The organism is Rhodoplanes elegans, assembly GCF_016653355.1.
GTDB classification, from domain to species: Bacteria; Pseudomonadota; Alphaproteobacteria; order Rhizobiales; family Xanthobacteraceae; genus Rhodoplanes; species Rhodoplanes elegans.
On sequence record NZ_NHSK01000213.1, the window covers coordinates 1 to 56,067 of the forward strand.

General features: G+C 63.3%; 56 protein-coding genes and 1 tRNA gene. 39 read left to right on the forward strand and 18 right to left on the reverse strand.

Annotated elements, in window-relative coordinates; all coding sequences use genetic code 11:
• The 3 genes from truB to pnp all read left to right on the forward strand — a co-directional run.
• The coding region (gene truB, locus CCR97_RS24565) for a tRNA pseudouridine(55) synthase TruB (RefSeq protein WP_201159967.1) at positions 1-1,054 on the forward strand (1,054 nt) is incomplete at its 5' end.
• Between the two features lie 4 nt (positions 1,055-1,058).
• Entirely contained in the window at positions 1,059-1,328 is a 270-nt protein-coding gene (rpsO, locus tag CCR97_RS24570) for a 30S ribosomal protein S15 (protein WP_111359946.1), read from the forward strand.
• Positions 1,329-1,783: 455 nt separating this feature from the next.
• Positions 1,784-3,946 carry a polyribonucleotide nucleotidyltransferase gene (gene pnp / locus CCR97_RS24575; protein WP_111359947.1) on the forward strand — a complete coding sequence of 721 codons (2,163 nt, stop codon included), beginning with the start codon at positions 1,784-1,786 and terminating at the stop codon, positions 3,944-3,946.
• Positions 3,947-4,402: 456 nt separating this feature from the next.
• Here pnp and CCR97_RS24580 read toward each other — a convergent pair whose 3' ends face one another.
• From CCR97_RS24580 to CCR97_RS24600, 5 genes are all read right to left on the reverse strand, one after another.
• Positions 4,403-5,410, reverse strand: a complete 1,008-nt coding sequence (locus tag CCR97_RS24580; RefSeq protein WP_111360648.1) for an aldo/keto reductase — start codon at positions 5,408-5,410, stop codon at positions 4,403-4,405.
• A 300-nt stretch (positions 5,411-5,710) separates the two neighbouring features.
• Positions 5,711-6,415: a 5,6-dimethylbenzimidazole synthase gene (gene bluB / locus CCR97_RS24585; protein ID WP_111359560.1), complete on the reverse strand. Its 705-nt coding sequence runs from the start codon at positions 6,413-6,415 to the stop codon at positions 5,711-5,713.
• Between the two features lie 147 nt (positions 6,416-6,562).
• Positions 6,563-7,666, reverse strand: a complete 1,104-nt coding sequence (locus tag CCR97_RS24590) for a mandelate racemase/muconate lactonizing enzyme family protein (RefSeq protein WP_111359558.1) — start codon at positions 7,664-7,666, stop codon at positions 6,563-6,565.
• Positions 7,663-8,598, reverse strand: a complete 936-nt coding sequence (locus tag CCR97_RS24595; RefSeq protein ID WP_111359557.1) for a LysR family transcriptional regulator — start codon at positions 8,596-8,598, stop codon at positions 7,663-7,665. Before CCR97_RS24595 ends, CCR97_RS24590 begins: the two co-directional genes overlap by 4 nt.
• A 26-nt stretch (positions 8,599-8,624) precedes the next feature.
• On the reverse strand, positions 8,625-9,605 hold the full coding sequence (locus CCR97_RS24600) for a Bug family tripartite tricarboxylate transporter substrate binding protein (RefSeq protein WP_111359556.1): 981 nt from the start codon (positions 9,603-9,605) through the stop codon (positions 8,625-8,627).
• Between the two features lie 442 nt (positions 9,606-10,047).
• On the opposite strand from CCR97_RS24600, the gene catC reads away from it, so the two are divergent.
• On the forward strand, positions 10,048-10,332 hold the full coding sequence (gene catC / locus CCR97_RS24605) for a muconolactone Delta-isomerase (protein ID WP_111359555.1): 285 nt from the start codon (positions 10,048-10,050) through the stop codon (positions 10,330-10,332).
• Positions 10,333-10,401: 69 nt separating this feature from the next.
• On the opposite strand, the gene CCR97_RS32390 is transcribed toward catC, so the two are convergent.
• Both CCR97_RS32390 and CCR97_RS24615 read right to left on the reverse strand, forming a co-directional pair.
• Complete coding sequence (locus CCR97_RS32390; RefSeq protein ID WP_338049134.1) at positions 10,402-10,857, reverse strand: hypothetical protein; 456 nt, start codon at positions 10,855-10,857, stop codon at positions 10,402-10,404.
• Between the two features lie 169 nt (positions 10,858-11,026).
• A complete protein-coding gene (locus CCR97_RS24615; RefSeq protein ID WP_111355274.1) occupies positions 11,027-11,380 on the reverse strand; it encodes a DUF952 domain-containing protein in 354 nt (117 codons plus the stop codon).
• Between the two features lie 218 nt (positions 11,381-11,598).
• Here CCR97_RS24615 and CCR97_RS24620 point away from each other — a divergent pair, with 218 nt between their 5' ends.
• From CCR97_RS24620 to CCR97_RS24630, 3 genes are all read left to right on the forward strand, one after another.
• Complete coding sequence (locus CCR97_RS24620) at positions 11,599-12,591, forward strand: diacylglycerol/lipid kinase family protein (RefSeq protein ID WP_111355311.1); 993 nt, start codon at positions 11,599-11,601, stop codon at positions 12,589-12,591.
• 148 nt (positions 12,592-12,739) lie between these two features.
• A tRNA-Phe gene (locus tag CCR97_RS24625) sits at positions 12,740-12,815 on the forward strand.
• A gap of 163 nt (positions 12,816-12,978) precedes the next feature.
• Complete coding sequence (locus CCR97_RS24630; RefSeq protein ID WP_111355275.1) at positions 12,979-14,196, forward strand: tyrosine-type recombinase/integrase; 1,218 nt, start codon at positions 12,979-12,981, stop codon at positions 14,194-14,196.
• A 265-nt stretch (positions 14,197-14,461) separates the two neighbouring features.
• On the opposite strand, the gene CCR97_RS24635 is transcribed toward CCR97_RS24630, so the two are convergent.
• Positions 14,462-14,965 (reverse strand): hypothetical protein, encoded by a 504-nt coding sequence (locus CCR97_RS24635; RefSeq protein WP_146618622.1) that lies wholly within the window; start codon positions 14,963-14,965, stop codon positions 14,462-14,464.
• A gap of 418 nt (positions 14,966-15,383) precedes the next feature.
• Between CCR97_RS24635 and CCR97_RS24640 the strand changes: the two genes are divergently transcribed.
• The 10 genes from CCR97_RS24640 to CCR97_RS24685 all read left to right on the forward strand — a co-directional run bounded on the left by CCR97_RS24640 (position 15,384) and on the right by CCR97_RS24685 (position 26,362).
• A complete protein-coding gene (locus CCR97_RS24640) occupies positions 15,384-15,590 on the forward strand; it encodes a helix-turn-helix transcriptional regulator (protein WP_111355312.1) in 207 nt (68 codons plus the stop codon).
• 467 nt (positions 15,591-16,057) lie between these two features.
• Positions 16,058-16,795, forward strand: coding sequence for a hypothetical protein (locus CCR97_RS24645; RefSeq protein ID WP_111355276.1), 738 nt, complete (start codon positions 16,058-16,060; stop codon positions 16,793-16,795).
• A gap of 57 nt (positions 16,796-16,852) precedes the next feature.
• Positions 16,853-18,337, forward strand: coding sequence for a replication initiation protein (locus tag CCR97_RS24650; protein ID WP_111355277.1), 1,485 nt, complete (start codon positions 16,853-16,855; stop codon positions 18,335-18,337).
• Between the two features lie 514 nt (positions 18,338-18,851).
• Entirely contained in the window at positions 18,852-19,091 is a 240-nt protein-coding gene (locus CCR97_RS24655) for a hypothetical protein (protein ID WP_111355278.1), read from the forward strand.
• Positions 19,088-19,402, forward strand: coding sequence for a type II toxin-antitoxin system RelE/ParE family toxin (locus CCR97_RS24660; RefSeq protein ID WP_111355279.1), 315 nt, complete (start codon positions 19,088-19,090; stop codon positions 19,400-19,402). Before CCR97_RS24655 ends, CCR97_RS24660 begins: the two co-directional genes overlap by 4 nt.
• Before the next feature lie 847 nt (positions 19,403-20,249).
• Positions 20,250-21,557 (forward strand): type IV secretory system conjugative DNA transfer family protein, encoded by a 1,308-nt coding sequence (locus CCR97_RS24665; protein ID WP_146618623.1) that lies wholly within the window; start codon positions 20,250-20,252, stop codon positions 21,555-21,557.
• A gap of 71 nt (positions 21,558-21,628) precedes the next feature.
• Entirely contained in the window at positions 21,629-23,026 is a 1,398-nt protein-coding gene (locus tag CCR97_RS24670; protein WP_146618624.1) for a hypothetical protein, read from the forward strand.
• The gene (locus CCR97_RS24675; protein WP_146618625.1) at positions 23,016-25,127 is read left to right on the forward strand and encodes a type IV secretory system conjugative DNA transfer family protein; all 2,112 of its coding nucleotides are present in this window, start codon (positions 23,016-23,018) and stop codon (positions 25,125-25,127) included. Before CCR97_RS24670 ends, CCR97_RS24675 begins: the two co-directional genes overlap by 11 nt.
• Positions 25,128-25,229: 102 nt before the next feature.
• Positions 25,230-26,174 (forward strand): hypothetical protein, encoded by a 945-nt coding sequence (locus CCR97_RS24680; RefSeq protein ID WP_146618626.1) that lies wholly within the window; start codon positions 25,230-25,232, stop codon positions 26,172-26,174.
• A 5-nt stretch (positions 26,175-26,179) separates the two neighbouring features.
• Positions 26,180-26,362 (forward strand): hypothetical protein, encoded by a 183-nt coding sequence (locus tag CCR97_RS24685; protein WP_146618627.1) that lies wholly within the window; start codon positions 26,180-26,182, stop codon positions 26,360-26,362.
• Positions 26,363-26,389: 27 nt separating this feature from the next.
• On the opposite strand, the gene CCR97_RS24690 is transcribed toward CCR97_RS24685, so the two are convergent.
• Positions 26,390-26,632, reverse strand: coding sequence for a hypothetical protein (locus CCR97_RS24690; protein WP_111355285.1), 243 nt, complete (start codon positions 26,630-26,632; stop codon positions 26,390-26,392).
• A gap of 161 nt (positions 26,633-26,793) precedes the next feature.
• Between CCR97_RS24690 and CCR97_RS24695 the strand changes: the two genes are divergently transcribed.
• Positions 26,794-27,570, forward strand: coding sequence for a CHC2 zinc finger domain-containing protein (locus tag CCR97_RS24695; RefSeq protein WP_111355286.1), 777 nt, complete (start codon positions 26,794-26,796; stop codon positions 27,568-27,570).
• 43 nt (positions 27,571-27,613) lie between these two features.
• On the opposite strand, the gene CCR97_RS24700 is transcribed toward CCR97_RS24695, so the two are convergent.
• Positions 27,614-28,363, reverse strand: a complete 750-nt coding sequence (locus CCR97_RS24700; protein ID WP_111355287.1) for an ADP-ribosyltransferase-containing protein — start codon at positions 28,361-28,363, stop codon at positions 27,614-27,616.
• Between the two features lie 347 nt (positions 28,364-28,710).
• Between CCR97_RS24700 and CCR97_RS24705 the strand changes: the two genes are divergently transcribed.
• The 7 genes from CCR97_RS24705 (at position 28,711) to CCR97_RS24735 (ending at position 32,544) form a co-directional block, all read left to right on the forward strand.
• Complete coding sequence (locus CCR97_RS24705) at positions 28,711-28,953, forward strand: hypothetical protein (protein ID WP_111355288.1); 243 nt, start codon at positions 28,711-28,713, stop codon at positions 28,951-28,953.
• A gap of 10 nt (positions 28,954-28,963) precedes the next feature.
• A complete protein-coding gene (locus CCR97_RS24710) occupies positions 28,964-29,149 on the forward strand; it encodes a hypothetical protein (RefSeq protein WP_111355289.1) in 186 nt (61 codons plus the stop codon).
• A gap of 718 nt (positions 29,150-29,867) precedes the next feature.
• Positions 29,868-30,749, forward strand: a complete 882-nt coding sequence (locus CCR97_RS24715) for an ArdC family protein (protein WP_111355291.1) — start codon at positions 29,868-29,870, stop codon at positions 30,747-30,749.
• Between the two features lie 192 nt (positions 30,750-30,941).
• On the forward strand, positions 30,942-31,505 hold the full coding sequence (locus CCR97_RS24720) for an HAD family hydrolase (RefSeq protein WP_170145657.1): 564 nt from the start codon (positions 30,942-30,944) through the stop codon (positions 31,503-31,505).
• 92 nt (positions 31,506-31,597) lie between these two features.
• A complete protein-coding gene (locus CCR97_RS24725) occupies positions 31,598-31,942 on the forward strand; it encodes a DUF3768 domain-containing protein (protein WP_201159969.1) in 345 nt (114 codons plus the stop codon).
• A 1-nt stretch (position 31,943) separates the two neighbouring features.
• On the forward strand, positions 31,944-32,156 hold the full coding sequence (locus CCR97_RS24730; RefSeq protein ID WP_111355293.1) for a hypothetical protein: 213 nt from the start codon (positions 31,944-31,946) through the stop codon (positions 32,154-32,156).
• Positions 32,157-32,256: 100 nt separating this feature from the next.
• Positions 32,257-32,544, forward strand: a complete 288-nt coding sequence (locus CCR97_RS24735; protein WP_111355294.1) for a hypothetical protein — start codon at positions 32,257-32,259, stop codon at positions 32,542-32,544.
• A 24-nt stretch (positions 32,545-32,568) separates the two neighbouring features.
• Here the strand turns inward: CCR97_RS24735 and CCR97_RS24740 are convergent, their stop codons facing one another.
• The 4 genes from CCR97_RS24740 to CCR97_RS24755 form a co-directional block, all read right to left on the reverse strand.
• Positions 32,569-32,973 carry an H-NS histone family protein gene (locus CCR97_RS24740; protein ID WP_111355295.1) on the reverse strand — a complete coding sequence of 135 codons (405 nt, stop codon included), beginning with the start codon at positions 32,971-32,973 and terminating at the stop codon, positions 32,569-32,571.
• Positions 32,974-33,084: 111 nt separating this feature from the next.
• A complete protein-coding gene (locus CCR97_RS24745) occupies positions 33,085-33,741 on the reverse strand; it encodes an SLOG domain-containing protein (protein ID WP_111355296.1) in 657 nt (218 codons plus the stop codon).
• 1 nt (position 33,742) lies between these two features.
• Positions 33,743-34,912 carry a toll/interleukin-1 receptor domain-containing protein gene (locus tag CCR97_RS24750; RefSeq protein ID WP_245428681.1) on the reverse strand — a complete coding sequence of 390 codons (1,170 nt, stop codon included), beginning with the start codon at positions 34,910-34,912 and terminating at the stop codon, positions 33,743-33,745.
• 23 nt (positions 34,913-34,935) lie between these two features.
• A complete protein-coding gene (locus CCR97_RS24755) occupies positions 34,936-35,427 on the reverse strand; it encodes a TIR domain-containing protein (protein ID WP_111355297.1) in 492 nt (163 codons plus the stop codon).
• Between the two features lie 150 nt (positions 35,428-35,577).
• Between CCR97_RS24755 and CCR97_RS24760 the strand changes: the two genes are divergently transcribed.
• The 6 genes from CCR97_RS24760 to CCR97_RS24785 all read left to right on the forward strand — a co-directional run bounded on the left by CCR97_RS24760 (position 35,578) and on the right by CCR97_RS24785 (position 41,167).
• The gene (locus CCR97_RS24760) at positions 35,578-35,961 is read left to right on the forward strand and encodes a hypothetical protein (protein WP_111355298.1); all 384 of its coding nucleotides are present in this window, start codon (positions 35,578-35,580) and stop codon (positions 35,959-35,961) included.
• Between the two features lie 14 nt (positions 35,962-35,975).
• A complete protein-coding gene (locus CCR97_RS32395; protein ID WP_170145658.1) occupies positions 35,976-37,169 on the forward strand; it encodes an SGNH/GDSL hydrolase family protein in 1,194 nt (397 codons plus the stop codon).
• Positions 37,170-37,458: 289 nt separating this feature from the next.
• Positions 37,459-38,202 (forward strand): Abi-alpha family protein, encoded by a 744-nt coding sequence (locus tag CCR97_RS24770; protein ID WP_111355300.1) that lies wholly within the window; start codon positions 37,459-37,461, stop codon positions 38,200-38,202.
• A 249-nt stretch (positions 38,203-38,451) separates the two neighbouring features.
• A complete protein-coding gene (locus CCR97_RS24775; RefSeq protein WP_111355301.1) occupies positions 38,452-39,255 on the forward strand; it encodes an NINE protein in 804 nt (267 codons plus the stop codon).
• A gap of 116 nt (positions 39,256-39,371) precedes the next feature.
• Positions 39,372-39,902 carry a hypothetical protein gene (locus tag CCR97_RS24780; RefSeq protein ID WP_111355302.1) on the forward strand — a complete coding sequence of 177 codons (531 nt, stop codon included), beginning with the start codon at positions 39,372-39,374 and terminating at the stop codon, positions 39,900-39,902.
• Between the two features lie 221 nt (positions 39,903-40,123).
• The gene (locus tag CCR97_RS24785; RefSeq protein ID WP_146618628.1) at positions 40,124-41,167 is read left to right on the forward strand and encodes a hypothetical protein; all 1,044 of its coding nucleotides are present in this window, start codon (positions 40,124-40,126) and stop codon (positions 41,165-41,167) included.
• A gap of 59 nt (positions 41,168-41,226) precedes the next feature.
• Here the strand turns inward: CCR97_RS24785 and CCR97_RS24790 are convergent, their stop codons facing one another.
• A complete protein-coding gene (locus CCR97_RS24790; RefSeq protein ID WP_111355303.1) occupies positions 41,227-42,528 on the reverse strand; it encodes a hypothetical protein in 1,302 nt (433 codons plus the stop codon).
• 423 nt (positions 42,529-42,951) lie between these two features.
• On the opposite strand from CCR97_RS24790, the gene CCR97_RS24795 reads away from it, so the two are divergent.
• From CCR97_RS24795 to CCR97_RS24815, 5 genes are all read left to right on the forward strand, one after another.
• Entirely contained in the window at positions 42,952-43,140 is a 189-nt protein-coding gene (locus CCR97_RS24795) for a twin-arginine translocase TatA/TatE family subunit (RefSeq protein WP_111355304.1), read from the forward strand.
• Entirely contained in the window at positions 43,140-43,862 is a 723-nt protein-coding gene (locus CCR97_RS24800; protein WP_111355305.1) for a twin-arginine translocase subunit TatC, read from the forward strand. Before CCR97_RS24795 ends, CCR97_RS24800 begins: the two co-directional genes overlap by 1 nt.
• A gap of 5 nt (positions 43,863-43,867) precedes the next feature.
• Entirely contained in the window at positions 43,868-44,041 is a 174-nt protein-coding gene (locus tag CCR97_RS24805) for a hypothetical protein (protein ID WP_201159970.1), read from the forward strand.
• Positions 44,022-45,227: a peptidoglycan-binding domain-containing protein gene (locus CCR97_RS31900; protein ID WP_111355306.1), complete on the forward strand. Its 1,206-nt coding sequence runs from the start codon at positions 44,022-44,024 to the stop codon at positions 45,225-45,227. The genes CCR97_RS24805 and CCR97_RS31900 overlap by 20 nt, the downstream gene beginning before the upstream one ends.
• Positions 45,228-45,468: 241 nt before the next feature.
• Positions 45,469-46,368, forward strand: a complete 900-nt coding sequence (locus CCR97_RS24815; RefSeq protein ID WP_111355307.1) for a bacteriophage abortive infection AbiH family protein — start codon at positions 45,469-45,471, stop codon at positions 46,366-46,368.
• A gap of 98 nt (positions 46,369-46,466) precedes the next feature.
• Here CCR97_RS24815 and CCR97_RS24820 read toward each other — a convergent pair whose 3' ends face one another.
• The 3 genes from CCR97_RS24820 to CCR97_RS24830 are packed head-to-tail and all read right to left on the reverse strand — an operon-like array spanning position 46,467 to position 50,099.
• The gene (locus tag CCR97_RS24820; protein WP_111355308.1) at positions 46,467-48,440 is read right to left on the reverse strand and encodes a DUF3732 domain-containing protein; all 1,974 of its coding nucleotides are present in this window, start codon (positions 48,438-48,440) and stop codon (positions 46,467-46,469) included.
• Entirely contained in the window at positions 48,440-48,871 is a 432-nt protein-coding gene (locus tag CCR97_RS24825) for a three component ABC system middle component (protein ID WP_201159971.1), read from the reverse strand. Before CCR97_RS24825 ends, CCR97_RS24820 begins: the two co-directional genes overlap by 1 nt.
• Positions 48,872-48,929: 58 nt before the next feature.
• Positions 48,930-50,099, reverse strand: coding sequence for an ABC-three component system protein (locus CCR97_RS24830; protein ID WP_146618630.1), 1,170 nt, complete (start codon positions 50,097-50,099; stop codon positions 48,930-48,932).
• Positions 50,100-51,366: 1,267 nt separating this feature from the next.
• Here CCR97_RS24830 and CCR97_RS24835 point away from each other — a divergent pair.
• The 3 genes from CCR97_RS24835 to CCR97_RS24845 all read left to right on the forward strand — a co-directional run bounded on the left by CCR97_RS24835 (position 51,367) and on the right by CCR97_RS24845 (position 55,699).
• Positions 51,367-52,698: an OmpA family protein gene (locus tag CCR97_RS24835; protein ID WP_146618631.1), complete on the forward strand. Its 1,332-nt coding sequence runs from the start codon at positions 51,367-51,369 to the stop codon at positions 52,696-52,698.
• Positions 52,699-53,593: 895 nt separating this feature from the next.
• Positions 53,594-54,625 (forward strand): amidohydrolase family protein, encoded by a 1,032-nt coding sequence (locus CCR97_RS24840; RefSeq protein WP_170145660.1) that lies wholly within the window; start codon positions 53,594-53,596, stop codon positions 54,623-54,625.
• Positions 54,626-54,718: 93 nt separating this feature from the next.
• Positions 54,719-55,699, forward strand: a complete 981-nt coding sequence (locus CCR97_RS24845) for a Bug family tripartite tricarboxylate transporter substrate binding protein (RefSeq protein ID WP_111355310.1) — start codon at positions 54,719-54,721, stop codon at positions 55,697-55,699.
• Positions 55,700-56,067: the final 368 nt, after the last annotated feature.

Consider the following 56,067-nt stretch of genomic DNA (forward strand, 5'->3'; position numbering starts at 1 on the left):
CGCCGGCGCGACCGACCCGCGTCCGGCGGACGCCCGGCCGACCGACGGCACCGCACCGCAGGGCGAGGGCCGGCCGCGCCGCGAGCGCGGGCCGCAGAAGAAGCGCGACAAGCGTGACGTCCACGGCTGGCTGGTCCTCGACAAGCCGGTCGGCATGACCTCGACGCACGCCGTGTCGATCGCCAAGCGGTTGTTCTCGGCCAAGCGGGCCGGCCACGCCGGCACGCTCGACCCGCTGGCGTCCGGCTGCCTGCCGATCGCGCTCGGCGAGGCGACCAAGACCGTCATGTTCGTGATGGACGGCCGCAAGCGCTACGAGTTCACGGTGCGCTGGGGCGAGGAGCGCGACACCGACGACGCCGAGGGCCGGGTCGTCGCCGAGAGCGCCGACCGCCCGACCCCGGAGGCGATCCGGGCCGCCCTGCCGCAATTCACCGGCACCATCGAGCAGGTGCCGCCGCGCTATTCGGCGATCAAGATCGAGGGCGAGCGCGCCTACGACATCGCCCGCGACGGCGAGACCGTCGAGCTCAAGGCGCGGCCGGTCGAGATCCACACGCTGGAGCTGATCGACACGCCGGACGCCGACCATGCCGTGTTCGCGGCCGAATGCGGCAAGGGCACCTATGTGCGGGCGATCGCCCGCGACATGGGGCGCCTGCTCGGCTGCCACGGCCACGTCTCGGCGTTGCGCCGCACCGCCGTCGGCCCGTTCGCCCGCGAGGACATGATTCCTCTGGCGGATCTGCAGGCGGTGTGCGATAGAGCCGCGGTTGGCGAGGGAAGCCTCGCCGACACCCTTCTGCCTGTCTCGACCGCGCTGGACGACATCCCGGCGCTGGCCGTCAGTCGGGCGGACGCGGCCAGGCTCCAACGGGGCCAGGCCGTTCTGGTGCGCGGGCGGGACGCCCCCATCGTCCACGGCATCGTGTCCGTGACCGTCTCGGGCCAGCTCCTGGCCCTCGCCGACATGGACCGTGGCGAGATCGTCCCCAAGCGCGTGTTCAACCTCGCCGGCCTGCATGGCAGAGCCGGCCGAAAGCAAGGTGTTTGACCCGATGTCGATCACGACCGCCCGCAAGGCCGAGCTGATCACCACCCACGGGACCAAGGCCGGCGACACCGGCTCGCCCGAGGTCCAGATCGCGATCCTCTCCGAGCGCATCGCCAACCTGACCGATCACTTCAAGACCCACACCAAGGACAACCACTCCCGGCGTGGCCTCCTGAAGCTCGTGTCGCAGCGGCGCCAGCTCCTCGACTACCTCAAGCGGACCGAAGAGAGCCGCTACAAGGCGATCATCGAGAAGCTCGGCATCCGTCGCTGAGCCTTTTTCGCGGGCCGATCCGTCGGCGGGCCGATCCCGCCGACGGCCGAGGCCCGCCCCGCGAGACGATGCGGCGCAGGTCGCCGCACCGATGCCGCCCCGGTCCCGGCCTGCGGGACCATGCGGGCGGGAGGCGACCGAAAGGTCCGGAGCGCAGCGAATTCGGTCGGAGTGGCGCTCCGGCGGCGGGACCGAACGGTCCGGACCGAAACGGTCCGGGTCCGGATGTCCGGGCTCCGATGACCGGAACCGGACAGGTCCGAGACGCCGTGCCGAATGCGGCGGCCCGTCGCCGCCGACCGAGCCGGGCGAGGCCGCCCGGCGAACGCTGGAGATCGCCATGGCAGGATCGCCGGACGCTGTCGCGGGTCGCGCCTTCGGGCGCGCGCGGCAGCCTCTCGCCGTCTTGCTCATGGCTGTCCGAGGCATCCCCCAAACCATGAGAGAAGACCAAGATGTTCGACAAGCATAGCGTGGAGATCGACTGGGCCGGCCGCAAGCTCGTGCTGGAGACCGGCCGCATCGCCCGTCAGGCCGACGGCGCCGTGCTCGCCACCTACGGCGAGACCACGGTTCTCGCCACCGTGGTGGCCGAGAAGACGCCGCGCCCCGGCATCGACTTCATGCCGCTGACCGTCAACTATCAGGAGAAGACCTACGCGGCGGGCCGCATCCCGGGCGGCTTCTTCAAGCGCGAGGGCCGGCCGAGCGAGAAGGAGACGCTCACGTCGCGCCTGATCGACCGCCCGATCCGTCCGCTGTTCGCCGACGGCTGGCGCAACGACACCCAGGTGATCGTGACGACCCTGTCGCACGACCTGGAGAACGATCCCGACATCGTCGCGATGGTCGCCGCCTCCGCGGCCCTCACCATCTCGGGCATCCCGTTCATGGGCCCGATCGGCGCGGCGCGCGTCAGCTTCATCAACGGCGAGTTCGTCCTCAACCCGCAGCTCGACGAGATGACCGAGAGCCAGCTCGACCTCGTCGTCGCCGGCACCCAGGACGCCGTGCTGATGGTCGAGTCCGAGGCGAAGGAGCTCCCCGAGGAGGTGATGCTCGGCGCCGTGATGTTCGGCCACCGCCACTTCCAGCCGGTCATCGAGGCGATCATCCGGCTCGCCGAGAAGTGCGCCAAGGAGCCGCGTGACCTCGTCACCGAGGACAACTCCGAGATCGAGAAGGAGATGCTCGCGGTCGTCGAGCAGGATCTGCGCGCCGCTTATGCGATCCCGCAGAAGCAGGAGCGCTACAAGGCGGTCGACGCCGCCAAGGCCAAGATGAAGGCGCACTTCTTCCCCGAAGGGGAGACGCCGCGCTGGGACGAGCTGCGCGTCAAGGGCGTGTTCAAGGAGCTCGAGGGCAAGATCGTCCGCTGGAACATCCTCGACACCGGCCGCCGCATCGACGGCCGTGACGTGCGGACGGTGCGCCCGATCGTCGCCGAGGTCGGCGTGCTGCCGCGCACCCACGGCTCGGCGCTGTTCACCCGCGGCGAGACGCAGGCCCTGGTCGTCGCCACGCTGGGCACCGGCGAGGACGAGCAGTTCATCGACGCGCTGGAGGGGACCTACAAGGAAACCTTCATGCTGCACTACAACTTCCCGCCCTTCTCGGTGGGCGAGACGGGCCGCATCGGCTCGCCGGGCCGGCGCGAGATCGGCCACGGCAAGCTCGCCTGGCGCGCCATCCGTCCGATGCTGCCGCTCAAGCACGAGTTCCCCTACACGATCCGGGTCGTCTCGGAGATCACCGAGTCGAACGGCTCGTCCTCGATGGCGACCGTGTGCGGCACCTCGCTCGCGCTGATGGACGCCGGCGTGCCGCTGCGCGCGCCGACCGCCGGCATCGCCATGGGCCTGATCCTCGAGGGCGAGCGCTTCGCGGTGCTCTCCGACATCCTCGGCGACGAGGACCATCTCGGCGACATGGACTTCAAGGTGGCCGGCACCGAGAAGGGCGTCACCTCGCTGCAGATGGACATCAAGATCGCCGGCATCACCGAGGAGATCATGCGGGTCGCCCTGACCCAGGCCAAGGACGGCCGCCTGCACATCCTCGGCGAGATGTCGAAGGCGCTCACCTCGGCCCGCGACCAGCTCGGCGAGCATGCGCCGCGCATCGAGATGTTCTCGATTCCCGTGGACAAGATCCGCGAGGTGATCGGCTCGGGCGGCAAGGTGATCCGCGAGATCGTCGAGAAGACCGGCGCCAAGATCGACATCCAGGACGACGGCACCGTCAAGGTCGCCTCGGCCAGCGGCGAGTCGATCCGCGCCGCGATCAACTGGATCAAGTCGATCGCCTCCGAGCCCGAGGTCGGCCAGATCTACGAGGGCACGGTCGTCAAGGTGATGGACTTCGGCGCCTTCGTGAACTTCTTCGGCTCCAAGGACGGTCTCGTCCACATCAGCCAGCTCGCCTCGCGGCGGGTGCAGAAGGTCAACGAGGTCGTCAAGGAAGGCGACAAGGTGAAGGTGAAGCTGCTCGGCTTCGACGAGCGCGGCAAGGTCCGCCTGTCGATGCGGGTCGTCGACCAGGAGACCGGCGAGGACCTCGAGGCCAAGCAGAAGGCCGAGGGGCACAAGGACGAGCAGCCGCGCGAGGCCGGCGAGTAACCGCCCCCTCTGCGTCGGCTCACCGACCACGGAATGCGACGGGGCGGCCCACGGGCCGCCCCGTTTGCTTATCAGATGACGCGTTTCGTCGTGCTCACGACCGGCGCCTCGCTTCACCTCTCCCCAGCGGGGAGAGGTCGGGGCTCGCGCGCCAGCGCGAGCTCCGGGTGAGGGGGTGCCGCCCTCTCGATCAAACAAATCGGCGTCGGGCCCCCCTCACCCCAGCCCTCTCCCCGCCGGGGAGAGGGAGCCGCGCCGTGCTCGCCGTATTCGCTGAGAACACCCGCCTCGTCGATCGCGCATCGCACCTCTCCCCTCATGGTGAGGAGCGGCCGCAGGCCGCGTCTCGAACCATGCGGCCCCACGCGGAGGCCACCCTCGCCCTTCGAGACGCGAACCTTCGGTTCGCTCCTCAGGGTGAGGGTGGAGAGACGTCCGTCGAAATGCCGGCCCCGATCAATCGATCGGCAGCGGTGCGGCGGGGTCGACGAGCTTCGCCTCGCGCAGCGCGCGCCAGAAGTCGGCCGGCACCTTTTCGGCGAGCGCGGCGCGGTCCTCGGCGATGCGGCTCGGCCGGCTGGCGCCCGGGATCACCGCCACGACGGCCGGGTGGGCGAGCGAGAACTGCAGCCCGGCCGCCTTCATCGAGACGCCGTGGCGGTCGGCGATCGCCTTGATGCGCGCCACCTTCTCCAGGATGGCGGGGCGCGCCGGCGCGTATTCGAAGTTCGGGCCGCCGACCAGCGCGCCCGAGCTGTAGGGACCGCCGACCACGATGCCGACGCCGCGCTCCGCTGCCGTCGGCATCACGCGCTGCAGCGCGCGCGAATGGTCGAGCAGCGTGTAGCGCCCGGCGAGCAGACAGACGTCCGGGCGCGGCTCCTGCAGCCCGAGCAGCAGCTCGACCGCCTCGACCCGGTTGACGCCGATGCCCCAGCCCTTGATCACGCCCTCGTCGCGCAGGCGATCGAGCGCCCGGAACGCGCCCGTGCGGGCCGTGTCGAACACGGCGAGCCACTCGTCGCGATAGAAGTCCTGCGCCACGTCATGGACGAAGGCGATCTCGACATGGTCGGTGCGCAGCCGCTTCAGGCTGCCTTCGATCGAGCGCAGCGTGCCGTCCGCCGTGTAGTCGTTGACCACGCGGTTCGGCCGGCCATGCGCGAACACGCCGGCCTTCTCGCCCTGATCGCGGGCGGCGACCTCGACCTCGTCGAGGACCACGCGGCCGACCTTGGTGCTGATCACGAACGCGCCGCGCGGCTTGCCGGCGAGCGCCTCGCCGAGGCGGATCTCCGCCAGGCCGGCGCCGTAGAACGGCGCGGTGTCGTAGTAGCGGATGCCGTCGCTCCAGGCCGCCTCGACGGTCGCCAGCGCCTCGGCCTCGGGAATGTCACGGAACATGTTGCCGAGGGGCGCCGCCCCGAAGCCCATCGTGCCGGGCAGAATGTCCTTGATCGCCATGGTCCGTGTCGTCCTGTCTGCAGTGCGCTGGGGGTGTCGCCGGCCGTACATGGCCGCCGATCGTCGACGCCCGGGATGTAGGGACCAGGGTGCGGATCCGCCAGCGAACGCAGCTCCGCTCCGTGTCCCGGGCGCGGCGCGACGCGCCGGTCGACCTGGAACTCGACCCGTCATCCTGAGGCGCTCGCCGGAGGCGAGCCTCGAAGGATGCGGCCCGGGCCGTCGCCCTTCGAGGCTCGGGCTTCGCCCGAGCACCTCAGGGTGACGGTTGGAGGCGGGATTCCAGCAATCGCGGTCGCCTCACCCGAGCTGGTCGAGCAAACCCTCGTCGCCGCGGCGCTGGTGCCAGCCGTCGAACCAGACGAGGTCGCGCAGCGGCAGGCGGGGCAGCCAGCCGGCGGTCTCGAGCTCCGGCCTCTCGTAGAAATGCGAGACCTTGCCGATGCACAGATAGGCGACGGGCTGGATGCGCGGCGGAATGCCTAGCGCGGCGCGCAGATCGTCGTAGCGGACGATCGACACCCAGCCGAGCCCGAGATTCTCGGCCCGCGCGGCGAGCCACAGCGTCTGCACGGCGCACACGGCGCTGTAGAGATCCATCTCGGGCTGATGGGTGCGGCCGATGACGACCGGGCCGGTGCGCTCGCGGTCGCAGGTGATGCACAGGCCGACCGGCGCCCCGAGAATCCCTTCGAGCTTGAGCTTGCGGTAGGTCGCGGCGCGGCCGCCGTCGAACATGTCGGCCGCCTCGTCGTGCGCGGTGGCGAAGGCGGCGTGCACCTTCCGCTTCACCGCCGGGTCGCGCACCACGATGAAGTCCCACGGCTGCATGAAGCCGACCGACGGGGCGTGATGGGCGGCGTCGAGCAGGCGCGCCAGCACGTCGTCGGGAATCGGATCGGGCAGGAATTGGCCGCGCACGTCGCGCCGCGTGGCGATGCAGCGATAGACGGCGTCGCGCTCCTCCTCCGAGAAGTCGGCATTCTGCTGCACGGTCGCGTCCATGATGTCCTCGTCGAAACGCACGTCGCCGCGTCCGGCCGGCGACGGAGGACCATCATAGCGCGATTTCGATGGGGGACGGACAGGGCCGGATCGGCGGCGCGACGCATGGCGGCCCGGCACGGCCGCCCCGGAGCGTCCGGGCGCGACTCACCGGTCGGTGCGGTAGCGCGACAGCTTGTCCTCGTCGATGACGACGCCGGTGCCGGGAAGGTCGCGCACCCTCAGCTCGCCCCCCTCGATCCGCAACGGCTCCGCCAGAAGGTCGTCGCTCATGTCGAGGAAGTTCGACAGCTCGCCGGCCCGCTCCGCCGTCCCCTTGTAGGCGGCGCCGAACACCAGCGACGCCATGGTGCCGACCTGACCGTCGATCTGGTTGCCGATATAGGTGTCGACGCCGAGTGCCTCGCACAGGAACAGGACCCGCTGCGAGCCGGTGAAGCCGGTGCGCGCCGTCTTGATCGAGATCGCCGTCGCCGATCCGTCGAGCAGGGCGCGCGCCGCCTCGGCCGGGCGCGACACCGATTCGTCGGCGAAGAACGGAATCGCCGTGCGGCCGACCAGCCAGCGGCGCCCGAGCACGTCGTCGGCCGGGTTCAGCTCCTCGGCCATCAGGAGATCGAGGTCGTCCATGGCGCGCAGCGCGCGCGCCGCCTCGGCCGCGCTCCAGCCGCGGTTGCCGTCGATGTAGAGATCGACGGCATCGCCGAAATGCGCTCGCAGCGCGCGGCAGACCGCGACGTCGCGCGCGATGGGACGCCGCCCGACCTTGATCTTGAAGGTGGTGATTCCGTAGGTCTCGTGGATGCGCTGCGCAAGCGCGACGGTGCGGTCCGGATCGTCGAAGCCGACCATGTGGCTGACCCGCATGCGGTCCGTGTAGCCGCCGAGCAGCGACGTGACGGGCCGGCCGAGAACCTTGCCGACGACGTCCCAGATCGCGATGTCGAGCGCCCCCTTGGCGCAGGGGTTGCCGACCGTGCGGTCGAGCCGGGCGTGGATCTTCTCGCGGTCGAGCACGTCGAGCCCGACGATCTGCGGCGCGAAGATCGTGTCGATCACGGCCCGGATGCCGCCCTGCGTCTCGCCATAGGTGAACGGCCGGGGCGGCGCCTCGGCATGGCCGACCACGCCGTCCTCGCCGTGCACCCGCACCAGCACGTGCTCGGCGACATGCACCTCGCCGGACGCGAAGGCGAGCGGCCGCGTGTAGGGAATCGAGAACGGGATCGCCTCGACCTTGGTGATCTTCATGCGTCACTCTCGGGATATCGGGTCGCGCCGATGAACAGGTCGGCCTCGTCGAGGGCGCACAGCGCGCGGCGCACCAGCGGCGAGTTGCTCTGCGCCCGCCAGGCGAGCGCGATGTCGATGTACTCGGTCATGCCGAGATCGACGAACCTGATCCCGGACTGCAGCTGATCCTTCGCCAGGCCCTGGGCCGAGCGCGGCACCAGGGCGACGCCGAGGCCGGCGGCCACCAGGCCCAGCATGGTGCCCGTGTCGCCGACCTCGACGAGGCCGGTCGGGACGAAGCCGGCCTTGGCGCACTGGGTCAGCACGGCGTCGCGCACCACCGAGCCGGAGGCCTCCGGAAAGGTCACGAAGGGCTCGTCGCACAGATCCTCGAGCCGGATCTGATCACGTCCGGCGAGCCGGTGGCCGGCGGCGATCACCAGCACCAGCGGGTCGCGGCCGACCACCCGGTAGGCGAGGCCCGCGGCCCGCATCGGAAGCCGCAGCAGCGCGAGGTCGATCTCGCGGTCCAGCAGGGCGCGCTCCTGGGCCGAGGTGAACATGCCGGCCGTGATCTTGAGCCGCACGCCGGGCATCGCCCGCTCGACGATCCCGACCATGCGGGGCAGCAGCGTCTGGCTGACCGAGCCGACCGCGCCGAGGCGCAGCGGACCGTCCTTGCCGGACCCGAGATGGCGGACCTGCTCCTCCAGGCGGGCGACCTGCGCCAGCAGCACCCGGCCCTCGGCCAGGAGCTCCTCGCCGGTCCGGGTGACCACCACCGAGCGGGTGGTGCGGAACAGCAGCTCCGCCTTCAGCGTCTCCTCCAGGCGCCGGACGCGCTGCGACACCTGGGCGAGCGAGATGCCGAGGCGCTCGGCGGCGCGCCCGAAATGCTGCTCCTCCGCCACCGCGACGAACGCCCGCAGATCGCCCAGGTCCATGCTCATCCCCCAGACCGTCTCGTGGTCTCGGCTCACTGGCTGGCGCGAATCCCCGCCGTCTCGACGACGCGCTCCCACTTCTTCACCTCGCGCGCCGTGTGCGCGGCGAGTTCCTCGGCCGACGACGCGACGATGCGGCCGCTCACGTCGTCGAAGCGCTTGGCGAGATCCGGATCGGCGAGCGCCTTGCGCAGATCGGCCGACAGCTTGGCGACCACGGCGGGCGGCGTCTTTGCCGTCACGTAGACGGCCCACCAGTTGCTCATCTCGTAGCCCGGAAGGCCGCTCTCCGCCACGGTCGGCACGTCGGGGAGCTGGGCGATCCGGTCCTTCGTGGTCACCGCGATGGCCCGCACCTTGCCGCCCTGCACCTGCGGCAGGGCCGTCGAGGCGTTGTCGAACATCACGTCGATGCGCCCCGTGATCAGATCGGTCAGCGCCGGGCTGCTGCCGCGATACGGCACATGCGTGATGTCGACGCCGGCCTGCTGCTTGAACAGCTCGGCCGCGAGATGCAGCGACGAGCCGATCCCGGCCGAGGCATAGCTGGACGAGCCCTTCTTCACATGCGCGAGCAGATCGGGAATCGTCTTCACGTCGGAGATCGCCGGCACGATCACCACGTTGGGAGTCTCGAGCGCGAGCGTCAGCGGTGCCAGATCCTTGAGCGGGTCGAACGGCAGCGACTTGAACAGCGCCACGTTCGCCGCGACCGCGACGGAGGCGAGCACGAGCGTGTGCCCGTCGGGCTGCGCCCGGACGGCCGCCGTGATGCCGATGTTCGAGCCGGCGCCCGGCATGTTCTCGACGATGATGGTGCGGCCGTAGAGGGCGCCGAGCTTCTCGGCGATCGCGCGGCCGATGATGTCGGCGGCCCCGCCCGCCGCGAACGGCACGATCAGGCGCATCTGGCCGGACGGGAAGTCCTGCGCCCGCACGGCGGTGGAGGCGGCGGCCGTGGAGGCGGCGGCGATCACGGCGACGATCAGAGACAGGCGCTTGAGCAGGGACATGAGACACCCTCAGGCGTTGACGATCGAGGACAGTGCGGCGAGCGGCGATCGAGCGGGCGGGACGGCGCCGCAGCGCCGGTCCGGTCGCCCGGCGAGACCATCATGGCCCCGCGGCGATCGATCAGGAAACGAGGTCCGCCCACGGTCTGTAGGTGAAGCCCGGCTCGCCTGTCAACGCGACCCGGGTGCCGGAAACCCTTGCGGCGTCGATTGTTTCGGCGCCTCCGCCATTGTCTCGAAAGACTGAACAATGGGCTCCGGCGCCGCGGCTCTCACGGCCGGAGCGACGTTGAAACGACCCTGCGATGTTGCTAGAGCGGCGTCGCCGCGGCCGCGCGACACGATCGACCCGCGTCGGCGGGCGCGACGCGACACGAAGCCGAGCCGCCACGGCTCACGAAGCCGCGGCTCACCAGGCCACGGCGCACGAGGGAGAAGGCCGATGCTCTATCTGGTCCGCATGGACGTGACGCCGCCGCGCGACATGGACCCGGAGGAGTTTGCTCGGATCAAGGCGCGTGAGAAGGACTACGCGCTCGCCCTGCAGCGCGACGGCCGCTGGCGCCACATCTGGCGCGTCGTCGGGGAGTACAGCAACTACTCGATCTTCGACGTGGCGGGGAACGACGAGCTGCACCGGATCCTGCAGGACCTGCCGCTGTTTCCCTACATGCGCATCGCGGTGACGCCGCTCGCCACCCATCCGTCCGATCTCGCCGCGCAATGACGCGGACGTCGCGGTCACGCGGTACGATCCCGCGTCGCGATCGCGGCGGCCGGTGCGGTGCGGTGTGCGTCAGTCGTGCGAGCGCACCGCGAGCGGCGTCGGATAGGGCTCGACGCGCAGCGACTCGTGGGCCAAGAGCCCGACCTTCTGACGCGGCGCCTGCTCCAGCTCGCCGGTCGCCGCCTTGCGCACCGCGTACTGCCAGGCGGTGAGCTCGCCGCGGGTCTTCAGCGCGCGCGCCACCGCACCGGCGTCGCGCCCGCCCAGCGCATCGAGCTCGGCGTCGGAGAGGCCGATGACGATCTCGTCCTTGACGGTGACGATCTTGAACAGCGTGGTCATCGACGTCTCCGGAAGCTTGGCCTGGGCGTGCAGCGTGCCCGGATCGGGCGTGCGGGTCTCGGTGCGGATGTCGGTCGCGCGGACGTCGGTCGCGCTCTGGGCGGCGGCCGGGCCGGCGATCACGGGCGCCGCGGCCGCGGCGGCGAGGCCGGCGACGAGGCGCCGGCGGACGATGTCGGGCATGGAAGCTCCCCCTCGAACGGAGGCGGCGCAGGCCGCGTGGCCGGGCGTCTCGCCGGCGAGACGCGACACGGCCGTCCCGGCTCTTGGTCGCGGCCTCGCGACCGGAGGTTCAGGAGAACCGTCGCGCTCCTTGTCGCGCCCCCTCGCAGGGCGGCGAGGCGGCGGCCGGTCAGCCGAGCGCGGGGATGCGGACGCCGCCGTCCGGCCCGGTCTCCAGCGGCGCCACGGCCGTCACGGCGCTCAGCGGCAGCGGGCCGTAGAGATGCGGGAAGAGATCGCCGCCGCGCGACGGCTCGAAGCGCAGCGCCTGGCCGAGCGCCGCGGTGGCGACCGTGACCAGCACCAGGTCGCGCTGCCCGGAGAAATGCTTGCGGGCCGTCTCGGCGAGCTGGGCCGCGGTCGAGAAATGGATGTATCCGTCGGCGAGGTCGACCGGCGCGCCCTTGAACACGCCGCTCGATTCGGCCTCGCGCCACAGGGCGGCGGGGCAGATCTTGTACACGTGCGCGTCGGCCGGGCTCATCCGATTCTCCTCGTCGTCCGCCCCTGATAACGGCGCCGGGGTCGGCACGCGAGCCCGGCCGCCGCAGGTCCGGCCTGCGGCCGACCGCCGCGCGACCGGCGGCTGCGCCGACGCGAACCACGGCCGCGGTACCGCGTTGAGGCTCGGATGTGCTCTGCCGCCGGCGCCTGCGTGGCGCCGGTGCGCCGGGCCGAAACACGATCATCGCCGGAACCGCCATGCGCCGCATTCTCGTCCTGCTCAACGCCCGTGCCGGCACCGTCGTCGACTGCGGGGCCGACACCGTGACGGCGGCGCTGGCCGCGCTCGGCGAGGGCGGCCGCCAGGTCGACATCCATCTGGTCGCGCCCAAGGCGATGCCGGCCGCCATTGCCGAGGCCGCCCGCGCGTCGCACGACGCCCTTGTGGTCGGCGGCGGCGACGGCAGCGTCAACCTCGCCGCCCGGTCGCTCGCCGGCACCGGCAAGGTGCTGGGGGTGCTGCCCTTCGGCACCATGAACCTGCTCGCCCGCGACCTCGGCATGCCGGCCGGCATCGACGCCGCCGTGGCGGCCCTGCAGGCGGCGACGCCGGCCGACATCGACCTCGCGACGCTCGACGGCCGCCCGTTCCACTCGCTGTCCGGCATCGGCTTCTTCAGCCAGATGGCGCGCGCCCGCGAGGAGACCCGCGGCCACCCCCTCGGGCGCTTCCTCGGGGTCGCCTGGGCGGCCCTCAAGGCGCTGCGCCGCAGCGGCCGGTTCCGCTTCGAGGTGGCGCTCGACGGGCGCCGCGAGATCGTCGACGCCTATGCCGTGCTGGTCACCAACAACCGTTTCGGGCCGGACTGGCGGCGTCCGCGGCTCGACGAGGGGCTGCTCGAGGTCCACATCGCCGAGGACGCGAGCACGCTCGGCCTCGCCCGCGCCGGCGCCGACCTGCTCACCGGTGCATGGCGCGACAATCCCGGCATCCGCAGCGTCACGGCCCGCGAGGTGACGATCTCCCACGTCCGCCGCCGCGCCTGGACGGCGACCGACGGCGAGCTCGTCCGCGCCGCCGTGCCGCTGCATTACGGCATCGTGCCGCGCGCCCTGACGATCCTCCAGGCGCCGGCCGAAACGGCGCCGGCGCCGGCCGTGCGGACCGGTACCACTGCGGGCGCACCGGCGGCGGGCCCCGAACCACGGACCGTCAGCGACGCCCGCACGGGCGCCGACCTGCCGGCGTGACGGGGTGCGTACCTCGGCCGCGGGCGAGCAAAAACGCCTGTCGCAATCCCGTCGCGGTCGGCTTGCCATCCGCCCAGTGAGCCTCTATAACCCCCCCGCTCGCCGATGCCTCGGGGTTCTGCTCCGGCATCGCGCTTTTCGCGGGCACGCCCAGGTAGCTCAGTTGGTAGAGCACGTGACTGAAAATCACGGTGTCGGTGGTTCGATTCCGCCCCTGGGCACCATTACCCCTGCGCATAGCTCTCCATAAATCCTCAAAAATGCCCTGCAATCAGTGAGTTGCGCGCTCCTTCCGTGCGCATGGCGACTCATGCGCGAACATTGCTACTCAGAATTTTGGGGGTAGAATCGGAGTCATCGATACCCCCAGCGCGAGGCGATACCCCCATGTCGCTGACCGACGCCGCGATCCGTGCCGCGAAGCCCCGCGACAAGCCGTTCAAGCTCTCCGATGGCGGCGGGCTATACCTCGTTGTTAGCCCGAGCGGCGGCAAGCTGTGGCGGCTGAAGTACCGCTATCTCGGCCGCGAGAAGCTCCTCTCCTTCGGGCCGTACCCGCTGCTGCAATTGGCGGAAGCCCGGCGCCGCCGCGACGATGCAAAACGCCTCCTGCTCGACGGAACCGATCCTTCAATCCAAAAGAAGCAGGATCGGCTCGCGGCCGAGGCCGCCACCCGCAACACGTTCGGGATCGTGGCCGAGGAGTACATTGCGAACAAAGAGGCGAACGAGGCGGCTTCGATGACAGTCAAGAAGCTGCGATGGCTGCTTCAGGACCTTGCCGCCCCGCTCGCCAACCGTCCGATCGCCGACATCAAACCCGCCGAAATCCTCGACGTGCTCCGCCGGGTCGAAAAGAGCGGCCGGCGCGAAAGCGCCCGACGGCTCCGCGGCGCAATCGGCAGCGTATTCCGCCTCGCCATCGTAACGCTGCGCGCCGAGGCCGATCCGACCCTTCCCCTGAAGGGAGCCCTCCAGCCGCCGAAGGTTCAGCATCGTCCCGCGATCGTCGACGAGAAGCACCTCGGGGCGCTGATGAAGTCCATCGACGAATATGACGGCTGGCCGACCCTCACGGCGGCGCTGAAGTTCACTGCCCTCACCTGCGCGCGACCCGGGGAGGTGCGTGGCACTCGCCGCGAGGAGATCGACTTTGAGAAAGCGCGATGGCGCATTCCCGGCGAACGGATGAAGATGCGCCGCCCTCACGACGTTCCGCTCTCGCGGCAGGCGATTGCAGTCCTCCGAGACATCTGGCCGCTCTCCGACCACGGCGAACTCGTCTTCCCGTCGATCCGCTCCAACCGACGCCCGCTGTCGGAGAATGCGATGAATTCGGCGCTCCGCCGCATGGGCTACGAGAAGGACGAGATGACCGCCCACGGCTTTCGTTCGTCCGCGAGCACGATCTTGAACGCCCGCGGCTTCGATCCGGATGTGATCGAGGCCGCGCTCGGTCACCAGGACGAAAACGTCATCCGGCGGATCTATAACCGCGCCACCTACTGGCCCGAGCGCGTGAAGCTCATGCAAGCCTGGGCCGATCTGCTCGATGACTTGCGCTCAAATGACAATATTCTCAACAGCACTGCTCGTTCCATATAAAAAGGGCCCCTAGAAGGAGGCCCTCAAACGGCACGAATTCGACCCTCTCATCCGACGATAAGAAGAACGAAATTCAGAAATGACAACATAAGCGCCCCAGCCGAAAGGCCTAGAGCGACGTCCGACTTCCATGAATTCCATGCTGCCCCAGTCGAGGACTGTCCCGTGCACATTGCCGCACCTCGCGCGTTTCAGTAGCCAACGACTATTCATTGACTACACAAAATGCACGAGTATTTATAGTATAATACACCCGATCTTTATGTCAATGCCCCCTCTTGGCGAGAGCCACAACAGCAACAATGAATGACAACACAGTGCCTGTTGCTGAGAACATAGTAACGATCATCTGCCGCGATGCGATCGCATTCGCCTCCCTCTTTGCCCGCTCATTCAAAGCCACCTCAACATACTGTTTTACCACCTGGGGGCGGACTCCACGACAATCAATGAGTTCCTTGTCGCCACAAACATCTCCTTCTGTGGTCTTAAGGATGATCAGGTCTTCTGTTGGCAAGCCCCGGACCGCTGACACCAAAAGCCGCAATGTCGCACGCATCTCCGAAGGCTGCACAGCCGTCAACTTTGTAAACGTATCCCAATGTCCACTGTAGCTAGTGTCGTCGTACCCTCTATCGAAGGAGTACGATTCCCCGTTAGGTCGCTCGAACAAACGTTGCTGCATCATCAATGTCACCTCCAACGCAGCAACACCTACTGTGAATCCAATACTGAAAGCGACTGTCGTAAAGAGGGTGATCCTTTTCATGGGTGATCTCTGAGTTCAACACCACGGGACATTTCCGCCTATGAATGGCAGGCCTGTATTCGACACCCTATCACCGAGAGGTCTCTCTCCGTGAGTCCGTTTGAAGTTCCAATTCGTTGACTGATGCATGTGACGCTGCGTCAAGACGCGCCACCTACTGGCCGGAGCGCGTGAAGCTGATGCAGGCGTGGGCCGATCTGCTCGACGATTTCAGATCGCGGAAATAATCTCACTTGTTGGAACTGATGCGCTCTCAATCCGAGTATGGGTCGCTTTCAGGCGACCGTCCCGACGCAAAAGATTCACCGAAGCGCAGAGAACGCCTTTTACCCGCATAGCGGGAGGTGTATTGTCATTCCTGCCCGCTAGCTGGTTCCTGGCGAGCATCGCGATGCTCCCTCTCACGAGGGAGTGTCCGATGACACGGAAACTGGTATCGAAGAAGGAATTGAAATCGATCTATGGCGTGCCCTACTCGTTCGCGCACATTGCGCGGCTCGAAGTCGCCGGCTCATTCCCCCTGCGGGTACGGCTGGGTGCCTGCAGAGTCGCGTGGGTCGCCGATGAAGTGGAAGCATGGATAGACGAGCGTGTCGCTTCACGCGCCAACGCATCTCCTTCTTGATTGGGTGGAGCCCCGGGGTCCAACCCGGGGCTTCCCAATTCAGCAGCGGTTCTTTCCCCGCTCGATGCAGCGTTCCTCCAGTTCGAACCTTATGATCCGCCGGACGGAGGCTCCCGTGGCTGATGACGACTGGAAATGGGCGCAGGTCGATGCAGAAGCCGCGGCTCAGCGAAAGCAAGAATGGATGCGTGAGCGGAACGAGCGACTGGCACGGCTTGGATTGTCAGGACGCGATACGCGACCCCGCTGCATCCACTGTGGACAACCATTCGAGATGTTTACGTCTGGTGCGGGCCAATACGGCATCTGCCAACAGTGCGTCGATGGCTAGATCAGATTTTCGTTGAACGAAATCACATCGCCAGCCCCGCCACTTCTACACCACGACGACCACCCGGATTCCTTCCCTATCAAGCGCTTTGGGGATAAGCCGGCCACGCTTGGTTGCGCCGCGCTATCATCAAGGCATGAGCGACGACAACCTGCGACAGGATGCGGCGACAAGCCCCGACCAGTCGCGACATGTCGCGACCAGCGACGACACCCAACGACAACCCACCTTCCGCTCGGACAGCGACTTCACTCTCACGATCGAGGACGCGCTCGCCCGCTACGAGCACGCCGGTCATCCGCGCACTCCCCGTAGCATTCAGCGCTATTGTGCAAAGGGACATCTCGACTGCCGCCGCATCGAGACCCCGTTTGGTGAGAAGTACCTCATAGATCCCGAGTCGGTCGCAAAACACATCGCGTACATTGAGGAGGTGCGACCGGTCACGACAGGCCACGACATGTCGCAGCCTGTCGCCCCCTCTGTCGCCGCTCCAGAGCCGAGCGACAAGCCCCGACAAGAGTTCACGACAAGCCCCGACCAGTCGCGACATGTCGCGACTGGTCGCAGTAATGAAATCGAGCAGGACGAGCAGCGACCAGCGCCGACAAAGCCCGACCTGTCGCAGCCTGTCGCAGCAGAAGAGCGCTACGTGAAGGCAATCGAGCGTGAGAACGAATTTCTACGTGGGCAGATCATCACAAAGGACACCCAGATCAAAGAGCTGACCGAGCGCAACAGGGAAACGAATGTGCTCGTGGGAAGCTTGCACCGACTGCTGTCGCCGCTGCTCCCATTGCTCGGCGCATCAGAGCTGAACCGGCCGACTGACCCGCTGCGTCCGATCGACCCGCCTTCTCCTCCGGCATACTGACCTGTCCACACACTCGCACCGAGCAACCCGTTGATGCCGCTATAATGAGCGGTACGTATGGAACGGAAGGCAACGGGATCGGATAAGCCAGCGAGCATCGAAAGCTCGAAACTCTACCTGGAGAGCACGCTCCTGAGGATCGCCGGTGCTCTGTTCTGCCACGACCAAAAGAGCGCCGTGACGCGCACAGCCGAAATCGAACTCAACAGCGGCATCGTCGACAAGCACATCGTGATCCGCCCCGATCCCAAGCTCGGCCAGCCAGGACCACTCGCACACAAAATCTTCGTCGCCCTGATCAAGAAGCACTCCGACTACGGTAAACCGGTTCGATCAGAAATCCACTTCACCAAGCGGGAAATCGGCCGGCTCATCGGCCGCAAGGATTGGGGCGGCCGCGACAGCGAGCAACTCGCACGCGCCCTCCATGAGATCCACTACACCTTCGTCAAAACGCATTTCAAAAAGCCAGGGGGCACATTTCAGGAGCACTCGTTCACCGTCTTCCCGGAGATCCTCATCGAACGCCGGGAGTTTCCGAGCGATCCGATCGAGGCATGCACCATCACGCTCGCAGCACCGATTGTCCGCTCCCTGGAGGACGAGCACTTCACTTGCTTGAACCACGCGCTCATGCAGCGGCTTGGGACGGTCGGCCAGGCGCTGTACATGCGCATCTTTTTTCACTTCGCAAACCTGTACACGGGCGCCAATGGGAGCCACCTGGAGTTCGTCAAGCGATACGACGACATCTGCGCAGAGTGGCTCGGTGGGCTTACTGTCCTCCGGTACGAATCCGATATTCGCCGTCAAATCGGCACGCACCTCACCCAACTCGTTGAGGAAGGAGTCCTCGCTTCGTTTACGCTCGCGAAGGCCAAGAGCAAATCGCAAGGCGGCTGGGTCGTCAGTTTTCGCCCAGGAACCACGTTCTTTGAGGACTATGCTCGCTTCTACCGCCGGCAGCAGGCGGGCCGCGTGGAGGCCCAGTTCGAGCCCCAGCAGAAGGAGGTCGGGGAACCCCTGAAACTCGCGTACCTCTTCGCGGAAAAACGCACAGGGCAGCCCGCCGCCTCGATCGCATACGTCAATTCGAAGGACGTAGAGACGGCAAAGGACATCCTCGCAGAAATTCCGTTCGACGATGCCCCACGCTTCCTTGATTTTGCCCTCGCCGCGGCAGCGGCGACCCGCTTCGATGTACAGACCCTTGGCGGCCTCAGGCAGTACATCGCTCCGTACAAGGCGCGCCAAGCCACGGACAAGGCCGCTGCCGCCCGGGAGGCGGCACGCCGGGAAAAGGACGACGCAGAACGGCAACAGTACGCATACGAGAGTTACCGCCGAAAACGGGCGAATGCGATCTTCGCAACTCTCACCCCGCAAGAGCAGCTGGAAGTCGAAGAGATCGCCCGGAAGGGGACGGCCGGCCTCAGCGGTTCCCTCCAGAAGATGATGTTCGAATTCAAGCGTGCCGACGCGACGGCCCAGCGATACAGCGACAGAATCGCTTCTTTCGAGCGGTGGGTCGCCGATCGATGAGGTGTGGGTTCTGACACGAGACCGGCTCAACAGAGCCGTATTTTGGCGCCCCAGGTTGTGGGTTTTGACCCGAGAGAGTGTGGGTTCTGACACGAGAAAGTGTGGGTTCTGACCCGAGATAATTGCACTCGGGATGCCGAGAAATGGCTCTGTTGCAGGCCATCTCGGAATGAGCCCGGCTCTCTAATATCTTCTTATATATTCAACACAGGGAAGTGTGTTTCCAAGGAAGACGGAGACGACCGATCCACAACGCACCGATTGCCACTGGCAGCGCGATCAGCAGCCCATACAGCGTGAGGCGACATTCCGCTCCGACTCCGCCGAAGCCCTAATTTTTTGGTCGTTACAGTTCAGGGCGTAATTCACCCCCGACACCACGAACGGGGGACGATTGACAAAACTCCACCCGCATGGTGTCGCACAATATCTATTTTGCGACATGCAGCGGCCGAGATGTCAAGTTTTGCGGCCTTCATTGCGGATTTCTGCAGCTGCTTTACAATTCCCGCATATGACCGAGGTGCAGATCCGAAACCTTCTCGAACGAACGGCCGAGTGGCCGGCGGCGGCTCAGGAAGAACTGATCCGCGTGATGACGGACATCGAGAACCGCTACAGCGCGGTCTACCACGTTGACGATGAGGACCGCGCCGCTCTCAACCGCAGTCAGGCCGATGTTGAGGCCGGTCGCTTTGCTTCTGATCAGGATATCAAGGCGACCTTCGAGCGCTTCAACCTTGGCCGAGCATGAAGCTTCGCTACACGGAAACGGCCCTCGCCGAAATCGACAAGATCATCACCTCAATCGAAAAGGACAACGTCACAGCCGCCGCTCACGTAAGTGCGGCCATTCAAGCCGCCATGCGAAGGCTCAGCGAATTTCCCCTACTCGCGATCGAGACCGACGTTCCCGGGGTTCGAGTGCTCCCCGTCCTCCCCTATCGCTACGTCATATTTTACAATACCTGCGACGATGCGATCGTCGTTCGCAACGTACGCCACACGTCACGCCTCCGCCGATTTGGTGCAGTCGCCCCCGACCGACATTTGGAGAGCCTGTGAGCGTGGTTGTCCTCGGCGAACTATACCGCGCCACGAAGCATGGAATCTGTCAACACCGCCGCTCTTAAATGACATGCAGTCCCCTCAGTTCCGCCGCGGCAGACGATCGGAATGAGCCACGAAAAGCACTGCGAACGTCTGTGTGAACGCCACTGTTTCCTGTTCACATAGGCCGAAATCGCACGAAATCGGCGATTCAGCCCATATTTCCTACCTTTCCGCACCACTGTCCGTCGGGCTCTAAGCCACGACTTCCCTAGCTTGCCCCTGGGAATGTGTGTCCCCCTATCGCTGCGAGCCGATACAATCGACCTCACTGACGTTCGGATCGGCTCTCCGCTTCTGAGGGGGACACACATTCCCAGGGGCAAGCTAGGGAAGTCGTGGCTCTGCGAGCCAACGACGGAACAGTGGGCGGAGCGATTTCCCAGGACGGGAGCCGTTCCCTTCCCTACCGGCGACCGTTCCATTGTTCCCCTCCAGCATCGCGGTCGCGAGATCGCCGATCGCGCTCGCGATGCTGCGGGCATTTCGTCGTTTTCCCGAGTTCGTCGAGCTGCAATGTTTGAAAAGTCGCCAAATCGAAATTTCTCGATTCGCCGTCGCGCGATTTTTCGATTCCGGCGCTCGGGCTGCCGCGGCCGCGATATAATGAGGGATGGGCAGTTCTTTTGGCCACAGCGTGGCCAGATCGAGCCCCGACTAGACCGGCGAACGAAACTCGGCAGATTTTGGGTCGCCGTGACGCACGATCCCCTTTCGGATTGTAGTGTTACCGCTTCGGACCTGTGCTCGGTGTTTTGCTCCGAGCGCATCGCAACCGAGGTGCCTCACTCGGGGCTCCTCTTTGACCATGCATCAGACGCCGCTCGTTCTCGGGGAGACTCTGCACAAAGAGGTCTTCGCTATTTCGCAGGATGACCGGCGGCGCCATCTGTATGTGCTCGGCGCGACAGGCACCGGCAAATCTACTTTCCTGGTGAACCTGATCCGCCAGGACATGGCCAACGGCCACGGGCTCTCCTTCATCGACCCCCATGGCCAGGATGCAGAGAAGGCGCTTTCATACGTTCCCGCGAAGCGGGTCAAGCACGTCACCTATTTCAATCCGGCCGATCTCGACCGCCCCGTCGGGTTCAATGTTCTCCAGGATGTCGCCGAAGACCAACGCGACACCGTGGCGGACAATGTAGTGTTAGCGTTCAAGCATCTCTGGCAGCATGAGAGCTGGGGCCCGAGCCTTGAACGCCTGCTGCTCCACAGCGTCCGCGCGCTGCTCGACACCGAAGGTTCCGACCTCCTCGGTATTGTCCGCATCCTCACCGAGGAGGGCTTCCGCGACTCGGTCGTCAAGCAATCGCGCAATCCTCTGACCTCACATTTCTGGCGCGAAGAGTTTCCATACTGGGCCGATCGCAACCTCGACCAGCGCATCGATCCTGTGCTCAACAAGGTCGAACGCGCTCTCGCACATCCGGCCGTCCGGAACGTGCTCTGCCAGTCGCCGAATCTCATCGACCTACGCAAGACGATGGACGAAGGGCGGATCCTCGTCGCCAACTTGTCGAAGGGTGTGCTCGGCGAGGGCAACGCTGCGTTCCTCGGCAGCCTGCTCATCTCCGCCATCGCACAGGCGGCGATCTCGCGTAGTGTTATCGCGGAGTCGGAACGCCGGATCTTTCATCTGTACGTCGACGAGTTCCAGAACTTCCCCACCGCGAGCATCAGCCTCATTCTCTCGGAAGCGAGAAAGTACGGGCTGACGCTCTGCTTGAGTAACCAGTTCCTCGGCCAGGTCCCCGAACTTCTCCGCAAATCCGTTCTCGCGAATGCCGCATCGTTTGTGTCGTTTCGCGTCGGCGCCGAGGATGCGCCGTTCATCGCAAAGCATCTCGGCTGGCCAAACCCCGATACGCTCCAGGGGCTGCCAAATTTCCGGGCCATGGGAAAGTTTATGATTTCCGGCAGTCCGAGCAGGCCGGTGACATTACGAACGCACCCGCTTCCCGACCCAGACCTCGATCTCTCTGTTGAAGTCATCGCGTTCAGTCGCGCGACGCGGGCCCGCGCACGATCATCCGTAGAAGAACGTATCTCACGGTTCTTGAAATTTGCTCAGCCGCCACGCCGCAAGAATACTAAGCTTAAGTGGTGACTTTCCCCGCCGCGACCTTGACGCGAGCCCGCACTACCGGCTGTATTTACCCGACGCTTGGGCCCGACGACATGCCGCTTCCGTCCGCAGAACTCTGGCGAACTTTCGATGCCATCCTTCTCGTGCTCATCGGGAACGCCGGCGTAGTGTTATCGGTGCCCATCCTCCTTTACGTAATCCGGACCTGCCGACCGGAGGCGGTCGGTCACTATCTGCGACCGAGCATTGTTGCCTTCGTGGTGGCAACACCAATAGCAGCGTCGTGGATATTCTCGATACCGGGCCCGGAATTGCCGACGTCCGAACGCGCCCGTTTTGTCATTTATTTTGCCGCCATATTCCCCATCCCGATGACACTGATTCTGATCGGGAAGTTCTTCGCATCGGAATACGCCGCTCACGATCATTCGTTCGACTGGGAGATTCCTGCCGCGCTCGCTGCGGTGTTCACCCTTCTCGCGAAAGCCATGTTCTCGGCCTACATCACGACACCGGCGGCGGACATGCCCCAGCTGGTGACCTGGTCGCTCGCGCTCTGCGGCGTAGCTTTCGCGGGAGGTTGGCTGGTCGACCACCATCCGACCCTGTCGTTTTCCCAAGCGGAACCATCGGACGCCGAACTCGCCGCTCCAACGTCCAAAAAGAGCACCGATGCAGCTGCCATTTTCGGAGCGTCGACTCCTCTTCTTCAGCCGGACGAACACGTCCCGAGTACGCAGGCACGCACCGTGGCCAGCCCCGTGGCTCAGGGGGAACCTCTCACGCCATTGTCCGAACCTCCCGCCGCGGCGGCGCTCGAAGACACGACCGAAAACACCTTCGATGATTCTTCGTCCCCCGCTGTCCCGATCGAACTAGAAGCCTCCACCGAAAATCTCGAGTTATCCATTCCCGAAAACCCCGGCGCCATTGCCGCCCTCCCCGCCACGATTTCTGCCGGCGACGGCGCGCCTCCTCCGGTTCCCGAGATCCCGTCCGCCTCATCGGTCGAAACGATCCAGCTCAAGCTGAAACGCTCACAACGCTCCTCTGTATTGGGCGCGGTGATATTCACGGTGGATGCGCGCGTGTCGCTCCCGCGCGCCGACCTGGAACTCGTACGAAAATATCGTCTCGGCAGCATCATCGTCTACGACAGCAAGGCTCGCACGGCGAGTTCCGAGGCGCTCACCGAACACCTGAAAGGCGTCCGGGATGAGGGGTTCGCCGGTCTTCGTAGCGACAAGCCGGTCAACAGCATTGGAAAGAGCCTGTACCGCCTCGCTCGCGCATCCGCGAGCGCGACGATGATGGCCCTCGCCTTGCGGATCACCATCGAGAGCCTGATCAAGGGCGTCCATATCGAATGCAAGAGCCTTGGCGAACTCATTGAAGCGGAGAACGCGATCTGCGAATCCGCCGAGTTCATCAAGAAGTACCTTTCGCTGGCGTCCACGTTCGACGGCCGGGAGGAGATCGTTGAAATCTGACCACCCGGTGTATACGCCCTTTCTTCGCCGCTTCACCGACGAGGCAGCGCGCGACCTCGCTGGTACGATTGAACTGTATCGTCGTGTACAGGCCACATATCAGGCGAGCGTCTTCTCTCAGTCCGACGCCGCTGAGCGGTTCCATTCGATCGTCATCGACGGCGTCGGAAAGGTCGTATCCCTTCCGTCCAGTCCCGCGATCGGACAGGCACTCGAACGTTGCCAGCGGGCGATCATCGTCGACGAAGAAGTGATCTTCAGCTTCCCGGATATCGACTGGCCGAACGCCCGGCTCTCGATGAAGGAACAGACCGACCTTGCCCGGTTCCTTCGCGCCAAGGAACACTTCCTCGCCAACCAGGACAAGGTCATTGAGAAGCTCTACCTCGTTCTCGGTAACCTTATCGCGGGCATCATCAAGGATCTGCCTCCCCTGCCAGCGGCGAAGGCGTCGTTCCTTGTTCCGCTGGTCGTGCTCCTGCCGGAGCCGGGCGCTCTGATTGCCGCTCTCACCAACGCACTTGCCGACCCGGCGATCGGCGACGCAGGAATTCTCACGAAGCTCCGCAACCAGCTCGCAGACAATGTTTGGGCCGCTTCAGGCATTCCGCCTGGCACCGAGCCCAAGAAGCCGCTGCTGACGGCCGACGATTCGGACCTCTCGCCGGAAGAGCTCGCGCAGACCTATCTCAACGGCACTCCGCTACTCGACCTGTTCCTCACGCCGGTTCCGTTCGTGATCCCCGAGCGGGTTCGCATGGAGCACACCCACATCATCGGCGGATCGGGCCATGGCAAAACGCAGCTGCTGCAGCACTTGATCCTGAGTGACCTCCGAGGCGACACGCAGCCCGCCCTCATCGTCATAGACAGCCAGGGCGAGATGCTGAACACCATCCATACCCGCGATTTCGGGAGCGCTATAACCGATCGGGTCGTCCTCATCGATCCGGAAGACATCGAGCATCCGCCAGCCCTCAACATGTTCGACGCGGCGAACGGGCGGCTTTCCGGGTACTCGCGCCTGCACCGAGAGCAGATCGAAGCGAGCGTGATCGAACTCTACAATTACATCTTTGCCGCGATTGCAGCGGAAATGACATCGCGGCAGAGCACCGCCTTCGCCTTCGTAACCCGCCTTATTCTCTCCGTCGAAGGAGCGACCATTCACACGTTGCGAGAACTGATGGAAGAGTCCGCGGCGACCATCCAGCAGAGCCGCTTTGAACCTCACATCAGGCGTCTCGACCGTACGTCCCAGGCCTACTTCGAGAACCAGTTCTTCACGAAGAAGTACGCTGACCTGAAACAGCAGATCGCCCGCCGCCTGTACTCCGTCCTCAGCGTCCCGAGCTTTGATCGCATGTTCTCCTCGAAGGTGAACAAGCTCGACATGTTCGAGGCGATCCAGAACCGTCGTATCGTCCTCATCAACACGAGCAAGTCATTGCTCAAATCGGACGCCTCTGCGCTCTTCGGCCGGTATGCCATCGCGCTCGCCATCCGGGCGGCATTCGAGCGCGTCGCCACCCCCGAACGCCCGCCTTGCTACCTCATCATCGACGAGGCCCAGGAGTACTTCGACGAGAACATCCAGACCCTCCTGGAGCAGGCCCGCAAAATGAACGTCGGCGTCGTGCTCGCTCACCAGCACCTCGACCAGCTCACCCCGGCTCTGCGCTCGTCGATCGCCGCGAACACCAGCATCAAGCTTGCCGGTGGGATTTCGGACAGAGACGCCCGCGCCCTCGCACCCGACATGAATTCGACCGGTGATTTCATCCGGTCGATGCACAAGAAGCCGCGATCTACTGAGTTCGCCTGTTACGTCCGGAACCACACGAGCTGCGCCATCCGTCTCGAAGTCCCCTTCGGAACGCTCGAAGCGCAGCCGCGACTGACGGCACATCGCCACGCTGACCTGATCGCCAGCATCCGGGCGCGATATGCGTATCGGGCCGACGAGCTACCCGTCACTCGCGAAACGCCAGAGGCGCTCGCCGCGACTGCAGAGGCGTCCGATAGTAAGCCCGCCGCCCCGGAACCGGCGCCGGCATCGGAGAGTGCCAAGGCTCCGGATGCGTCCGTGGGAAAATGGTAAAATATTTCTCGGAGCGCATTGCTTTGCATAGCGCCACATAGCTGCGCGTTCCGCAGTATTGGTTACGTTGACCAAAGCATTATTGAGCGTATTCCACCATGCATGGAAACACTCACGACCCGTCACTATAGATCGCGATGGAAGCCCGCCCCTCTTCTCGGCAAGAACGGCGAGAAGAAGGAAGCTCGCATTCATCCCAGAGATATCGAGGCGTTCGCCGTGCTCGACCGCTTCGGCGTGCTGCCACTCGATTACGTTCACGCCCTCATCGGGGGCAATCTCGCCGCACTCCGCTCCCGCTTCAATCTTCTGTGGTCGCCCCCGAATTTTTATCTCAGCCGCCCCGACGGCCAGCGGAGATGCGCCAACGCGAACTATCGTTACCTGGTCTACGCGAACGGCACCCAGGCCAAGGCACTCTTGCGGGAGCGCGGTCATGCCCTTGCTCACCGGCGCGCGAGCCCGTTTCCCCACCAGCTCATGGAGTCGATGATCGCGGCGTCCATCCACATCGGGATCGCCGGATCTCCGGATCTTCGTCTCATCGATTGGAACCGAATCAAGGCCGAGACCGGCAGTCCCGCCGCTTCGATCCCGCTTCCGCGCGGCAGCTCGATTGTCCCCGACTGGGAGCCGTTTATCATCGAGTATGCCGGTTCGCCGAAGTCCGCCTTCCGGTTCTTTCCGGGGTTCGAGGCGGACACCGGCACCGAGCCCGTCGATGCCGCCGACCTTGAGCGGTCGTCGATCCGTGGAAAGTTCGAGGACTACCTCTCCGTCGTTAAGGCCCGCACGTACGAGTCGCACTTCGGCGTGAGCACCTTCTTCATTCCCTTCGTCACCACGACCGAACGGCGGATGACGTCGATGATCGCGCTGCTGCTGAAGCTCACGGGCGGCAAGGGCTCGCCCAACTTCCTCTTCAAGCACGTCCCGAGCTTCACGGCTCCGGAGCGGCTTGCTCCACCGACCGGCCACATGCTGACCGACCCTTGGCAGCGGGCTGGCTTCCCTCCAATCAACCTCGACACAATCGAAGGGAGGTGATGCGAATGACACTCGACGACAAGATCGCCCGCGTCAAAGACCTCATCGGCAAACGCGAGGAGATCGATGCGGAACTCGCCGTGCTGCTATCCGGCGCCGCGCGGGAACCGCGCAAAATGCGCTGCTCGATCTGCGACACCGAAGGCCACACGGCTCGCACGTGCACGCAAAAGACCGGGGCGGCTTAGCTGCCGCCCCGTACTTCCGCCCGACCGCTACTCTTCAGGATCGGGTGCTTCCCCGTTCTGGAGCGGAGGGATGAGGACGAACTGTCCCTCCCACGCTCCCACGGGGATGCTGTTGAGCTTGACCGAGAGTCCTTCCTCGCCGTTGCGCAGCTCCCACGCTGCGCCGATCGTCTGCCATCCCGATCCGACCTTGGCGCGGGCGAGGTACTTCGGCCGCCGGACTTCCCGCTGCCGCGAGCGCGCCGGCAGTGCGCGCGATACGTCCACCATTCGTCTCTCGCTTTCTCCTGCCCTGAGTGCAGGCGGCCGAGCGTGATTGGTGGCCGTCCCGCGCCTCCGCCTGCACTCACTTCTGTCCACATCGTAGCATCCGGCCGACCGCTGCCTCCCCTCTCCCATGAGACAATGTTCATAGGAGAAAGGAGGCACAGATGCCCTCGTTCGTTGACTTCCAGGAGTTGAAAGCGAAGGTCGGATTCGACCAGGTGATCCAGGTTCTGGGTCTCACGCTCAAGAAGCACGGGCACCAATACCGCGGCTGTTGCCCGGTTCACGCCGGCAACGACCGTACGCTCGTGGTCACCCCTCCCAAGGGCTTCTACTGCTTCGCCAAGCGCGAAGGAGGAGACCAGATCGCCCTCGTTGCCCACGTGCGGCAATGCCCTCCCAAGGAGGCGGCCGCCTTCCTCGCGGAGCGCACCGGAACGGTACAAGTTCCCCGCACGCGGAACGGTACCGTTCCCGGAACAGTTCCAGCCCCCCAACAGCCCCCGGGAACAGCGGCCTTGCGGCCGCTCGACTATCTTCTCGCCGAGCATGAAGGGGTGCAGGCCCTCGGCATCTCGCCGGAGACCGCGAAGGAGTTCGGGGCGGGATATGCCGGCAAGGGCATCATGCGCGGCCGGCTCGCCATCCCCATCCACGATCGCGCGGGCACCTTGCTCGCCTACTGCGGCCGGGCGCTCGGCGATCAGCAGCCGGAGCTCACCTTCCCCAACAATTTTCAACCCGAGGGGGTGATCTTCAACGCGAATCGGGCGACGTCCGGAGAGCTTCACCTCGTCCGCGAACCACTCGAAGTCCTCACCGCCCATCAAGCCGGGTTGGAGAACGTGGTCTGCTTTCTCACGGAAGGGATCACCGCGCAGCAGTGGGAAATGCTTGCCGCATTGCAGGACGAACTCCAGTGCGACCGCGTGTACTTTTGACGGAGCGATTGCTCCGCAGCCGCCCATTCTTTGGGCGGCTTCTCTATGCCGCATCTTGGATTTGGCGTTCATCGAAGACAATGTAGACGTCGGTCAGATCATCCTCGGTTGGGTGCATCAGCATCGCGTAGCTGTAGCCGTCGTACGTGTTCTTGATGACCACGCCGTCATGACCCTTCGCACGGGCGCCGTCGATCGCCTCCTCATAACTGATCGGATCGTATCGGTGGCGCTCCATGTCGTAGTAGTAGGGTCGCTCCATTACGATCCGCTGGCGCTTCACATCGCCGCGCTTCGACGGCCGTAACTCCTGGAATATTCCTCGCTCACGCAAATTATGGAACCGCGTTTGCGCGCGCTTCAGCCGCCCGAGGTACGTTTGCGCCAGATTCTTCCGCGCCGGATCGTCGTCGTATTCTCCCTCATCCAGTGCGATCGCGACGTCGTACCAATCGGTTCCGAACACCTCCGAGAGCCGATGCTCGATCTTTGCGATGGTCGCGTCGAGCCCGCGTTCTGCAGCGAGCTCGGCGGAGGCGTACGAGATCGCCACGCGCCGGTTCGAGGCGAAGAAGAACCCCTCGCAGGCATCGTTCGCGCCGGTGTTCGATCCGCACTCGGCACGATCGAACCGCTTGAACTGTGCGAACGTGCCGTGATAGCCGACCGCTCGGAGCGACGCAGGGCCCATGTACCGCGACTGACAACGCACGCGCGCGCCGGCGCGCCACGTCTTCTGTAGGTAGACGTAGCGGCGGCCGCGAATGGTTTTGATGACGCGATACCAATCCATGCCGGACTGATTGCCATGGCCACGGAGTGATGAAACCGTTCGCGATGGTGCGCCATGTGCCGCTGCGTGCGCCCGTGCACGAACGCCGCACCAAAACGTGATCGGCCGCTTTCCCGCTTCCCCGAGGCTGATGGCGGCACATTTCGGCATTTCACGGACAGTACCTTGGCTACCCCGCCATCTGTCGCCGCTTGTCGAGGCCTGTCGCACCCGGTGCGGCAAGCCGCGGCATTTCGCGACATGTCGCGGCCGGTCATCTCGCGTCCGCCGCGGTACAATTTGTTCAGCGCCTCCGTCCCGCACGTCGGCATCCGCCTCAGATGTCGACTAGCGCGACGGAGGAATACATGAGTGTTCTTTCACAGGATGCGAAGGCCGCGAAATTGCAGGCGCTCGCTGAGAGTGCCGGATACACCAGCGTCGATACGATGCTGCAAGACCGCGTCACGGATAGCATCGCCCCGGCGATCTGCACCGATCCCGACTGCTCGTACACGACCGAGATGGAGCCGGATCAGGATCGCGGATGGTGCGAGGCGTGCGCCAAGAACTCGGTCGCGAGCGCATTCGTGCTCGCCGGCCTCATCTGAGGAGCAGGCCATGGCGCGGTTCCGTAATCACTACCGCTGCCCCACGTGCGATTGCACCTGGTCGGACGATTGGGACGCGACGTGCGACGACGATTGCCCGAACTGCGGAGCGCGTCACATCTCACCGGAAGAGAGCGAGGACATCGCGCCGGAGTGCGAACCGCACGAGCGCACGAGCACGATCCTCAACGACTGACGTTCAGCCGATCGCCAGCCATCATGACGCGGGCGGAGAACCGCTTGAGCATCGCAAGCGCCGCCCATGGGCTACGTCTGGAGACATGCCCCGGGAGTGCTACTGCATAGGCTTCCGCGCTCCCACCAGTGCGACCGTTTTGACGTCGAGCCTCGCCACAAGCGGGGCTCTTTCTTTCGATCAGCGCGCAGTGGCGTGTGCAGTCTGCTGCTCGTGTGGTGATTGGACTGCGATGGCGTGAGACAGCGCAAAGACAGACGCCGTCAGAACCGCCGCTGAAACAAGAAGCGAAATCCCCAGCGCTCGAACGCCCCACTCTGCATTCATCTGACTTCTCCCCACCCGTACCCCCACAGGCGCTTCGAAATGCGTGCGAAGTGAGGCCGTGCGGTAAAATCAGAGCAGGTCCTCCGTCCCGTCCGCCGGCACCCACTTCGGATGTCGGCCCCGCGGAACGGAGTGTCACATGCGTGATCTTTCACACGACCAACGACACCGAAAGCTGAGAACGCTCGCCAGAGCGGCCGAGTATGCATCCGTCGAGGAGATGCTCGAAGCGTGCACCGAAGCTGCCACCGTGCCCGCCATCTGCACCGAGTTTGGTTGCTCGCACACGACCCGGACGGACCGCGACGCGGATAGTGCCCGGTGTGAGGCTTGCGGACGCAACACCGTCGCGAGCGCGATCGTGCTCGCGTATTTCGCGTAGGAGGCTGTCATGCAGATGGCCGCACTCTACGAAAGCGTGACCCGCAGCATCATCGAGGATCTGGAGAAGGGCGTCCCCGCGTGGGTGCAGCCGTGGCGAACGAAACGGCGTACGAGCCTCGGACTGCTCCCCGCTAACATCGCGACAGGTCGCACCTACAGCGGCATCAACATCCCGATCCTCTGGGCCGCAGCCAAACGGGCCGGATATCCCGACCCGGCATGGATGACCTTTCGCCAGGCGCGTGCCCTGAATGCGAACGTCCGCAAGGGCGAGCGAGGCACCCACATCGTCTTCACCCGCAAGCTCACCATCACGGAGGAGGACGAAGAGAAGCGGATCAGCATGCTGCGGAACTACTGCGTCTTCAACGTCGCCCAGATCGATGGGCTTCCGGCGAAAATCGCAGCGCCGGAGGAAGTCCCGCCTTCCATCGATAGTGACGTGCAGCGCTTCATCGACGCGACCGGGGCGGACATTCGCCATGGTGGGAGTGTCGCATGCTTCGTCCCGTCGCTTGATCTCATCCAGCTGCCGCCGCGCTCGGCGTTCACCACGATCGAGAGCTACTTCGCGACCGGGCTGCACGAGCTCGGTCACTGGAGCGGATTCGTCACTCGCCTCAATCGAGACCTGCGCCACCGCTTCGGCTCCCGGGCGTACGCGGCTGAGGAATTGATCGCCGAGTTGACGTCGGCGTTCCTCTGCGCCCATCTCGGCGTGAATGGCGAGCTACGGCACGCCTCGTACATCGACTCGTGGATATCGCTGCTAAAAGACGATCCTCGCGCCATCGTCACCGCGGCGAGCAAGGCGAGCCAGGCCGCCGACTTTCTCCGCTCGCTCACCGGCGAGCGGCCACGGGAAGACGAATCCCCCGATTCTGCCTGATCCACATCAAGGCGGAACCGGTCGCAACGGCCGATGGTGTTTTCGGAGACGTCTCGTGTCACGGGGGTGCATGGGACGACATCCCGCGGGCGACTCGGTATCCGAGTTCGCCCGCATTTTTTTGATCGAATCCTGTCTCGCGCGATCCGGCCGCCTCTTCGTATGCGGCCCGAGGTCTCAGCGGAGGCGCCCATGCGCTATGAAGCTGTCGTCTTCGATTGTTTCGGCGTCTTGTGCCCGGATGTCGGACACCAGTGGCTTGCGCAGACGTTCCCTGAGGCGGAAGCCGCAGAGATCGTCCGGACGCTCTTCGTGGCAGCCGACCATGGTCGGATTTCCCAGGAGACTCTCTTTGCGGAGCTTGGGAAAAGGTCGCACCGACCGCCCGCGCTCGTCGAGCTGGATTGGATTGGGCTTCTAACCATCCACGCGGACGTAGTGGCCCTCGTCCAGCGACTGCGACCGAGCCGCAAGCTCGGGCTGCTGACGAATGCGCCGTCCGCGTTCGTCCGGGAGATGTTGCGGAACCACAAACTAGAGAAGCTGTTCGATTCGATCGTCGTATCGAGCGAGATTGGACACGCGAAGCCGGACGCCCAGGCATTCCGGGCGATCCTGGCCGCCCTATGTGCCGAGCCGCACCAGGCAGTCATGATCGACGACAACCCGCGGAATGTCGCTGCGGCCGAGGGCATCGGCATGGATGGCCTCCTCTTCCGATCGGCCGGCGAACTAGAGCTGGCCCTCTTTCCCTGACACCCGCGTCGCTGCGCTACAATGAGCGCAGCGCCTCCGTCCCGTCCGCCGGCACCCGAGAGTGGGTTCCGGCCAGCAGGACGGAGAGTTCCATGAGCGTTCTTTCACATACCCTGAAGACCGAGCGCATCCGCGAGCTGAACGACGCCTTCCGGAGGACGTTCGAAGGCGGCCGCGTCATGCTCACCGTCGGATTCCAATCTCTGCCCGAGGCTGTGCGGCGCGAGGCGATCGAGCGTGTCAAAACCTTCGACGAGTTCGACGCCGACAACGACCCGCATGGCGAGCACGACTTCCTCGACTTCGAGATCCAAGGGCGGAAGCTCTTCGCCAAGATCGACTACTACGATCTCGCGATGATCTACGGCAGTGAGGATCCGAGCGATCCGTCGCAGACCACCCGCGTCATGACCATCATGCTTGCCGCGGAGTACTGAGATGCACGGCAACGCACGACGAGTCTATGCGCTCGCGGACTTCACCGTCGAGCGCCGCGGCAGGGGATGGTACTTCGCGCGAACATCCCGCTTCGGCGAAAAGCACGCCGAGAAGGGGCCGTATTCGAGCGAGGTCAGCGTCGCGCTCATGATCGCGCGCGAGATCATCCGGGAGATTGCGAGACGCGATGCACCGTATCGCCTCTCCGGGTAACCGGTAAGTGCCCTTCGCGAAAGCGTACCGCCAATGGTACGCTTTCTTCTTGTTCGCCCCTCGCGAGGCCCGGCATTCCACATCTCGGAGAACCACCCTCATGTGGTCGTTTCAGATTGATCCCCTCGTCGCGGTCGGCGTCATGGTCGCTACCGCCACGACCGACGCTGCCTACGTCATGTTCACGGCCGCGGTTGTGGCGCGCCGCAGAATGCCGGCGGCGACGTGGAGCAGCGTGTGGTACCTGCTCTCGTCCTTCGCGGTCATCAGCTACACGAATAATTGGGTCTACGTGCTGTTCGCGGCGGCCGGATCGTGGATCGGCGCGTTTGTCACGATCACGTTTTTGCACCGGACCCCGCCGCCACTCGGCCCGGCGCCTCAATAGACGCCGGGCACCTGAGCCGTCGGTTCAGCCGTTCTTGCGCCCCGGCTTCTTTGCCACGGCCCGTCCACGCTTCTTCGCGACCGGCACGGCCGCGGCGGCGACGCGCCGCTCCTCCTCTGCCGCTTCCCCGACGGCGAACTCCTCGATCGAGTGCCCCTCGTCGAGCAGCGCCGCGAGCCACTTCGGCCGGGCACCGCGGCCGGCCCACGTCTCGCCGTTCGGGCCGACATACCGCGGGGGCACCTTCACGCCTTTGAGCGCGCTCGCGCCCCTGCCTGCGCCCTTTGCCGGCCGGCCGCCAACGCTCTGGCCGAGGCGCGCGAGTTGCTTGCGCAGATCGTCCGCGCGCTCCGCGAGCGCCTCGTCAATCTCGCCCCGCAGCGCGAGAAGCTCTTCCACGTCCATGCTCTTCAGATTGATGGCTGCCATTCGACTCTCCGATACGACCCAAGACGGAGGATCACCCTACAGCGATTCGATACGAGCGGACCGGATTGAAGCAATCGTGCACCGAAGAAGCGCATGATATCCGGTAATAAGCTAACGCTTTTCCGACGGTCGCCAGAAACGATCCTCCGTCCTCGCCGGCTGTTCATCAGGACGACGGAAACGTTCCTCTCGAACCGAAATCCCAAGACTTCGATGGAAGACGGCTACATAGTCGAGGTTGGCGGCCAAGTCCCGTCCAATCTCTCCATTCGGTACCGGCAGGCCAAGCGCGGCTCCCCCTGTCGATGCGACCGAGAAAACGCAGGCATCCGGCTGCAGCCGTTTGAATAGTTCATACTCGTCGATTATTCCCTGCATGCCTCCGATAAATACAGCGGCCGAGAATTTAAAATCCGAGAACATTTTCTCGCGCATGCGCCGAAGGCTGCCTTCGCGATCGCCCGGAACTTCATCGACGTAGCTGACATTCTGGAATCGAGCGTTATCCTCTGGAAACTCATCCTTGAAATATAGGGACTGATAGAGCTTGACCCAACTGCCGTAATCAACCCCTATATCTTCCGCAACTACGCAAATCATTGGCGTGATGGCGGGGTGCCCACCCCATACCAGAAGACGGCGCCCCAAGGTTACATACACCAGTGCCGAAACTGCAGCGTTGATCGCGACTGTGTCGGCCGTTTCAGCAAATTTCGGGCTTCGTTTCGGATCAGGCACGCTGGCAGACAAAAAAATCGCACTAGGCATTTTAGCTCTCCCACGCTGCGAGCGTCCATCCCGCTTCGGAGACTTTGATTGCCTTCACCGTTGCGATATTTTCGTCTAGCCATTTAAGATGCGCGTTCCAGGACTCCCGAATTCCGATGTGGTCATAAACGATGACCGGCGCGCCTAGTTGCTCCGCGCGCCGAGCCTTGTCGGCAATGTCGTAGAAAACTTCCGCAGTTGGAATTCCAACGACGGGGTACGCCCATATTCTTTGATCGTCTGGAAGACGCACGCAGATCGCGCGGTGCGCCCCGATTCCCTCTATCTTTGCTCCGATTTTTTCGACGTCCGCGCGAAGCCGACCGGTTATGGATAGATACCGCGACGCGATGCTGCGGCTTCGTAGATGCTCAACCGCGAGAACAATTTTATCGGCCACCTCATCTCTTATCGGGCCAGACGGCCCGCTGAGAGCGTCCGCATCGAGGTGGATCGTCTCGGCCATGTCTGTCAGCCTGCTCGGCGTATGGCCAGGCCACACAACGCGAAGCACCTGAATATCTTTCGCGCGAGCGCGCCCAATTTCTTGTCGGGTCCACCTGCTATCGAAATACGCCGGAGTATCCAGCATAACGACGACATCAGAATCGCAAAGTCGGTGCCAGAGAACATCCTGGAACGGATCTCCCGGCCGTATATCGTGAGTGTCGAGAAATACGTCAAATCCGCGGGCTGCGGTTAAATCGTGGAGCTGCATCGCAGCAGCCCGTGACTCGATACGCCTGTAGCTGATAAACACGCGGCGCTGACGCCTCAGAAGGCCGACGCATTCAAGCAACGCACAAGCCAGCTCCTCAAGCTCCGGATCATCTGGCCGACAACGAAGACCATTTGACGCGTGCAGGATCTCCGGGATGTTCGTCGTGAAATCTTGAGGAGGATCCAGTATCGGTATGATCGGTGAATTCGTGCTGATAAGATCGCGCACGGCCGGAAGGTCGGTGTGCGGCACACCACCAAAGTACGCTGCAGCGAACGCGGCCCGCCTTTCGCGCCCGTTGACGCTCGCGCCGTCATATACGACGACGTCCGTTCCGATGACCAGGCCGAAATCGTCGAGCATCCCTCGAAGAGTGGCTTGCAGCGTCAGGCGCTGCTGGTCGGTTACACTCCCGAGAACACCGATCCCGTATATGCCCAACTTCGTCACCGTGTTGTTCGAGTGAGCTTCGCCTAATTGTCCGCCCTAATTTTAATTGCCTCCTCAATCCACGATTCAATATTCTTGGAAATCGAAGCATAAATCGCCTTGCTGTCGGCGCCTGCCGGCACTTTCAACGGCGCAACATCAGCGAATGATTTGTTGCCGATCGTCAATTTAGAAAATGGGTTTACTCCAGCAGTTGACGACTTCCCATTCTGATCCAGCAATCCGTTAATGCGGATACCAAGAACACCTTTTTCATCGCCCCACGCTTTCTTAATCTCGTACATGACCCACTGCCGGCTCGCGGTTTCAGCGCCGACGAGCACGACAACGCAGCTCTTCCCATGCATCTGATCTGCGATCCACTTTTCAATCGCCGCATCGCCCTTCTTCTTTATCGCTTCCCAATCGTTGGGATTTGCAAGTGTTTGTCCGTCGAGAGCGTTTATATTTCGCACCTGCTGCGTACGCCAAAAGTCATTTGCAAAATGGAAGCTGAAGAAGACGTGACGAGCCATTGCCTGTCCCCCGGTGGATAATCGGCGGCCTGTGCCACCGTAAAACGCATGACAGAATACAGACTTCCGGTAGAATTATATAGCGACACTCGCCGTTATCCCCACCCCATCATGAATCCCCCGCCAGCGCCGCGGTACAATGCCCGGCATATGGCACGACTGCCGACACCGGGGAGCGATAGCGGAAGCTGGGGGGATGTCCTGAATGCATATCTGGGCGTCGGTCACGACGCCGCCGGCAACAACGTCGGCGGCAAAATCCTGGAGACGACCGCAGCCACGAGCTTCACGCTCGGCACCACCTACGAAGGCAAGCGCATCGTCGCGACCGCGGCGATCACGATCACAGTCCCCTCGGTCGGCACGCTCGGCAATGGCTACGGCGTCGAGATCGTGAATGATAGCGGTGGCACCGTCATCATTGACGGGCCTGGCTCCACCAACGTCTCCCTCTCCGACGGCGACGTGGCGTATCTCCTCGAAGCCAACGGAAAGCAGCGCGTCGTTACCGGGGCTAGCACGCTCATCTCCTAAGTATGCTGCGGGGCGTGGCCGCCATCACCGCAGCCCAGGGTGAACGCGAGTACATTGTCGGCAACCAGTGGGGCGCAAAGCAGTCAACGGGCTCTGCGGCAGTCGCCTATACTTATCACCAAACGTTTACAGTCGAGGCGACTGCTCATGCTTTTCGATTCAAGCTGTTGAACGTCAATATAAACCCAATGACGGTCAGCGCCGGGGCTGTGGCGGTTTCAAACAAGCTCGGATCCGGCGCCGAACGATACACTCCGTCGAGCGGAACATGGGTGCCGATCACGTGGGGTGGCGCTACATCGGTTACCATAGCCGCGGGCGCAACCGACAGACCGACGATCTCTTGGTCGGACTGGATCCCGCTTACCACACTCGACCGAATCGATGGCGAGACATTACCTGTTGTGATGGTCCGACTCTATCTGCCAGCCGGCGACTTCTCTCTCGGCAATTACAACTTCATGCCATGGTCCGCCACTTCCGGCATCAACAATGGTCGTTTCCTATATATGTACCGAAATGCCGGCAATTTCGCATCTGGCAACTTTACATCTATGCCCGGGGTCGGCTACACGAATCCGCTGTTAATGGGTTTTGAGTACAAGGTGCGACAGCGAGCGATTACAATATCGGGCCACGGCGACAGCATAACGGAAGGTGCAGTTAATGCTGGATTGGGAAATTTCGGAAACGGATGGTTATGGCAGTCCGTCTCGGCGCTTCGCTCTGCAAATCCGGGAACCGTTATTGGTTACGTCAATAACGGAATGTCATCGTCAACGACCGCAACATTTTTAACCCGCCTTCAAGATTTCATTGCCGCCGAATGCCATTCGGACATATATGTTTACAGCGCCTTCTCGCCAAATGATGGCGCGCCGTCTTCATCTACAATCGCCACTGAAGCCACTCGATTGACCTCCGCCCTGGCAGCGATTGACGGCACCACGAAACCTGCCGTGCTTTGGACTCCATGCGTGAACACCGCAGCGGCATGGAATACTACGGCGGATGGATATCGTCTGGCATTTCGTGATACCTTGCTTGGGTTAGGCCGGCCAGTATTTGATATTGAAGCCGCGGTATCTGATGGAGCAACGCCCGCACGGTTTACAGCGTCGCTGACCACGGATGGAACTCACCCGAACGAGGCTGGCCATGCTGCTATAGCCGCCGTAGCGCAGCCAGTGTTGCAGGCGTTGCTTTGACCATCCGATACTCGGACCTCGACGGTGGCCGACTCTGCGCCTCAGACCCTTCCTCGATTTCGGCCTTTGACTTCCCGGCCGATCGCCTCGCGGATCACCTCGACTCGCATCTCCCCGGCTCGCTCAACACGGTCGAGATCGGCCAGCATCTCGGTCGAGAGCGGAAGGGTGATCCGTTCGGGATATTCGAGCCGCCGCTCGCGGCGACGTTCTCCTTCTTCAAAATCCCGAAATCTACGTGTCGGATCGCAGCCGCAGAGGTATAGTCTCTGAAACGGGGAGAATCGCAATGTGCCCTGACCTTGAGCAACTCGGAAAACTTATTCCAAAAGAGACCATCGGAAAAGTTTATGACGACATGCTTTCTGGCCCCGCTAAGGAGGTCGGCAAGCTCGGGACGGATGCCGTAAAGACGGCCCGTCTTCTGCTCGCTCCGCTGCAGCTGGCCGCCGCACTGCAGGACCGACTTGAGCCGATGGTGAAGCGAATTGGGGAGCGAGTCCCCGCAGACAGGCGCATAGAGCCGCCCGCCGAAGTCGTGGGACCTGCACTCGAAAGAATGCGGTACATCGACGAAAGCAGTCCCCTCTGGACGCTTTATGAAGAGATTCTCACGAAAGCAATGGATAAGGAAAAGAACGCGAGTATCCATCCCGCATTTGCGTACATCATCTCTCAGCTCAGCCGTGACGAGGCATGGATTCTCTACCGGCTAAAGGATAGATCTTTCGAGATTATTGATTCACTGGACTTCGATAAAGCGCAAAATAAGTTCTTCAATCGCGCAATCATTAAAAGTGAGTTGCCAAAAGAGGAGCTTTACGTCCCGGAAATGATCGAGGTCATGTACTCGCACCTCGACTCATTGAGTTTAGTGGCGTGGCCCGTCGAAAAGCAGACCCCCATCTTCGGATCGCCGAACGTACAGACCGGCGTTCGCCGAGAGAGCAAGATGATGCTGACCGAGTTCGGTCGCATATTTGTGGCGGCGTGCATTCCCGAAAGCGGCTTCGAACAGCACGCGAAGCGGTGACGATTCGACAATTCGATCCCGTCGGGGATCCCTCCGACACGCCTGCTCCCAAGGCCGTACCATGGGTTCGATTGATCAGCATCTTGGTTGAGATTGGAGCCGTTCGGGATATTGCGAATTCGCGCCAGCCTCCCCTGCTAGCGAGTTTGCGTCCCCGCTTTACCCTCTTGCTACTTCTCTAGGCTACATTGGCGAGCGTGAACTCCAGGCGGCCGGCGCCGACTACCGGGTGCTTCGAGGGGGAGCGCCATGGGCATTCATGATTTCTCGCCTCGCTCAGGCATTAGCACTGATGCGCGCGCGCTCTTGCTGTTCGACGCAAATAAAAGATCTGTAGCGGTCGCATATTTTCTATTGATCCTTTTCGGCGGGTTCGGCGCTCATCGGTTCTACGTCAAGCGGCCCGGCACCGGCTTTCTTCAGCTCGGCTTGACTATCACCGGATGGATGACGCTTTTCGCCGGAATTGGTGCGTTTTTGCTCGCCGCACTCGGAATTTGGTTGCTCAGTGATTTCTTTCGATTGCCGACATTGGTCCGCACCGACAACGCATCGTTGATCGAACGCCTCGAATGCCAGTCCAGCACTCTGTCCAAATCGGCACTCGACCAATTTTCTCAACCCGACCGCGCTGGAGATGAGTCGGGGAACTCGGGATTTGACCGTCTCCGAATTCCCGCAATCGCAGTTCTCGTTTTCATTTGTGTCTTTATTGTCGGACTGTTTTTCACCATGCCCGACAGGCCCGGCACACAGCAGTCAGTGCGTGCGGCCGGGTCGCCGACCGCTGAGCCAGCTCGGCCGCCCGCACCAGAACCCGTCAGGCCGTGTAAGGCGACGCTTGATCACTTTCTCTCACTAAGGGAGGGCATGAGCTACCCGGAAGCGTCCCGCATCATCGGATGCCCAGGAACGGAAATGTCGCGCGTGGATCTAGCCGGCCACAGTACGGTCATGGTGGGTTGGAGCGGAGAGGGCATCTTCGGTGGGAATATGAACGCGATGTTTCAGAACGGCGCGCTTGTTTCAAAAGCCCAATTCGGGCTCCGGTAGCGCTTTGATCAAATCGCAAACCGCTCCCTCTGGGTCTGATCGCTTGGTGTTGTGGAGCAGTTTGTAGTTCCATCTGGCGTATTGAGTTCGACCGCCTTCGCCCGGGATTACTCGCGATGAAAACGAATTGGCACGTTGCTACGGCCGCCGAAGCAATCGCCGCGGCGCAGTTCGCTCGCTACGGATATGATGTCTCCGTTCAATACGGTGCTAATCAGCCTGAATACGATCTCATCATAGCGAATAACGACCGGACGCTGAAGATTTCGGTAAAAGGCAGCAAAGACGGTGGCTGGGGACTTACCCAGACGCAATTATCGAGGATCAGAAACGCCAATTACTATGCGGCAGCTGACCTGTGGCTTAGGCGACATCGACCGCGTACCATTCTTTGCCTCGTGCAATTTAAGGACGTCCGTGAAGATGAGATGCCGAGAATCTACCTTGCGTGGCCGCGCGAGGTTGCGGAACGCCTCAAAGCAGCGGCCGGAGGGCGCGGCGACACCATATTGTGGGAAGATTACACGCGTGGACCGCGCGCTGCCGGGGCAGGACAGATCGAATCGCTACCCGCATCCTGGAAAATGAGCGCCGAGCGCATCTCAGCGCTCATCCGAATGGAAGACGTGATCGCGCTTTCGGCCTAATCGCCGCGAGAATTCATCTCCTGCCCCTCTGCCTCAGGCGCTTCGCGACTCCTGAGACGCGGATGTCTCTTCCCTGCCCCGGCGTGCGGCTCGGATGTTCAAACAATTCGGTCGAGCGCAATCCGTCAAATTTTGTCGATTCCATCCACACGAAATCCGTTTGATTGCGACACCGTACGGTTCAACCTCCGGCGTGGTTATTGTAGTTCACGGAGACGGCGATGAGCGGATGCATTATTGATCTATGCTCGTGCGGCATTCGAATTGTATTGGCCGGAGCAGCCTTTTTCGCAGGCGCGACACTCGGCGTGGTCGGTGCCAGAGCTGCTGAAAGCACTTATACGAAGTTAGAGGGCGAGGCGTGCAAGATCAGGGTGACCGACGACTTTGCTTCGATGAAATGCCGCGGCCCAAACGGCTATGAGGCGCGCTTTTCCGAAGAGGGCATCCTCGTCGCGGTTGGTTTCTCACTGCGCGGAAAGTGGCTCACAATCGACGAGACTCTGGAGTGGCGAGGAGGAACAGATCGTTGGTACGGAGACGCGCTCGAATGGCGGACTGAGGGAGGACGTCCATACGCCGCCATCCTGCAGACGTGGCGGAGCGAGGAGGATCACGTCACGGGGAAAGACGTCGATCGTCATGAGTTCCTGGTAATGAGAATAGCCGATGACACCGCGTGCTCGATCGCGCGGGTCCCCGCGTTACGGCAGGGTGCGGAGCAGATTGCGCGCAATCTCGCTGACACCGTTGCGCGGCAGCTGCACTGCGGTTCGGAGCGTGGAACGACGAGTCGCCCGAACGGAATGAAGATTGCGGATTGCGGATTGTGCATCCCCGTGACAATTCACAGGCTCACGCGCATAGGCCCGTCGTATGTGCGCATCGAGGGTAAGGTCACGAAGCAGGACGCCAAGGCCTTCTGTTCGTGGGATATCCACGTCCGCACGAAGCCAGATCCCGGGTGCGCCAACCGCAAGCTTCAGAGCGAAGGCGGTCGGACGCACTGGGCCGAAGCCAATTGCGCAGAAAAGCTGGTTCGGACCAACAACGGGAAGCTGCTTCGGTACTCTCCAGCGGCACATCCCGTAGAAGACTCTTCGCAGCATTGGGTCGACCTCGAAACCGGCGAGCGCTCCTGTGACGGGCGAAATTGCCCGGGCGTAGAGGCCCGCTACGACTTCGATCTGATGTGTCCGGGCATAATCGAGTGGCCGGAGCGCCGGCCGCGGGCACTGACTATTGGTACCTCATCCTCCAGATAGGTGGATAGCGGGTCCTCAGTCGATGATCGGCTCCCGGCGCCGAGCATGCAGTTGCTAAGTCACGCGGGCAAACTGTCCTGCGAAGATGGCGTATCCAGATCGGGGTCTTCGGGCAGCGACGCGAATGGATCGATTTCCGGGAACAGCTTGTGCTCCCGCAGCCAGTCACCGAACGACGCCGGATCGAGCGCACGTTCAATCTCACTGAGGCGCTCGCGCGCCCAGCTCAACATGCGCCGGGTCTCGGCGTCCTCGATATCCCCTGCCCAAGCGATCCAGGAGCGGAGCTGTTCCGCCTTCTGCCCGAGCTCGACAATCTCATCGACCAGATTGTCGCGTGCTGTCTCCCGCTTCTTCCGCTCCTCGGCTCGCTTCCGGTTCTCCTCGGCTCGCTGCCAGACGCGATGGCTCCGCTCACGCTCAAGCCGTCCAACCCTCGCGGACTCGACCCACCCGTCAAGATCCTCGATGATGTCCTTGATTCGCGATTCAAGAGTGGCCCTTGAGTTGTCTCGCCAGTTTCGCCGTCGCTGGTCCCTGCTATACGCCTCGACCGAGATGGCCAGTTCGCCGGTCGGAATGTAGTCGAACTCCGGATACTGCCGCTCGTACGGAAGCGACCAGTTCCGCTGGCGTGCGAGCCGGTACCGCTCTTCCGCCTTCAACTCGGCGACGGTCGGCTCGTGCTTTTGCCGCTTGATCGACTCGGTGAGGAGAAAGGGCACCTTGTCTGCGCCGCGGTGCACCTCGACCTGAGCCTGTCCGTAACGTCGTCGGTGACGGGCGATCTCGCCTGAATGCCCGGCGACGGTGCAGGTCATACCCCGCGTCTCTAGCCCCCGTACCACAGAGTCGAGGATGAAAATTACACGTTCTATCGAATCCGCCCCCAGTCGCAGCGTGAGGAGCCCCTCGCCGCTGATCTCGACGATGCCATCGTGATCCGGCTTGGCTCGTCGGAGGCTATGTGCAGTGAGCGCCACGACCTTGTGGGGCTTCTCGACCGGACTCCACTCGATGGTCCGCGGGTTCGCCACGCGCGGCTTCACCACATGGCGGAGCGCGATCGGTGCCGCGCGCGCTCGTTCGAGGCGCTGCTCCACAACGGAGTCCGTCGGGCTGTTTGGATCGAGGCTGATGAGTTCGACCGTGGGGTCGTCGGACGAGGCAAAGATCGTCTTCCGCGGGTCCTTCCCGGTCGCCTTGTCGCGCCAATAGGCCGGTGCCGGAACCGGTACGCGATGTCGGGTACACAAATCCTTCAAGTGCCACGATGAGATGCCGAGCTTGCCGGCAACGGTGTCGAGCGGCTCCGCCCAGACGAGGTCGTACATCTCGCGGCGGGTGATGTGGGCAATCATGCGGGTACGTGAACGAGCGTCAGCGGACGGCTCGCAGTCTACCGCCGCTGCACCGCCCCGCCGCTTTCCTTCTTCCTCTTTTCACAGGAAAGCTACTGTGAGGTCCGAAGGGCTCTTCACAGTAGCCGCATCGATCCCGACGGTTTCAATCTGCCGGCCACACCTGTCACCAAGAAAGAAAAAGCCCTGATCTGAGAGACCAGGGCCGCAGATGTCGTGGTCGGCGGGAACCGGACATAGGACACCTGCGCCTTTCACCACAGCCTGCCCGGGAGTCAATCTACGCGAGTGCGGCGCCTGTGTTCATCACTCGTGAGAAACATTCGGAAATAAGCCTGGGCCGGTGCCGACTTCTAAACGCCTCCCGGATCAGCACCCGCCGCACCATTGCGTGAAGGCAGGTGCACGGTAGAATGTCGGCATATGGAACTCTTTGGCCTCGGCGCCCCAGAACTCTTACTCATCATCTTCGTGCTCCTCTTATTCTTCGGCAAAGACAAGTTGCCGGACATGGCGCGTAGCATTGGCCGCTCCTTCCAGGAATTGAAGTCCGGCTTCACTGACGGCCTCAAGCCCGATGAGAAGGATACAGCGAAGTCGAAGAGAGGCTGATGGATGATGGACGCTTGCCGTTCTGGGATCACGTAAGTGCGCTGCGCACCGGCGTTCTTGTTGCCGGCGGCTTCTTCATCTCCACCTCGATAGCGATTTTCTCGTGGGGCAGCCGGCCGCTCATCTCAGCTCTGCTAGCGGATTCTCCAGGCGGATTGGTGTTCCTGTCGCCCCTGGGGCCGTTCCTCTTCCAGATGAAGGTTGCCTTCCTCGGGGCACTCTTCCTGTCCTTGCCGCTCCTCCTGGCACTCCTCGCGCGGTTCGTCGGGGCGGCGCTACCGCGTGGAAAGCGATCGTTTCTCTACGGGCTCGTTGGTGTCTCGTTCCTCCTCGCGCTCGGCGCTGCCGCGGCGACCTACTTCTACCTCGTCCCCGTCTCGATCCGGGTCCTGTCGAGCTTCACCGTCCCCGGAACGACGCTCATGCTCACGGCCGACAGCTACCTGTCCTTCGTACTCTTGCAGCTCCTCGTGTCGTTCGTTGTCCTTGAACTCCCGGTCGTGATTGTCGGGCTCGCATACGTGCGCCTCCTCAACCCGGCGCTCCTCGCGGGGAAGTGGAAGCAGATCTTCCTGGTGCTCCTGGTCGCGCTCGCTGTCCTCACCCCTACAACCGACGTGTTCACGCTTCTCCTCGTGACGATCCCTGCGTTCGTGCTGTGCATAACCGCGCTCGCCATCGCGCGGCGCGTATATAATCGAGGGACTAGCATCATCGAATAGCCGATATGAACGAAGACACGCTCTATACGAGAGGAGAATTCTTGAAGGTCGGCGGCCTGGCTCTCGCTGCCGTGCTCTTCGGCGGTTTATTCGCAGGACTCAAAAGCGGCACAAGCCTTCTCAAGACGGCCGACGCTCACGCGTACGGCAACAGCACTTATGGTGGGAAGGTGGCGTAGCGCGGTTCTTCCGCTCGTTCTCGGGGCGCTCGTTGCTCCGCTCTTTGCATTTGCCGGGACGTACGGTTCCGGCGGGTACGGTGCCGGATCGTACGCGGGTGCTGCGCCGATCGTGACGACCCAAGCCGCGTCGTCGATCGACCAGGCCACCGCCACGCTGAACGGGACGATTACCGATGTGGGGACGACAAGCCCCTCCGTCCGCGGGTTCGTGTACGGCACGACCGCAAGCTACGGCGCAACTACGACGGATAGCGCCGGGCCGTTCTCGACCGGCGCGTTCACGGTTGCGCTCACTGGTCTCACCTGCAACACCACCTACCACTTCGCGGCATACGCCACGAGCACCAACGGGATCGGATACGGCAGTGACGCGAGCTTCACGACGAGCGCGTGCTCGTCCGGGTCCGCCGGAGGTGGAGGCGGTGGTGGTGGCGGTGGAAGCAGCGGAGGCAATGGCCCCATCGCGGGATCTATACCGGCTTCATCGGGATCACCCCAGACTGCCAGTTCATCGGCATCCACGACGAGGCCCGCGGCTGCGTCGGTCGCAGCACCGGCGACAGACACGGTCACCCCAACCACGTGCACATCCAATGGAGCGACCTTCACGCGGAATCTCGGCCGCGGCGCGAAGGGTGACGACGTCCGACGCCTACAGGTGTTCCTCAACACGCATGGATTCGAGATCGCGGCAACTGGCGACGGCTCCCCTGGCCACGAGACTGGCGAATACGGCGCCAAGACCGAGGCTGCCCTCATCCACTTCCAGGAAGCGAATGCGCTCGCCATCAACCTGGTGAAGTTCACCGGGTTCTTCGGCGAAGCCACCCGCTCCTACGTCAACAGCGTCCTCCGCCCCGCATGTGCGACGACAACTGCTTCGAGCGAGACGGTGAGCGCGTCCCCTTCTCCCCTACCGGGAGCGAACTTCACCCGCGATCTGGAACACAATGCCACCGGAGAAGACGTCCGCGCCCTCCAGCAGTTCCTGAACGCGGCAGGCTTCACGGTCGCCGCCTCCGGCAACGGCTCTCCCGGGAACGAGACGACCACCTTCGGCCCCGCCACCCGTCGCGCCTTGGCGAAGTTCCAGGCCGCAAATGGCATCGCCCCAGCTTCAGGGTTCTTCGGCCCGAAAACGCGCGCGTTCATAAACGCCGGCACTTCAACGGTCTCGCAGTAGCGGACATAGCCATGCAGACCGAATTCACCGCGACCATCCCTGACGAAGCCCGAGCGGAGTTCTCCCAGGCTGTCACCAACGCCACGACAGCCCTCACCTCGACTTCTACTCGGCAGTTTGTTGACGAGAGGCCCTAGACCGCTCAAACACTCTGTCAAATCCCAATCGTCCATTGTGAGACGTCGAGTCTGTGCGGTACTTATCCGACGCTCGCTCTTGGCGCACATGAACAGAGCCAACCATGTCCGACAAGCTGTACATCATCGGGAACGGGTTCGACCTTCATCATGGAATAAAGTCGTCCTATCGCGCCTTCGGTGACTACGTGAGGATCAACGACCGGAGGACCTACGACTTCGTAGTGCGTTACTTCGAGATGGACGACGGGTTCTGGGCGGAGTTCGAGGAACGGTTGGCGTATTTTGATGTGGATAAGCTGACAGACAACGCGTCGACTTTCCTCGTAGGCTACGGCGATGAGGAATGGAGCGATTCCTATAATCACGACTATCAATACGAAATGAGTCAAGCCGTTGAAGCCGTGTCGGTGAAGTTGCAAGCACGCTTCCAAGAGTGGATTCGCCAACTCGCCATTCCGTCGAAGTCTGACATTGAAGCAATTCGACTCCCAATAGATCCATCAGCCAAGTTCCTTAATTTCAATTATACAGCGACATTGCAACTCTTATACGGAGTGCCAGAAAGCCGGATCCTTCATATCCACGGTGCGGGCACGGATCCAAATGCGCATCTTGTTCTCGGCCACGGCTGGGAGCCGGAGTCCGATTCCGACCCGTACCGCTTCCATGCAGACCCAGAGGCCGCCGACACGCGAGTAGTCGAAGGACAAAGAATTATCGATGGCTACTTCCGAGACACATTCAAGCCAACAGCGCAGATTATTGCCGCAAATGATACCTTCTTCACGGAGCTTGCCAAGACCGAGCATATCTACGTAATGGGCCATTCTCTATCAAATGTTGACCATCCATATTTCTCCGAGATAATGCGGCACATCGACCTAGATCGCGTGAGTTGGAAAGTGAGCTATTTCGGCGCTCTTGAAACGACTCAAAAGCATGCTGAGGAAACTGGAATACCGATGCACCTCGTTGAGTTTGCACGCCTGACCGAATTTTAGCCCCACAAAATGATACATGCTCAGCACAGGAGTTCAGTCGCATCGCCGGGCTGACCGATAGGCATAGCATGCCGTCCGCCGAGAGAGATAGGCGCGCGTTAACCGGCAGGATTTGGACGAGGGATCCATTCTGATGGCACGAGCGCGCGCCCGCGCCATTCTTCGATGACTTCAACGCCGTCTAATCCGCCCCAAACATCCTCACCTGCGTGATCCAGCACGATAATCTGAAGGCGCCCTTTAGCTATGCGAGCTTCTGCGCTTAACAAAGAAAACACCTTCCGCACCGCAATAACATCTTGATCGCGCCAAATGGCAATCTCTGGCGACTCATCCTGCGCCATCCGTTTGGGAAAATAGACTTGGCTAGGTTGATCGTATATGAGCAGCCCTGGTACGGGATGATGCGGCTCAGCCAGAAAATATTTCTGCAACGCGAGCGTTATCGCGATGTGGTATGCAAGCCAATTCGCCCCGCTGCCAATTTCCCACAGATAATCATCGCGACTCCCTCGAACAACCTTTACAGTCAGGTCTTCAATACTTAGCCGAACCGGCGCATCCGGCCACTCTGCGTCAAGCTGTGGTACACAATGGCTCGCCATGTACTCAATACGATCCAGGGCATTGCGGAGCTTCCTGCGAATCTCTGCTTCCGAAATGACCCGCTGTAGAGCCAATATTTCGGCTTGGATCTGAGCGATCTCCTCGCGCAGCGTTGATGACTGATCAGCACGTTCATAAAGCTGGATCGCCTGCTCTAAGCGCCCTAAAAATCGTTCGGTGCGATCGAAGTGATCAGCAGCTTCCCGCGCTGTATCAGAGTCACGCTCTAACCGCGCAATTTCAGTTCGTACTTGATTGAGCCGTTCGAGAACACGCTCAGCACCGGTTCGCTGTCGAAGCGTTTCCCGGTCGAGCGTGTCTGAGACAGTCGGATGTGTTCTGAGTTTCACCTCGACGACGTTGAGATTGTCGCACAGGGTTAGCAACTGCTCGCGACCACCGCGCCCAATATTGACGATCGGATCTTCTACTTCCCTTTCAACGATATCCCGTAGCCATTTAGCGAGAGCGAGCCGATCTCGCTGTATCAGCATTGCACCACCATACGCCTCGCTGCTCTCGCGCAACCGCCGCAACTCATTTAGGCGCTGGCGGTGTATCGTAAGTTCCCGTGCCGTGTTTCCTTCCTCGGTGCGCAGGGTCTCCAACCGGCTCAAGATCGGATCGATGCCGGCAAGTGTAGGTCGAGCATTTCGCGCGTGACTCGCCACCACCTGGCGGAGCAGATCAATGATGCTCGGCCAGTCCGCAGGAATCGTTTGATCAGGCGGCAGTAACCCGATCTCGACCGCTTCTCGTAACCAACCCTGCGTTTCAAGCTGCCACGCTGTAGTCGCCGAGACGATCGTACGCAGATCGCTTTCTTTCCGCCGCAAATTACGGTTAAGGCGATCCAATTCAAAACGGGCTTGCAAAACCGCGGCCGTAACAGCCCCCAACACATACGGAAAAATTGTCTTCAGCTTTTCGCGATGCTCGGTTGTGTCCGCCTTGAAGAACAGCACATCCGGATTCGCGATGATATTCTGAGGCTGAAAGGTGAATGCCATCAAATCGCGAAAGCCGGGACGGGATTTGAACCCATTGTCTGAATTGGGCTCAAACTCAAGGCTGCTCAAGCCCGCTAAACGGTTGAGAACGCCCTTCACTGCATCTACGTTGGTCGTCTTTTCTGCGATCCGGTCAGGCACCATGACCTCAGCCGCTTCGACCAGTACCATGTCGCCGGTGCTCTGCTGCTCGCCCGGCTCGCGCCGGGCTAAGAGCTTTTGGCCTTCCAGAGTGTCGACGACAATTCCGAACCAACTGCAATTCTCCCGAATTACCCCGACCGGAATCGCGCACTTATCCGAGCCGAGGCAATAATCGATGATTGGGATGACGGCGGATTTACCCGTCTTTGACGCGCCGCTGATTACATTTACTATACCCGGCTTGAACATCAGAATACGCGGCGCAGCTTCAATGCGCGGCCAAAGAATAAGTTTTCGGAGCTGGAAATACATCAGAACTCCACGGCGAGAGTTGAGGCCACTTGGGCCAACGGAACTTTTGCGAACCAGTCCCCAACCTTCTCGGCAGCGCCCGCGAGGCCCCGAATCCGTTCCGGCACGATTGGCTTACGCATGTTTGGAACGGCAGCATTCGCTCGGAGAGTGACCGCATCATAATCTAGCGTTAGCAACTGGCGGCTCACCCCCATGGCAATGGATTGCAGCGTCAGCCATCGCAACGCCAAGGCACGTTCGTGCACCGCTAGAAGATTCTCACGATCCTCACCCAGCTTGGCAGCAAAAAGAGCGAGGCCGGACGCTTTTCTGGTAGAACCGATCAGTTCAAGGGTTGGTCTGTGAAGGACTAGAGGGAGAACAAGAAAGGCGAGCGGTAGAATCGCCGGGCGACCGGCATCCTCCTGATACCGGTTCCAAAACGCCATATTGCATAGGCGCCAAGTGCAGGGTTCTGCACAATCTCGACTTCGGTTAAACGAGGACTCATCCTTCGTCCTCATTCAAGAGCAGTCTGTAGTTTGGATGCCACCCAAGCCGCATGTCGTTAGCTAATTCGTTAAAACAGCCATGCACAAAATGTCCCGGAACCGCACGTCCGTCCAAAGGCGCCTGGAGCTGAGCACAACGTCGATAGGTCAAGCGGCCACAAACTGCTGCATCACGATCGGCGTGGAGATCCGCCACTTCGCCGCATATCAGAGCGTGCCTCGATACGAGATGCTCATCCCATTCTGAGAGACTTCCCGCAAAGACCAGTCCTGAGTCAGCCCAGGCCGATTTATCGGCAGAAGCTCTCAAATAATCGCCTACAGCGCGCACGCGATCATCTTCGGCAGCATTAATTATTTCAAGCTGACGGATGAAGATTGGACGTAACGATAAAACAGCCGCGATCTCATCATCGTGAGGCGCGGGGGTAAAGGAAGTAAGCAGACTTGGGATGTTCACCTTCTGAACAAACGCCCTGAACTCAGCCTTGAAGGTGTCTCCGAAAATAATCGCTGGTTTACCCTCTCGGATAAGGCGATCGGCCTGTTCCTTTGCCATGCCGATTGCGGAATTGCAGAGCACGTCGACCAATTCCGGCACAACGGCTGTATTGATGAGGGCGCGCAACGGATTAACCGGATCCTCGTCTTCACTCAGAATCTTTAACCTCGCGACCACCGTCGCACGCACTTCGCGTGAAGTATTGAGGAAGCATTGAAGAAATGCGTCGCAACTCTTCGGCTTCTTAAGCTTAGCGTACTTTGTCTCAATCGCCTTGACGAGGGAAGCAACGTCCTCAGTCGATGCAGCGTCATTTAGTGCCTTCGCCCACCCGCCTTGGTGCGGCGGGGTCACGTAGATCTGGAAACTAGATTTGTTAGGGTCGATTTGCCCTTCGGCAATACCACAGAGCCAATTCGCGATGGTCTTCCAAAGATCTTCTGACCAGTCAGCGAGAGGGTTCTGCTTTAGTGCACTCTTTGTTTGCTCAAGCGTCACCGCCCCGTCGGCGTGATGTATCGCGATATCGTCGAAATGCTCTAGCGATACAGCCGCACCCTTGGGGCACGTCAACAGGTGAAAACAGAGCCTAACAGGCTGCAGCGCAAAACCTAAATACGGCCCCGGCGCCGCGTGCTTTACGGCTTTGACGGCAACGTTCATTCCCGCTCCCCGCCACAGGCTGGTTATTTCCTGACTTGTCTTCTACCACCAACGGTTGTTATTATTTCGCCTCGTAAGCATAGGATGCCCCATGAGTGGGGGGAAGTCCGAAGGCTGGTCGGGACACTCGGATTCACCGGGAAATTTCCGCATCGTGCCACCTTCCCCACCCGCAGGTCTACGTAGCTCATGGAATTGCACATTGATTGACGGCGCCCGATCCCCCGCCGCACGCGATCCCAGTGACCGGCTGCTCGGTTCGCATCGAGCACCTGCCCGCAGTGTCGTTCTTCACGAGCTCGCTCCCGAGCGACGTAATAGGGGTCAGCCCCAAATGCAGCGATCAGCCCTGAGGCATCGGAGGCTGCTTGTCGCCTGCGCTCTGTTCGACGTTTCCACCATTTGAACATTGCTCACACAGCGTTTGCGGGTCGCCGGCCTAACCACGATCTTATCCACAATTTTTACGTGCGCACGCAACTTCATGCTCGAATGCGTTCTCGCCCTGAGCAATCTTCTCTGGGTGGATTTCCTGCTTCGCTCTACTTTTGGAGGAGACCATGAGTTTCGAAGGGCGCATTGAAAAGATCAAACCAAAGATCGAACTCGAAACGTGCCCGGACTGTAAGGGCAAGGGTGAGAAGGATGGCAAGACCTGCCCGCGCTGCAGCGGCTCTGGCAAGCTTCGGAGCGCGAGATAGCTCCACCGAATTGTTGGACGCCACTTGCGAGCATTCGAGCCAGCCGCGCCTTCGCTGTCGCGGCTGGCAATTATCTTTTGAGTGTCCGACGAAGCTCTCTACGAACTGGCCGGCGGTTGCCCGCCTTCTTTGAGCGCGCGAGATTTCGTTTGCACCTTCCATCGGGGTACGCACCCCTCTCCCACTCCACGGCCTCTCGCCGGGCCAGGATGTGCTCTTGAACGACCTTGTGCTGATTGGGCGTGACCCGAACCACCGTACTGAAAAAATGTGGGGGTAGGTGCCTGGGGTATCGACCTAAACCGAACTCCGATTCGGCTGCTCTCTCAACGAGCTATGCGTTTTCTGCGATTCCGCCCCTGGCACCATCCCGACGATCCTCTGATTCCGCTCACGACACTGACGACGCGATCCGGCTGAACGGTCGGGTCCTGGCGCATCTGTCGCGCGTCCTGCGTTCGAACGATCGTGCGCCCGCCGCCACTACACACGCGGGCCGTCGGTTTGACCGGCCCTCGCGCCCGCACGACAATCGGGCCGCGGGTGAGGCGGAAACGGGGACGACGATGACGGACGGGTTCGGACGGGCGGCGTGGATCGGCATCGCGGCGGCGGTCGCCGTGATCGGCCTCGACGTCGGGGCGTTGCACGCCCAGACCGGGGCACCGGCCGGCAGCCGACCGTCCGCGGGCGACGCGGCGACGGGCGCCGCCACCGGCGCCTCCTCGGCCCCGACGACCTCCTCGGCCCCCACCACGCCGGCGCAGGCCGCCAAGCCGCTGCGGCTCGGCGACGCCGTGACGACCATCACGCGCGCCCTGTTCGACAAGATCGCGCGGCCGAAGGACGGGTCCGTGGTGGAGGTGGTGGTCGATCCGCTGCTCGACGGCAAGACCGGGCTGCACACCGTGGCGGCCGCCGAGGCGGGCCGCCGGGCGGCCGAGATCGCCAAGGCCTATCCGCACATCCGCATCGTGCCGTTCACGCCGGAGGCGCTGTCGCGAAAGCCGCTCCTGCTGATCGGCACGCTGTCGGCCGTCCAGGCCGGCGCAGCCGGCCAGAACGCCGAGCAGGGCGGCGGGCAGGCGGCGAGCGCGCAGACGCCGGACGCCTACCGGGTGTGGTTCACGCTCGCCGACACGGCCACCAGCCAGGTGGTCGCCAAGGCGCAGGCGCCGGCCGTCGCCTCCGACGTGAACGCCTCGCCGCTTCCCGCCGAGGCCGACAGCCCGGCCTGGCGGCGCGACGCCGCGACGGCGGCGTATCTGGAGAGCTGCGCCGAGACCAGGCCCGGCGAGGCGCTGCGGCCCGCCTATGTGGCGCAACTGCCGGTCGCCGCCCTCGTCGCGGAGGCGAACGCCGCCTATGCGGCCAGGCGCTACAAGGAGGCGCTGGCGCTGTATCGCCGCGCCGCTGCGCTCCCCGACGGCGAGCAGCTGCGCGTGCTCAACGGGATCTACGTCACGCTCGACAAGCTCGGCCGCAAGACCGACGCCGAGGAGGCCTTCGCGCGGCTGGTCGACCACGGCCTGCGCCAGCGCGATCTCGCGGTAAAAATCCTGTTCCGCCCCGGCACGCCGGAGTTCGTCCGCGGCCGCGAGGCGCGCGCCTATCCGATGTGGCTGTCGCGGATCGCGACGCGGGCCGCCGCCGGCGACGCCTGCCTGGAGATCGTCGGCCATTCGAGCCCGACCGGTCCGGCCGCCGTCAACGACCGGCTTTCCGCCCTGCGGGCCGAGACGATCCGGGGCCGCCTCGACGGCGCCTCGCGCGGCCTCGGCACCCGGATCGTCGCACGCGGTGCCGGCTCACGTGAGACGATCGTCGGCACCGGCCGCGACGACGCGACCGACGCACTCGACCGCCGCGTCGAGTTCAAGGTGATCGGCTGCTCGTGAGCAGCGGCTCGTTGCCGATGGCGCGTGGCCGCGCCGCCGTGGTCGGGGCAGCTTACGGATCTGATGAACAACACCGACGCGCGATCAGATCGACTCCCCTCATGGTGAGGAGCGGCCGCAGGCCGCGTCTCGAACCATGCGGCCCCGATGCAGAGGCCGCCCTCGCCCTTCGAGACGGCTGCTTCGCAGCCTCCTCAGGGTGAGGGCGGAGACAGGTCGGTTTAATCGCACGGAGGTATGAGACCGATTCCGCTCGTCCCCGCGAAGGCGGGGACCCAGGGGCGACACGTTGTTCGGCTCTGGATTCCCGCTTACGCGGGAATGAGCGGCGCACGGAGCGACGTCAGCGGGGGTCGCTCCAAATCGCCGTCGGCGATCCGCGCACGCCGCTGCGCGGGTCAGGCTAGGCGGGGGCCGGCGCCGCGTAAAATAGTGATTTGTTTGCTCCCTATTGGAGCGGCTTATACCGCGCTGCCGAGAGCTTCCGACAGGCCTCTGCCGCATCGCCAGAAGTGCCTGCCCCACAGCGAGATTCATCATCGTCGGCACGCCGGCGCTCCGGCTTCTGCGCGAAACGCGCGCGCATGCGCCCACCGAAGACCTAGTCCCGCCTCGTCCGGCTTGAGCGGCGCGTCCGCTCGCGCCTAGACTCGCGCGACTGATACGGGCCGGTCGATCTGCTTCCGGTCATTCCGGGGCGCGGCAAAGCCGCGAACCCGGAACCCAGCGGCAAGCTCGGAACGTTCGGCTGGAGTCCGGGTTCGGCGCGGAGCCTGTGCTCGGGCGGCGCAAAGCGCCGACCCGAGTGCGCTGCCCCGGAATGACTGCCGAATCTGATCGACTGGATGTGACACCACGTGATCACCGGCCTCACCGCGGGACATTTCTGACAGACATGACAGACAGCCAGCCGACCCCGGCCTCGCGCCCCTTCGCGATCGACGTGCATGCGCATGTCATCGTGCCGTCCGTCTATGCGGAGACCAAGCCGCACAGCCTTTTCGCGCGCGCCGAGGCCGACCCCTCCCTCTCGCCCGACCAAAAGGCCGCGGTCGTCGCCCGCAACGACGACATCGCGCGTCGCATGGCCGACGTGAGCGAGCGCCTCGCCGCGATGGACCGCACCGGCGTCGCCGTGCAGGTTCTGAGCGCGAGCCTCGTGCATCAGTGCAGCTGGTTCGCCGCGCCCGAGGAGAGCCTCGCGATCGAAAAGCGCAACAACGACGCGATCGCGGAGATCGTGAAAAGCGCACCGCATCGCTTCGCCGGCCTCGGCGGGGTGCCGCTGCACGCGCCGGATCTGGCCGTCGCCGAACTGGAACGTTGCGTCGCGACGCTCGGCCTGAAGGGCGTGCAGATCTCGTCGCGCGTGCGCGACAAGGAGATCGGCGATCCGTCGCTGCGGCCGTTCTGGGCGAAGGCGGAAGCGCTCGGCGCCGTCGTCTACGTGCACCCCTCCGGCAATCCGGACCCGCGGCTCGCCCCCTACATGATGTGGAACAGCCTCGGCCAGTCGATCGAGGAGACCTTCGCGATCGCCTCGCTGTTCTACGAGGGCGTGCTCGACGCGTTCCCGGATCTCCGCATCTGCATCTCGCATGGCGGCGGCTACATGCCGTTCTACACGGGGCGGGTGACGCGCAACTACATCGAGAAGCCGGCGACGCGCCGCAACATGACGAAGCCGCCGACCGACTATCTGCGCATGCTGCACTACGATTCCTGCGTCTACGATCCCCGCGCGCTGGAGATCCTGATCGAGACGGTGGGCGCGGACCGCGTGCTGCTCGGCTCCGACTATCCGGTCGGCGATCCGCGGCCGACCGAGTTCATCTCGTCGGCCGAGTTCCTGACCGACGCCGAGAAGTCCGCGATCCTCGCCGGCAATGCGGCCCGGCTCTATGGAATCACCACCGCGACGACCTGAAGCGACCTGATCACGTCGCGCGCCGGCGCGACATCGGAACCGAAGCACGTCGCGCCTCGGCGCGACATCGCCCCGAAAAAAGGAGACCCCGTCATGACTCACCTCTCGCGGCGCCGCTTCAACAGCCTCGCTCTCTCGGGCCTCGCGGTCGCCGGCTTCGGCGGCGCGCCGGCCGCGGCGCAAGGCGGCCCGACCATCACGGTGGTGGTGCCCTACACGGCGGGCAGCGCCCCGGATCTGTTCGCCCGGCTGCTCACCGAGCATCTGCACAAGGCGATGGACCGCACCATGATCGTCGAGAACCGGGTCGGCGCCAGCGGCAATCTCGGCACGCTCAGCGTCGCGCGGGCGACGCCGGACGGCACCACGCTCCTGGTCACGGCCAACACGATCGTGATGAATCCGAGCCTGTTCAAGTCGCTGCAATACGACCCGGTGAAGAGCTTCGAGCCGGTCGCCGCGCTGGTGACGGCGAACTTCGCGCTGGTCGTCAACGCCGGGCTCGGGACCAAGACGCTCGCCGCCTTCGTCGCCAAGGCGAAGGCCGCCAAGGATCCGATCAACTACGGCTCGCCCGGCATCGGCACGCCGCATCATCTGTGCATGGAGCTGTTCCGCCGGCGCGCCGGCATCGAGCTCGTCCACGTGCCCTATCGCGGCCTCGCACCGGCCGTCACGGATCTCGCCGGCGGGCACATCTCGGCGATGTTCATGCAGGTCAACGCGGCGCTCGAGCTCGCCAAGCAGGGCCGCGTCGACGTGCTCGCCCTGATGGGCACGGCCCGCAACCCGATCGCCCCCGACCTCGCCACCTTCGCCGAGCAGGGCATCAAGGATGTCGACGTCGACAACTGGTGGGCCATGTTCGCCCCGGCCGGCACGCCGGCCGACGTGGTGAAGACGCTCAACGCCCGCGCCAACGAGGTCTTGAAGCGCCCCGACGTCCTCAAGGCGATGGAGACGCAAGGGCAAACCCCGATGGGCGGCCCGCCCGAGGTGCTGAAAGCTCTCGTCGAGACCGACCGCGCCCGCTGGGCCGAGGTCATCAAGGCCGCCGGCATCGCGCTGGATTGAGGATCACGACGCCGCTCCGTGGGTCGGCGCATCAGGACGGTGGCGCGGGCATCCTCTGACGCCGCGGCGCGTGCGGCGTTGCTCCCTCTCCCCGGCGGGGAGAGGGCGGGGGTGAGGGGGTGCCGACGCCGATTGCTTTTGTCGAGAGGGCGGCACCCCCTCACCCGGGCTTCGCGCCTTCGGCGCGAACCCCGACCTCTCCCCGCTGGGGAGAGGTGAAGCGAGGCGCCGGCATCGCGCTGGATTGAACGGCAGACGCGAACCTCGTGACGTCGCCCTCATGGTGAGGAGGCCGCGCAGCGGCCGTCTCGAACCATGTGGCCGAGTCGTGTCGGCTGAAGCGCCGTTGCGAGTTCGATACGGGCCGG

Excerpts from the sequence above, each read along its gene's own strand:
- rpsO (WP_111359946.1), top strand. The coding sequence starts at position 1,059 with ATGTCGATCACGACCGCCCGCAAGGCCGAGCTGATCACCACCCACGGG.
- pnp (WP_111359947.1), top strand. The coding sequence starts at position 1,784 with ATGTTCGACAAGCATAGCGTGGAGATCGACTGGGCCGGCCGCAAGCTC.
- CCR97_RS24580 (WP_111360648.1), bottom strand. The coding sequence starts at position 5,410 with ATGGCGATCAAGGACATTCTGCCCGGCACGATGGGCTTCGGGGCGGCG.
- bluB (WP_111359560.1), bottom strand. The coding sequence starts at position 6,415 with ATGGACGCGACCGTGCAGCAGAATGCCGACTTCTCGGAGGAGGAGCGC.
- CCR97_RS24590 (WP_111359558.1), bottom strand. The coding sequence starts at position 7,666 with ATGAAGATCACCAAGGTCGAGGCGATCCCGTTCTCGATTCCCTACACG.
- CCR97_RS24595 (WP_111359557.1), bottom strand. The coding sequence starts at position 8,598 with ATGAGCATGGACCTGGGCGATCTGCGGGCGTTCGTCGCGGTGGCGGAG.
- CCR97_RS24600 (WP_111359556.1), bottom strand. The coding sequence starts at position 9,605 with ATGTCCCTGCTCAAGCGCCTGTCTCTGATCGTCGCCGTGATCGCCGCC.
- catC (WP_111359555.1), top strand. The coding sequence starts at position 10,048 with ATGCTCTATCTGGTCCGCATGGACGTGACGCCGCCGCGCGACATGGAC.
- CCR97_RS32390 (WP_338049134.1), bottom strand. The coding sequence starts at position 10,857 with ATGCCCGACATCGTCCGCCGGCGCCTCGTCGCCGGCCTCGCCGCCGCG.
- CCR97_RS24615 (WP_111355274.1), bottom strand. The coding sequence starts at position 11,380 with ATGAGCCCGGCCGACGCGCACGTGTACAAGATCTGCCCCGCCGCCCTG.
- CCR97_RS24620 (WP_111355311.1), top strand. The coding sequence starts at position 11,599 with ATGCGCCGCATTCTCGTCCTGCTCAACGCCCGTGCCGGCACCGTCGTC.
- CCR97_RS24630 (WP_111355275.1), top strand. The coding sequence starts at position 12,979 with ATGTCGCTGACCGACGCCGCGATCCGTGCCGCGAAGCCCCGCGACAAG.
- CCR97_RS24635 (WP_146618622.1), bottom strand. The coding sequence starts at position 14,965 with ATGAAAAGGATCACCCTCTTTACGACAGTCGCTTTCAGTATTGGATTC.
- CCR97_RS24640 (WP_111355312.1), top strand. The coding sequence starts at position 15,384 with ATGACACGGAAACTGGTATCGAAGAAGGAATTGAAATCGATCTATGGC.
- CCR97_RS24645 (WP_111355276.1), top strand. The coding sequence starts at position 16,058 with ATGAGCGACGACAACCTGCGACAGGATGCGGCGACAAGCCCCGACCAG.
- CCR97_RS24650 (WP_111355277.1), top strand. The coding sequence starts at position 16,853 with ATGGAACGGAAGGCAACGGGATCGGATAAGCCAGCGAGCATCGAAAGC.
- CCR97_RS24655 (WP_111355278.1), top strand. The coding sequence starts at position 18,852 with ATGACCGAGGTGCAGATCCGAAACCTTCTCGAACGAACGGCCGAGTGG.
- CCR97_RS24660 (WP_111355279.1), top strand. The coding sequence starts at position 19,088 with ATGAAGCTTCGCTACACGGAAACGGCCCTCGCCGAAATCGACAAGATC.
- CCR97_RS24670 (WP_146618624.1), top strand. The coding sequence starts at position 21,629 with ATGCCGCTTCCGTCCGCAGAACTCTGGCGAACTTTCGATGCCATCCTT.
- CCR97_RS24680 (WP_146618626.1), top strand. The coding sequence starts at position 25,230 with ATGGAAACACTCACGACCCGTCACTATAGATCGCGATGGAAGCCCGCC.
- CCR97_RS24685 (WP_146618627.1), top strand. The coding sequence starts at position 26,180 with ATGACACTCGACGACAAGATCGCCCGCGTCAAAGACCTCATCGGCAAA.
- CCR97_RS24690 (WP_111355285.1), bottom strand. The coding sequence starts at position 26,632 with ATGGTGGACGTATCGCGCGCACTGCCGGCGCGCTCGCGGCAGCGGGAA.
- CCR97_RS24695 (WP_111355286.1), top strand. The coding sequence starts at position 26,794 with ATGCCCTCGTTCGTTGACTTCCAGGAGTTGAAAGCGAAGGTCGGATTC.
- CCR97_RS24700 (WP_111355287.1), bottom strand. The coding sequence starts at position 28,363 with ATGGATTGGTATCGCGTCATCAAAACCATTCGCGGCCGCCGCTACGTC.
- CCR97_RS24705 (WP_111355288.1), top strand. The coding sequence starts at position 28,711 with ATGAGTGTTCTTTCACAGGATGCGAAGGCCGCGAAATTGCAGGCGCTC.
- CCR97_RS24710 (WP_111355289.1), top strand. The coding sequence starts at position 28,964 with ATGGCGCGGTTCCGTAATCACTACCGCTGCCCCACGTGCGATTGCACC.
- CCR97_RS24715 (WP_111355291.1), top strand. The coding sequence starts at position 29,868 with ATGCAGATGGCCGCACTCTACGAAAGCGTGACCCGCAGCATCATCGAG.
- CCR97_RS24720 (WP_170145657.1), top strand. The coding sequence starts at position 30,942 with ATGCGCTATGAAGCTGTCGTCTTCGATTGTTTCGGCGTCTTGTGCCCG.
- CCR97_RS24725 (WP_201159969.1), top strand. The coding sequence starts at position 31,598 with ATGAGCGTTCTTTCACATACCCTGAAGACCGAGCGCATCCGCGAGCTG.
- CCR97_RS24730 (WP_111355293.1), top strand. The coding sequence starts at position 31,944 with ATGCACGGCAACGCACGACGAGTCTATGCGCTCGCGGACTTCACCGTC.
- CCR97_RS24735 (WP_111355294.1), top strand. The coding sequence starts at position 32,257 with ATGTGGTCGTTTCAGATTGATCCCCTCGTCGCGGTCGGCGTCATGGTC.
- CCR97_RS24740 (WP_111355295.1), bottom strand. The coding sequence starts at position 32,973 with ATGGCAGCCATCAATCTGAAGAGCATGGACGTGGAAGAGCTTCTCGCG.
- CCR97_RS24745 (WP_111355296.1), bottom strand. The coding sequence starts at position 33,741 with ATGCCTAGTGCGATTTTTTTGTCTGCCAGCGTGCCTGATCCGAAACGA.
- CCR97_RS24755 (WP_111355297.1), bottom strand. The coding sequence starts at position 35,427 with ATGGCTCGTCACGTCTTCTTCAGCTTCCATTTTGCAAATGACTTTTGG.
- CCR97_RS24760 (WP_111355298.1), top strand. The coding sequence starts at position 35,578 with ATGGCACGACTGCCGACACCGGGGAGCGATAGCGGAAGCTGGGGGGAT.
- CCR97_RS24770 (WP_111355300.1), top strand. The coding sequence starts at position 37,459 with ATGTGCCCTGACCTTGAGCAACTCGGAAAACTTATTCCAAAAGAGACC.
- CCR97_RS24775 (WP_111355301.1), top strand. The coding sequence starts at position 38,452 with ATGGGCATTCATGATTTCTCGCCTCGCTCAGGCATTAGCACTGATGCG.
- CCR97_RS24780 (WP_111355302.1), top strand. The coding sequence starts at position 39,372 with ATGAAAACGAATTGGCACGTTGCTACGGCCGCCGAAGCAATCGCCGCG.
- CCR97_RS24785 (WP_146618628.1), top strand. The coding sequence starts at position 40,124 with ATGAGCGGATGCATTATTGATCTATGCTCGTGCGGCATTCGAATTGTA.
- CCR97_RS24790 (WP_111355303.1), bottom strand. The coding sequence starts at position 42,528 with ATGATTGCCCACATCACCCGCCGCGAGATGTACGACCTCGTCTGGGCG.
- CCR97_RS24795 (WP_111355304.1), top strand. The coding sequence starts at position 42,952 with ATGGAACTCTTTGGCCTCGGCGCCCCAGAACTCTTACTCATCATCTTC.
- CCR97_RS24800 (WP_111355305.1), top strand. The coding sequence starts at position 43,140 with ATGGATGATGGACGCTTGCCGTTCTGGGATCACGTAAGTGCGCTGCGC.
- CCR97_RS24805 (WP_201159970.1), top strand. The coding sequence starts at position 43,868 with ATGAACGAAGACACGCTCTATACGAGAGGAGAATTCTTGAAGGTCGGC.
- CCR97_RS31900 (WP_111355306.1), top strand. The coding sequence starts at position 44,022 with ATGGTGGGAAGGTGGCGTAGCGCGGTTCTTCCGCTCGTTCTCGGGGCG.
- CCR97_RS24815 (WP_111355307.1), top strand. The coding sequence starts at position 45,469 with ATGTCCGACAAGCTGTACATCATCGGGAACGGGTTCGACCTTCATCAT.
- CCR97_RS24820 (WP_111355308.1), bottom strand. The coding sequence starts at position 48,440 with ATGTATTTCCAGCTCCGAAAACTTATTCTTTGGCCGCGCATTGAAGCT.
- CCR97_RS24825 (WP_201159971.1), bottom strand. The coding sequence starts at position 48,871 with ATGGCGTTTTGGAACCGGTATCAGGAGGATGCCGGTCGCCCGGCGATT.
- CCR97_RS24830 (WP_146618630.1), bottom strand. The coding sequence starts at position 50,099 with ATGAACGTTGCCGTCAAAGCCGTAAAGCACGCGGCGCCGGGGCCGTAT.
- CCR97_RS24835 (WP_146618631.1), top strand. The coding sequence starts at position 51,367 with ATGACGGACGGGTTCGGACGGGCGGCGTGGATCGGCATCGCGGCGGCG.
- CCR97_RS24840 (WP_170145660.1), top strand. The coding sequence starts at position 53,594 with ATGACAGACAGCCAGCCGACCCCGGCCTCGCGCCCCTTCGCGATCGAC.
- CCR97_RS24845 (WP_111355310.1), top strand. The coding sequence starts at position 54,719 with ATGACTCACCTCTCGCGGCGCCGCTTCAACAGCCTCGCTCTCTCGGGC.